Source organism: Bacillus sp. MN7755 (genome assembly GCF_054771475.1).
In genome coordinates this window covers 114903-172573 of sequence record NZ_BTRL01000007.1, presented here as the reverse complement: position 1 = coordinate 172573, position 57671 = coordinate 114903, and the positions used below count along the sequence as shown (strand labels likewise).

Genomic DNA, 57671 nt, shown 5'->3' with positions numbered 1-57671 from the left:
TGGTGGTTCACTCGGATTCACTTGAAAACTTGCTGTTACATTTGCTTGATTTAAAATATCTTCATTTTCTGGATCCTGTACAATTATTACGTCAAATGTGACTACAACGGTTTGAGCCGCAGGAATATTCGGAAGAGAAAATCCTGTATTCGGATTCAATCCACTTTGCGGTACTCCATTAATTGTTACAGAATTTGCAACGAAAGAAACAGCTGAAGAAATAGCATCTTGGAAAAACACATTTGTTAACGGAACATTCCCTGTATTTTGAACGGCAATTGTGTATGTTAAAGTGTCCCCTACTGCCGCTTGTGTTGTATTCACTTCTTTTATTACATTTAAACCGCCTGTATTAACTTGTGTCACAACTGTATTCGTTTGTCTATTAATCGTTATCGGTGGCTGATTCGGAATAACGACGAAATTAGCAGTTACATTTCCGCGATTCGCAATCGTACCTCCCGATGGCGTCGATGTCACTCGGACTTGAAAAGTAACCCTCCTACTTCCGCCAGGAGATATATTAGCTACCGTAAACCCAGTCGCTGGATTGGCCCCAGGTTGCGAAACTCCATCAACAGTTACACTATTTGGGATGAAAGTCGTTCCAATTGGGATTGGATCTTGAAAAATAACGTTCGTTGCAAGTACATTTCCTGTATTTTCAATTGTAACAGTGTACGTGAGAACGTCATTCACTGTCGCAAAAGCTCTATCCACTGTTTTTCTCGTTCTTATATCAGCTATATTAATTGTCGTAACTACAGTATTACTTGTCGCTTGCCCTGAAACTGGTTGTTGGCCAGGCACTGGGGTAAAGGTAAATGTTGCACTTGCACGATTCGGAATTGGATTGACAAGAGGGTTCGATGTTACTCGAACTTGAAAGCGCACTACGGTCGTTTGCGAAGCATTAATACTTCCTAGATTAATACTACTTGCTGGATTTGCTCCTGGACGTGCTACTCCATTTACCGTAACGCTGTTTGCGACAAATGTTGTTCCTGCAGGAATACTATCAACAAAAATAACATTTTTTGCAGTAACGTTTCCATTATTCGTCACATTAACCGTGTACGTTAATACATCATTAAGCGTTGCCGTCTGTAAATCTACAGATTTTTGCATACTTATAGTTGCTTGGTTCACTGTCGTTTGTACTGTATTTGAAGTAGACATACTAGTAATAAGTGGACTACCGATGAAAGGACGGAATTGATATGACACCATTGCACGATTTGAAATAGGATTTGGATTCGGGAATGATGTTATTCGAACTTGAAATGTAACAACTCTTTGCGTGTTATTTGGGATTGTACCTAAATTAATTCCATTAGCAGGGTTTGCATTCGGCTGCGTTACTCCCCCTACCGTTACACTACCTGTAACAAACGTCGTTCCGCTCGGAATACTATCACGTAATACAACGTTTTCTGCGCTTCCTGTTCCTGTATTTGGAATCGTAATCGTATAGGTAAGAGTATCCCCTACCCCTGCGACTGTTCTATTAACCGATTTAACTGGATTAATAATTGGACCTGTCGCATCAATTTGAACACCAAAACCAGCTGCAGCGTATCCATCTCCATTTGTAACGAAGCGAACAGTTGCTGACGTTTGATTGTTTACTAAAGATGAGGAGGCATCTACATTCGTAATATCCCACCCTTGTCTTCGGACGGCCAAAGCTACCCCTAACGGCTGATTTAAATCTCCAAATGTACCGCTCGTATCTAAATTTCCACTGTCATTACAAATTTGTGACTGAAAGAAATTATTCGCGGGATTTCTCGGTCCGAATAACGCAACTGTAGTATTCGCATTCGGCCCAAAGCGAAGTTGATCTCCAGAAATGTTAGAATCACCTTCTTGGGCAGTTACAAGTACCCTTCCTGTTACAGCTCCTGTTGCCGGAGTAGCAAATCCAGAAATAGTAGCATCAACTGGTGGTGATGAAGCATCGATAATTTCTTGACCTGCATATACTGACAAATTTCGAAGTGGTAAACTTGCATTTTGATACACAACCTCAAGCGTCCAGCCAGCTGAACGACTAATTGTTGGATCAGCTGAAGTTCTTGTAGCTGGTACGGCCCCTGTCGTATAAGTTCCTGCCCCACCTACACTAACAAGATTCGTTACATTAGCAGAGCGAGCATAATAAAACTGGTTTCCTACTGAACCTTGCTGCGCGGTAGCAGGGTCTGGCGTAACAGAAAACGTTCCTGCTGGTGTTGTAAATGTAATATTATCATTTAAAAATGGTAATACATCTTCTGTATCAGTCCGGAAAGTTCCTGCCCAAACTAACTCTGCATACAAAATACTACTCCCTGCAGGAAGATTTAAAATTGCACTTGAAGAATTCAATCGCCAGTCATCCGTTGTACCTGCTGGGAACCCTGGTACTTGCAGCGCTGTATTTACCGTTGTAAAAACAGCAAGTGTACCAAAAATATTACCTGGTGCAGGCGATGTGGGACTAAGTCCTAACGTGTTCCCAGTGAACGTGACGGCACCAGTTACTGTTGTCGTAAAGCGATTCAAAAAAGGCACGTAATCATCTCATTTCATTTATAGTAAAAAGTGCTCTATACTATAAAATGTAGACAAACTATGCAATGTACTTTGTCCAACAAAATTCCGCACATACGAAAGGAGCTTACTACACTATGCGCTATGTTATCGTAACAGGAACTTCACAAGGTTTAGGTGAGGCAATCGCCGCGCAATTGTTAGAAGAAAACACGAGTATCATCTCTATTTCTAGAAGAGAAAATAAAGAACTTACGAAACTCGCAGAACAATATAATAGCAATTGTTTCTTCCACTCCTTAGATCTTCAAGATGTACATAATTTAGAAACGAACTTTAACAAAATCATTTCATCTATTCAAGAAGACACTGTATCCTCTATTCATTTAATTAATAATGCGGGTACAGTTGCTCCTATGAAGCCAATTGAAAAAGCAGAAAGTGAACAATTCATTACGAACGTCCACATTAATTTACTTGCACCTATGATTCTTACATCTACTTTCATGAAACATACGAAAAAATGGAAAGTAGATAAACGCGTTATTAACATTTCATCTGGTGCAGGAAAAAATCCTTATTTCGGATGGGGTGCTTATTGCACAACGAAAGCAGGTGTAAATATGTTTACACAGTGCGTAGCAACTGAAGAAGTGGAAAAAGAATATCCAGTAAAAATCGTCGCTTTTGCACCTGGTGTTGTTGATACAAATATGCAAGCGCAAATTCGTGAAACAAATAAAGAAGACTTCATAAATTTAGACCGCTTCATCACACTAAAAGAAGAAGGAAAACTACTGTCACCTGAATACGTTGCGAAAGCAATTCGTAACTTACTAGAAACTGAGAATTTCCCGCAGGGTGAAGTAATTCGAATTGATGAATAACAAAAAGGCACGCTATAATAGCGTGCCTTATCATTCTATTTCTCTAAAAATATAAGTACAGACTCTATCATCTTCTCATAACCAATCTCTTGATAAATTTTATTCGATGTTGGATTTGCTAGGTCCGTATATAATGTCGTTGTTTTGTAACCTTCGTCTAACATACACTGACTAAGTGCCGCTACACAATTAGATGCGTATCCCTTTTTCCTTGCTTCTTTCGGTGTATATACGAAATTAACTGTTATATTGTTTGTAGTTGGTCTCGTTTTTGCAGCTACAGAAACAAGCTTCCCGTCTACTTCTAAACCAAATAGACGACGGTTAGTAATTAATGTATGAGCGGTTTGTTTCGCTTCTTCTTTCGTAGTAGGAAGCTTCACATCTTCGCAAAATTGGTATATCCACTGTTCTATTAATGTTAGCTCATCACTACTTACTTCTCGAAAGACTCCATCTCCGTCCCACTTTTTCTTCACTTGTTTTAATTCATATATACCTTGCTCCATCACAACCGTAGTTTTCTTATTTTCTAACACTGCAATCTCTTCCGCTAATCTCTGTACAATTTTCTTATTACCGATTAATCCAGGAACATTTGGATATACTTCCGCTAATTTTTTTGCAAGTTCCACGATGTCCTCTCCCATCATTTCAGACGTAGCAACAATAATTTGTTTCTTTTCTTCTGTTTGAAGAAATACAATTACAATTTCTTCCTCTTGTTTTGCTACCCCCATAAATATCGGTTGTTGGACCATTCGTAATACACCTAATATGAGATTGTTTTCCTGTTCATTCTTTTCTAAAAATGGTGTAACCTCTTCTTTAAAATTAAGAATCTCTTCATATACATGTAATTGAATCATCGACAATCTCTTCTCTCTATTTATAGTTTCATTAAGTATTGGCGATTAATTCATTAAATCCTTCTTTTACGATTCGATAATATTCAAAGCTAACATATTCAAATCATTTTCCGCTTGTAAAATTCTCTGTTTTTCCTTTTCAAATACCTCTTCTTCTTTTCGAAATGACTCTTTTCGATTTTTAATCATGCGCTCCATTTCTTTTTTACTCGGTCCACCGTATACCTTTCTTTTTTGAATAAATGCTTCTGGCGATATAATTTCTTCCCACTCTTTTTCTAATAAATGTATTTTAAAGTTTTCTTGTAAGTAAATATTTACATCTTTGAAATGTAATTCATGAAGCTCCTTTTGTTGCTCCAATGACATATTTGCAATAACACTTGCTGCATGATGAGCATGCCGAAATGGAATATCATAGTTTTTTGTTAAAACATCTGCGAAATCAGTTATCGTAATTGCATGTTTATAGGAACGATCTTTCAACGTTTCTTCTTCTACTTTCATCGTTCGAATGACTGCATTCATAATACAAAAAACACGAATAGTCTTTTCAATTCCTTTATATAAATACGGCTGCAAGTCATCTTCTGTATCGACAATATCACCAAATGGTGTATTATGAACCATTTGAAATACTGTAAATGCTTCCCCTAAAGCACTACTCGTAATTGCACGGGCGTGTTCAATTGAAACTGGATTTCGCTTTTGCGGCATAATACTACTAATTTGTACATATGGCCTTGCAACAGTAATACCATCATATTCTTTCGTCGCTAATAGTAAGAAGTCATGAATCCATCTACTCGTATTCGTCATCATTACCATAAGTAACGAGCTAACCTCTAATAAATAATCCGCTCCAGCGACAGCATCATATGAGTTCTCAATTACATTTGTGAATCCAAGTAAATCGGCAACTCGCTCTCGTTTAATTGGGAAACTTGTTGTAGAAAGAGCAGCGGCTCCCATTGGCGATTGATTTAAAAGTTTGTACGTTCGTTTCATTCTTTCTAAGTCTCTCTGCATCGTATCATAAATCGCTAACGTATAATGACCAAATGTTGTTGGCTGCGCTGGTTGTGTATGTGTATAAGCTGGCATAATCGTTTCCTTATGATCATCGGCAAGTTGCAGCATACTTTCTTGCAATAACAAATGATGTTCCATTAATCGTAGCACATATCGCCTTAAACTCATGCGATACATCGTTACACCCATATCATTTCTACTTCTACCAATATGCATATTACTTACAAAATCGCTTTTCGCTTCTTGAGAAATTAAATGTTCCACTAAAAAAAAGAGATCTTCATGCTGCTCTGTATATAGCAATTGATCTTTTTGTATTTCCTCTACTTTTTTAAGTGCGTTTAATATAACTTTAGCTTCTTCTATTTTCATTACACTTTCTTCCGTCAGCATCATAATATGTGCTTTATGCACTTGAAACATATCTTTCAGTAAATAATTACGCTGAAAGTCAAATACATGTTGTAATACACAATCTACATATGTTTTCCCAGGGAAATCAGCGCCTTCACTCTTTATAAACTCTTCTTTCCTTTGTTTCATCACCTTTTCCCCTCTCACCTAAGTATTACTACCCATCATACCCAGTGATGGCAAAAAAGTGCTTGTACATAAAAATAAACTCGGCGCTTTAAGCACCGAGTTTATTTAATAAAAGTCGCATCATACTTATCACTTTGCAACACTTGGAAATGTAAGTTTGCTAAATGTTTCCGTATTTCTGCACTGTCGTCTTCATTTAAATTATTTGCTAAGAACACTATTTCTGTACAGTTCCCGCGTTTATCCATCGCATAAACTGCTTTTGTAACTGTCCATGGCGTATAGCCATTTTTTTGCCCTGCATGTCTAAATGTTTTACGGTATTTCTTAGCGCTCATATCTGTTTCAACGATATTTGCCCATACTTTTTCTTCTGCTTCTGTCAGGCCACCTTTATGATTTGCCTTTTGAAGCAGTACCATATAATCATTTGCAGAAGCCGCTGGTAATCGATCTGACCAAATTTTATCGTAACGTTCCTCTAAATACAGAGGAATTTCCTTCTGTAATAATGGTCCTTTCTTTTTTAAGCGTTCATGAATAATCATCGCATATTCACGATATTGCTCTTGAGACATTTCTTTTAACTTTTTCTCTATTTTATATTTCGGAACATGTAGTTCTTTATGCAAATATCCAGGGATATATAAAGATGAAACAATCGGAAATAGTGGCTGATGTGCTGGAAGTGATAAACTTTGTAAATTTCGATTAATATTATCTAATCCTAACACTTCCATTAAATATTCAGCATTAGCATTTGAACTAAACTTAACCATTCCTTTTGCCACTTCTTCTAAAGAAACCGCTCCTTCAGTTATCTTACCTGTTCTCTCCAAATACCTTTGCCATCTATCTTGCGCACCACCATCTGTATTCGGCACATAATACCGATTCACATCATTAATGGAAACGAAACGAGACGAATCAATTTTCCCTTCTGTAACTTGTTTTGTATACTCAAGCGCCACAATTAATTTCATCGTACTAGCAACTGGCAATACAACATTGGGATTTACAGAATAAACAATTTTATCATTTCTCTTTACTAAAAGCGCACTGTTTTTTTCATCTTTATGTTCCTCAATAAAGGATGCGATATACTGCGCATCATCATTATTCGAACTCCATACTTTTTTCACTAAAAAGTTACCCGATATTAGCAAAACGAAAATACCCACAATCACTGCGCATACTATAGTTTTTTTCAAGTAAAATTCCTCTCCTATTGTGTAACTCTTCTCTATCTATCTCTTACAAACAAAATAATGGAGATGATTATTTTAGTAATCATCTCCATTATTTTAACTTGTATTCTCCCATTATGTCTACGTCATAATTTTTACGAAGTCTTCGAGAAATTTTTTATAATGTAATGACCAACCAATTCGCACCCAATTTTTTAAGGATTTTGCATCCGGTTGAGGACGGAAATCTGCAATACTTTCTCCTTTTGCAATCCCCACTGTATCTACATCTACACGACGATACACATAATCCAATATTGACGGATTCGCCGCAACCATCATTGTAACGACGTCATGTACTGGACTTCCTGTTATTTTCGGATTTAACTTTCTATAGGCTTTATAATAATACGTAAAAATCGGTTCAATTAATTTATTAAAACTCGTTTTAGAATGTTTCGTAATATACTTTACCATCTCTGGCGTAATAATAGCTTCAGATGTAACATTAAGCGGCACCAATGTCACATTCTTGGCATTTTGCATCACTAATTGTGACGCAATGGGATCACCATGAAAATTCGCTTCTGCGACTGGTGTAACATTTCCAGGCATTAAAAAAGCACCGCCCATTATATAATACTCCTTCACATACTTCATCAATGGTTTTTCTAAAATAAATGCTGTCGCAAGTGTCGTTGACCTACCAGCATCAACGATAATTAATTCTCCTTTATATTTTTCAAGAATGTCGAAAAACTCACAAAAAGGCTTTATATTTGGAGAAAAACTTTTCGGAGGTCGAATTGGCCCTAAACCTTCCGCCCCGTGAATTTCTGGATAGTACGTTGTAATATCTCCAGATAAAGGGATTTTCGCACCATTAATAACTGGTATATCTTCTCTGCCTGCTAACTGCAATAAATATGCCGCATTACTTGTTGCCTTTTCTTGTGTTACATTTCCATATCCCGTTACAACACCAACAATATCAATACCAGGATGCAACAACCCATACATTATGGCTAGCGAGTCATCAATTCCCGGGTCTCCTAAAAATAATACTTTTTTCATCGCCCTCAACTCCATCCCCTCAATTGTTATTAATTTATGAATAGTCATACATATACAGAATAAAAAAGAACAAATTTATACGAAAAAACGCAGTCCTATACGGACTGCGTTTTTCATCTAACCTATACTGTTTTTCTTCACAGCAATCATACTTCCAATTATATAAGCAATAAACGCAAAACAAATCGGGAATACAACTGTATGTATACCGAATGGATTTGGATAGAGAAGATGAATGCACATATATGAGCTTACTCCAACTAAAATGGAGGCAAGCGCTCCTGTTGCATTTCCTTTCCTCCAATATAACCCTAATACGATCGGCCAAATGAATGCTGCTTCTAATCCACCGAAAGAAAATAAATTTAACCATATTAAAAAATCTGGTGGTTTAATTGCTGCCGCATAAACGAACAGTCCTACGATAGCAGTAATCCATAAACTTCCTTTTCTAATCGTACTGTCTGCCGCATCTTTATTTATGTAATTTACGTATATATCTTTAATGATTGATGAACTTACAAGTAACAATAGCGAGTTTACTGTAGACATAATCGCCGCCATCGGTGCAGCTAAGAAAACTCCAGCTAACCAAGGAGGTAACACTTCCATCGCGAGTAGCGGCATAACTTTATCTGGTACCGTTATACCTGGAAGTACAACTCGTGCAAACACACCCGTTAAATGCATACCGATCATAATTGTACCTACAACAATCGTTCCAATTATAAGCGCTTGATGCATCGCTTTTGAATTTTTATAAGACATGGCACGCACGCTAATTTGTGGTAAACCGACAACGCCAATTCCAATCAAAACCCAAAACGATGTCACATATGATTTCGTTAAACTACCATCTGCTCCGAATGGTGTAATTAAATTCGGATTGATTTGAACAAGTTCCTGCATAATCTTTTCAATTCCACCACCGGCAATGACAGTAGCAATTAAAATGATTGTCGTTCCAACCAACATGATAATACCTAGTAGTGTATCTGATAGCGCAACTGCACGAAATCCACCAATTAATACGTACACAAGTACAGAGAAAGTAAATAAAAATAGTGCTGTTGTATAAGATAAACCCGTTAGCGACTCAATTAATCGTCCACCGCCGACCCACTGGGCTACTGTTGCTGAAAATAAAAAGATTATAATACATAACGCAGAAAGGATCACGACTGCTTTATTATTATATCTTCCCTTTAAATAATCGATAAGAGTAATGGCTTCCATTTTCCTAGCGATAATTGCAAACTTTTTACCGATAACCGTTAAAACGATATACCCTGTTACAACTTGAATCGCAGATAGTAGTACCCAGCCCAGCCCCATATTGTAAGCAATACCAGGACCACCAATAAAGCTACTAGCACTACCGTATGTAGCAATCATTGTCATCGCTAATAATAAACCGCCAAGCTCACGCCCACCAAGAAAATATTCTTGCAAAAATTTATTATGAGCAGTTGCTTGCACACGTCTTGAAGCATATACACCAATTAAAAATACAACGATAAACGAAATTATCATTGGAATGATTACATACCAATTCATCTATTATTCCTCACTTTTTTCTTCCTCATCGAGTGAAATATCTTGAAATACAAAACGAACAACTAAACTAAGTAAAATAACCATAACGATAAATCCAACGATACAGCTATAAAAAAACCATGCTGGAAAACCGAATACATATGTATATTCACTTGGATTTTTACTACCAAGCCCGTAAGCAAATCCATACCATATTATAAAATTGATAATAGCAAGTCCAAGACCAATTAACGCTTCTCTATGGGCGATTCGAAAGCGTGGATCATCATGATAATTCTTCATTTTCTCCCTCCTCTCACGATGTATTATTGTACCATTGTTCTTCTAGTTTTTCCTACTAGAAAGCAAAAACAAGCAGGATTTTTTATAATCATGTAGAAGATTCTCTTACATTACATATTTTTTACAATTGTAACACAAATGAAATTTGAATTTTCAGTAAATGTTAATTATGATTTTAATTAGAGGCTTTCCATCTAGTTCCTACATCCTTGATTTCGGAATAAACGCCGTCTCGTACTGCGTTTACATTATATTTTCAAGGGGGTTATACAATGAGTCAACTAGCTGTAAATCTTCATGAAAAGGTAGAAAAGTTTCTTCAAGGAACGAAAAAGTTATATGTGAATGGATCTTTCGTTGAAAGCGCTTCCGGTAAAACATTTAAAACACCTAACCCAGCAACTGGCGAAACGCTTGCTGTCGTTTCTGAAGCTGGTCGCGAAGATATTCATAAAGCTGTAGTCGCAGCTCGCATGGCTTTTGACGAAGGTCCTTGGTCTCGCATGAGCACCGCTGAGCGAAGCCGTCTTATGTACAAGTTAGCTGATTTAATGGAAGAACATAAAGAAGAGCTTGCACAGCTCGAGACGTTAGATAACGGAAAGCCCATCCGTGAAACAATGGCAGCAGACATACCACTTGCAATTGAGCATATGCGCTATTATGCTGGCTGGGCGACGAAAATCGTTGGTCAAACAATTCCTGTTTCCGGTGACTACTTTAACTATACACGCCATGAAGCTGTTGGTGTTGTTGGTCAAATTATCCCTTGGAACTTCCCTCTTCTTATGGCAATGTGGAAAATGGGAGCGGCGCTTGCTACAGGATGTACAATCGTTTTAAAACCTGCAGAACAAACTCCACTATCCGCTCTATACTTAGCTGAATTAATTGAAGAAGCTGGATTCCCGAAAGGTGTTATTAATATCGTTCCTGGATTCGGTGAATCAGCTGGACAAGCTCTCGTTAATCATCCACTCGTTGATAAAATTGCATTTACTGGTTCTACTCCAGTTGGCAAACAAATTATGAGACAAGCATCCGAATCATTAAAACGCGTTACACTTGAGTTAGGCGGTAAATCACCAAATATCATCTTGCCAGATGCTGATTTATCTCGCGCGATTCCTGGTGCACTTTCTGGTGTTATGTTTAACCAAGGACAAGTATGCTCTGCTGGATCACGCTTATTTATTCCGAAGAAAATGTATGATAATGTCATGGCTGATCTCGTCCTCTATTCTAAAAAACTAAATCAAGGTGTTGGCCTTAACCCTGAAACAACAATCGGTCCTCTCGTTTCCGAAGAACAACAAAAACGTGTAATGGGCTACATTGAAAAAGGGATTGAAGAAGGCGCTGAAGTACTTTGCGGAGGAAGTAATCCATTCGATCAAGGCTACTTCGTTTCTCCTACAGTATTCGCTGACGTAAATGATGAAATGACGATCGCAAAAGAAGAAATTTTCGGTCCAGTTATCTCTGCAATACCGTTTAACGATATTGATGAAGTAATTGAACGTGCAAATAAATCACAATTCGGCTTGGCAGCTGGTGTATGGACAGAAAATGTTAAGACAGCACACTATGTTGCAAGTAAAGTACGTGCAGGTACAGTATGGGTAAACTGTTACAACGTCTTTGATGCAGCATCTCCATTTGGTGGATTTAAACAATCCGGTCTTGGTCGTGAAATGGGATCTTACGCATTAAATAACTATACAGAAGTAAAGAGCGTTTGGCTCAACTTAAACTAACGAAAAAGAACCTGGCCTATCCAGCCAGGTTCTTTTCATTATGTATTCATTTAAACTTGCAGTCCCCCGCTCACATTTAACACTTCTCCTGTAATATAGGACGCGTATTCTGATGCTAAAAAGGCCGCTGCGTTCGCAATATCTTCTGGCGTTCCAATTCTACCGACTGGAATCGCGCCAACCATCTTTTCTTTCACTTTATCTGGTATCGTTTTTGTCATATCTGTATCCATAAACCCTGGACAAATCGCATTACAAGTAATACCGAAACTTCCAACTTCTTTCGCTGCTGTTTTCATTAAACCTACAACTCCTGCCTTTGTGGCCGCATAATTTGCTTGACCTATGTTTCCTTCTCTACTAATTGAAGATATATTAATAATGCGTCCATACCCTTGTTGTCTCATGTAAAGAAGCGCTGGTTGCATACAATAAAAAACACCAGTTAAGTTCACTTGTAATACTTGTTCCCAAGCAGACTTCTCCATTTTATGTAGCATTGCATCTTTTGTAATCCCAGCGTTATTCACCAATATATGTAATGTACCAAATTTTTGAACCGCATATTCAATTAACGACTTCGCTTCATTTTGATTACTCACATCACATCGATATAAGCTCACTTCATATCCTTCATCCGATAACTCTCGTGTCGTTTTTTGTAGCTTTTCTTCATTTACATCGCTAATTAATACTTTAGCCCCTAGTTTTGCATAAACTCTTGCAATCTCTTTTCCAATTCCCTGTGCAGCTCCTGTTACAACAGCTGTTTTCCCATTTAAAAACTTCATCCCTATCCCCCATTTCTATTACTTATACTGTATATTTCGGCTTTTTCCTTTCCAATTCCTCTTTGTATAAAAAAGTCTATTTGTGTCAAACTAACTTTGCAACGTCGCATAAAGTGCAAGGAGATTGTGTCGAATGAACAAAAAAAATTTCAAACAAAACAAAGCTACTGATGGCATTGATGTTGAGTTCTCTCGTGAACTCGCTGACCACAATGACTTAGAAGCAAACGCACGTGCAAATGCCGCTGATGCACGTCAAAAACACCAGCCAACAGAAAAATAAGGAAAGCATAACCTTATTCTTTTCAACAGGGACCTACTACCCAACAAAATAAACCGAGAGATATCTCTCGGTTTATTTTCTATATTTTTTTATATAATGTGCCAAAGTAAGTAGCGGATATATATGAGCGTAGCTATGGTAATGAATATAAAACCCACCTGGTAAAGCCGTTCCAGTGGGATATTTTTCATTATCATTAGAGGTCGCAAGCAAATATGAAATACCTTTTCGAATAGCTGGCGTTTCTTTATTATAGTAAGAAATGAGAGCATCTAACGCCCATGCTGTTTGGGATGGTGTACTAAATGGTAAAGTAACGAACCTTTTCTCTACACTACTGTGGCAAGATTCTCCCCACCCACCATCTTCATGCTGTATATGTTCAAGCCATAAAGCTGCTCGTTTCAATGAAGGATTGCTAGATGGAATTCCGAGTGACCGTAAACCAGTCATAACAGCCCACGTACCATATATATAGCAAATCCCCCATTTCCCAAACCACGATCCATTTTCCTCTTGTACATTCATTAACCAATTTACCGCACTTTGTTTTTGTTTTTCAGACAATTCATTTTGCGCATATGTCCCGAAAAACTCTAACACTCTCCCTGTAATATCTGGTGTAGAAGGATCCGTTATCATATCGCTTGCGTTCTCGATTGGTAAATTTGCTAATATATTGCTCGTCACACCTTTTTCAAACGCTCCCCAGCCACCATCATTATTTTGTAATCCTTTAATCCAATTGACTCCTTTCTGCCAAGCGTTATCTACATTTTCGTTTCCTCCACTTCTTGCCAATGCCCTTAGCACAGCTGTTGTATCATCAATATCTGGAATAGTCGTATTCACATCCGAAAAACCCCAACCGCCTGGATTAAGCGCCGGAGCATGTACGCTCCAATCAGCTTTTTTTGTATGCTGTTTTTTTAATAAATACGCTGATGCATGTTGAATCATCTTATTATCTTTCGGAACGTGGGCCTCTTGTAACGCATAGCTGAGTAAAGCCGTATCCCATACAGTTGAAGGAGAGTTTTGCAAATGATTTCCTCTTTCCATCTTCCATATATAAGACGTTATCCCAGTTATCGCTTTTTGAATCATTGATGATTGAAGAGAATGTCCTAACGCGAGTAAAGCATAAATCATATAAAACGAGGCAGTTGCGTAACTATATAACGTTCCATTTTCATCAATACGCTTTTTCATAAACCGTTCGACTTCCTCATATCCTTTATGATGTAACGAAAGTGGATACGATATAATTTGTTTTACATCACTTAATAACGTTTGAAATAACGGAGACCGATCCTCCCGAAACCATTCTCCGCCTCCGCCCGCAATGTGATTTAAATTTGGCAATAACTTTTTCCCTACTCGAAATCTTTTATTTAAACACAGCATCATCGGAATTAAATGGATACGTGCTGAGCTACTCAATTCAAATATACTGAAGGGGGAATCATCCTGTAGAAACATGATTGGTGTTGGTAAATGAAAGAACGAAGGATATTCATACTCTCCGTGAATTGCTAATAAAAACTTCGTCATAAAATGAGCACGCGCTACCCCGCCACGCTCATTTATAAACATTTCCGCTCGCTTCATATTCGTATCATCTGTTGTATATTTTTCCGAAGCAAGCAAGGCAGCATAAGATTGAATTGTAGCAGATAAATTACCACCCACTTCATCTTCATACAATTTCCATGTTCCTTCATTTGTTTGGAGTGATGCTAATCTTTTTACAAACGGTTCTATCTCTTTATCTCTACCTAATAATTTTAATAAAAAAATCATATGGCAATCTGTTAATGGAGCTCCTTCAAAACAAAACCGCCACGTACCATCTTGCCGTTGCATCGTTTGAAGTGCAGTTGTTCTTCTTACTATTTCTTCATGCACTTTTTCATATAATAGCAAGTTACTCACCCACCCTTTCGAAATCCGTATAACGATATTCAAAAAAGTCGCTGAATATGTATGAAAACAAAGAAAAGCAGAACATATAAAATGTTCTGCTCATAAACAATATCCTACCCCGACAATAATCCCTAATAAGGCACCGACTACTACTTCATACGGTGTATGCCCGACAAGTTCATTTAACTTCTTATATTCTGTTTGTCTACCGTGAAAAAACTCATTCAATATTTTCGCCTGTTTACTTACTGCAAGCCTTACTCCTGAAGCATCATACATAACAATGATTGCAAAAATAGCAGCAACAGCAAATATGGTACTTTCCACACCTTCCACAACGCCAACACCTGTCGCGAGCGCTGTCACAGTTGAAGCATGAGAACTTGGCATCCCACCTGAAGCGAAAAACTTTGCAAAATCAAATTCGCCCGTTTTGACTAATTTAAAAATGACTTTCGTAAACTGTGCTAAAAACCACGAAATTACAGCGGCCATAAGCGGATCATTATGTAAAATTGTTTCCACGTTCTCAGCTCCTCACTGACTATAATGGAAATTCTATATAATATAAGTATAAAGAAAAATGCGTAGAAAATACTACGCATTATGATACTTTTGCTGATTTATTTTTTATAAATTTCGGTTGTTTCTGTACTAAGAACTTTGTTTTCGCTACCGAAAATACAAATAACGCAACCCATATACAGAAAAATGCCATCATATGAGTAGATGTGAAATGTTCACCGAATACGAATACACCTAAAATTAAACTAATCGTTGGTGCAATATATTGTAAAAATCCTACCATATAAAGCGGAATAAGTTGTGCTCCTTTTGCAAAATAAAAAAGTGGTAATGCTGTAACGATACCTGCTCCTATTAAAAGTAACGTCGATAACATGGAAATAGATCCAAATGAACCGAAGCCATGTACTCCTGTCATAATGAGATAAATAACCGCAAACGGCGTTACTAACATCGTTTCCATCGTAAGTCCAATTGTGGCATCATAGTTTAACAATTTTTTCGTTAATCCATATAACCCAAATGAAAAGGCAAGTGATAGAGAAACCCACGGAATAGCCCCGAAACGTACTGTTAAAATGATAACCCCTAATCCAGCTAAACCAACTGCAACATATTGCCAAAAGTTTAACTTTTCCTTTAAAACGACTGTACCAAGTAAAATACTAATAAGCGGATTAATATAATATCCAAGACTTGCTTCAATGACATGATTATGATTAACGGCCCATATGTAGACAAACCAGTTTCCGCTAATCAAGACTGAAGCTATTGTTAATGACATTAATAATTTAGGTCGTTTAAAAAGATTCACGAACTCCCCAATAAACTGGCGAAATCTCTTCGTAACACCTAATACAAGTAACATAAAAACGAACGCCCAAACGATGCGATGTGCTAATATTTCATCTGCCGGAACTTCCTCAACCCATTTCCAATAGATTGGTAGGATTCCCCACATCGTATAAGCACCAGCCGCATATATTATCCCTTTTTGTTGCTGTGCTGATTGACTCCCCATCTTCCTTTTCTCCTCTTCTCGTTTTTCTCCATTATACGGTCCCACGTGCTCACTTTACCAATAATCACTCTGCAATTCTTTCGACATTTCTCATACAGCAAAAAGTAAACATACTGTGATAACGACAAGTAACGGTATACCGAAAACAAATTTCTTTTTATGAGTTTTATGGTGAAACATATACATACCGATCCAAGCACCAACTGCGCCACCAGCTGCTGCTGATAAAAACAACGTACTTTCTGGCGTTCTCCACTGTTTCTTCTTCGCTTTTCGTTTATCAAGCCCCATAAGGCTAAAAGCTATAACGTTAATAATAATAAAATAAATCCATTTCATCGCTTTCTCTCCCTATGAAAAATTCGCTTAATGGTAACATGAAAAAACGATGGAAACAACTGAAGAACAGTTTTTATCAAACTATTTTAATTCGTTACCTTCATATTTATACAACCAATTAAAATCGCAGTTATAGCAATTAAATAGAAAGATGTTATGAGCAGAATCTTATATTTCATTTACTTCCCCCACTACCATAGCATCGAAAAAACTTCTCTCAATCTCTTTTTCATCAAAATGAAGAACTACAATTAGCCCTACATATAAAGAAACAAAATTTAAAAAACCATTCCCCATTATCGTCTTTCTTAGCTAAGCATTTAAATATCTCTTGAAATTGCATACGCTCATCTGTAGCAACAACCGGTCGCATACCAAAATATTTCAATACGAAATGTAAATCCAGCTGCACGGATAATGATAAAATATATTTTAATAGCTCCGTATAATGAGCAACATTTTTTTGACTATATAACTTCACGAGCTTTTGATGTAAATGAGCAATCGATAATTCTTCTTCAGTCATTTTTGTTGCTTCTATCGTTTCAATCATCTTCTTCATATTCATTACATTTACCCCTCCTGTTACAAAACAAAAGCCAAAGCGTATTTATTTTATAATCAGCAATAATTGAGTATTTCTCGTCTCTCTTTCTTCTTCACTAACTAAGTCATACTTTTTTAGAAGATGAAAGACATCATTTAATATTTCCTGTGAATGATTACCTTGCAAAAATCCCTTTACCTCTTTAAAAATCACTTCCGGTAAAAAACTCTTTTGACTTTCAAGCTTATTCATCACATCTTCAATAGAATGATCAATGTTACACCCCATAAAAAATTCCTCCTTTATCCTTTATAAATAATATCTTCCGCTAACGTTGTAAACACTTCTCCAACAAGAGAATCTTCATCATATACAGATGAACCGTTATTTTCTTCCCGTTTTGCAAAAGGTACTTGTGCGATTACTTCCGTTTGCAATTGTTCTGCTAACATTTCACCACCGCCTTTTCCAAAAAGGTAATTTTTCGATCCATCTTGTTCTTCAAAATAAGCCATATTTTCCACAATACCTAAAATCTCATGTTTCGTATGTTTTGCCATTACCCCCACCCTAGATGCTACGAATGAAGCTACATTGTGTGGTGTTGTAACGATAATTTCTTTCGCCTGCGGAATCATAGATGCAACATCAATGGCAACATCTCCTGTACCTGGTGGTAAATCAAGCAGTAAATAATCTAATTCTCCCCAGTGCGTATTCGCAAGGAAATTTTGAATCCATTTATTTAACATCGGTCCGCGCCACATAACCGGGTTATTTCCTTCTGTAAAAAATCCCATCGACATGAGTTTAACACCGTGACTAATGACTGGAATTGCTGTTTGATCAATCATCGTTGGTTTTTGATTCGTTTCCATCATAGCTGGAATACTAAAACCATATATATCTGCATCTAATATCCCCACTTTTTTTCCCATACGAGCTAAAGCCGTTGCAAGATTAATTGTCACCGTTGATTTGCCAACTCCACCTTTTCCGCTCGTTACAGTAATAAATCGTACCCCTGAATCAGGGCGAAGCATGCTCGGCATACCAGTTTCTGTTCTACTATTTTTCTTTAACTTCTCTGTTAGCGCAGCTCGTTCTTCTTGTGTCATAGAACCAAATGTTAAATCCACTTTAGAGGCGCCAATTGCATGAAGTGATTCTTCAATATCTTGTTGAATTTTTGCTTTTAACGGACAACCTTGAATCGTTAGCGCTACTTCAAGTTTAACCTCTGTTCCATTCATTTGTATATTTCTAACCATATTTAATTCTACAATACTTTTGTGTAACTCTGGATCCTCCACATGTTTTAACGCGTTCATTATTTGTTCTTGAGTAATCATAGAACTCATCCCTTCTCATAATTCTAATTTATATACAACATCTTACAAATCCTTATTACCCTCCACTAACGGGCGGGATTAATGCGACTATATCTCCAGCTTTTATCATCTCTTCATTCGTTACAAACCCTTCATTAACAGCCACCATCACTCTATCAAGCGATTGTAAACAATAGTTTGCTTTGAGCCACCCTTTTAATTGCTGCACAGTCATTTCTTGTTTCTCGGAAATTACTAATTGATCTAATCCGACTTCTTCACGCAAATTTGCGAACAGTAAAATTGTAATCATCTTCTCATTCTTCTTTCTTCGGTTTTCCTTCTGAATAAGGTGTATTTTCAAGTTGATCTCCAATCCACATCGTTCCATCTTCCCAAAATTCTTTTTTCCATATTGGGACGATTCGTTTTATACGTTCAATCGCGTATTCATTCGCTTCATAAGCTACTTTACGATGCGGTGATGAAACTGCAATGACTACCGCAATATCCATTATTTCTAGCCGTCCTACTCGGTGCGTAATTGCTACTTTTGTTTCCAGCCACTTTTCATTCATTTCTTCCCCAATTCTCGTAAGTTGTTTTACTGCCATCGGTTTATATGCTTCATACTCTAAATGTAGCGTTCGTTTTCCTTTTGTTAATTCTCTCACTGTACCAATAAAAGTTGTAATCGCACCTGCTTCTCTTCTTGCGACTTTATTCGTTACTTCTTCAACTACAATCGGTATATCTACAATCTCAAATAGCGCTTGTCCCATTGGAACCACCTCTCACTTTACAAAATGTCCAAGACCATTCACTACCTTCGTTATCTTCCAATAAAAGAACATCCACAAACATATCTTTTTTATATCCTCTTGTCCCGCCTGGCAATACGATAAAAGCATTCGATTCTGCTAATGAAGAAACCGAGCTAGATTTATCAAACCCTGACGGATAAGCGATTAACTGGCCTTCGTTATATGTCAGTTTTGCTCGTACAAATCTTGTAAATGGATTTGGCTTTAGAAAGTCTTCTCCTAATAACGCTTTTTCTCTTTTTAAATGTGCTTTTTCACTAAACATATAGGTCCGAATACAAGGTCTTACAAATAATTCAAACCCTACGTAACAAGCAGATGGATTTCCTGATAAACCAAATAATAACTTGCCATTTAATTGTGCTACAGTCGTAACACTTCCTGGCCGCATTGCAACTTTATTAAAAAGAACAGAGGCACCTAACTTTTCATATATAGCTGGTAAATAATCGTAGTCCCCTACTGATACACCGCCTGTTGTAATAAGCATATCTATTTGGCTTAATGCTTCTTTTACAGCTGTGAAACATGTATGAAAATCATCACTAAACTGCCCCAAATATTTTACTCTTCCGCCCGCTCTTCGAATTTGAGACAATATCATATACGTATTACTATTTCGGATTTTCCCTGGCTGTAATGAATCGTTTACATCCAGTAATTCACTGCCAGTCGCTAATAGTCCAATTACAGGCTTTCTCGCCACCGGTACCTCGCTATACCCGAACGTAGCAAGAAGAGCTAAAATACCTGGATTAATGTATGATCCTTTCTTTACAAGAACAGTTCCTTTACGAGCATCTTCACCTTGAAAAGAAATATTGTCGCCTGTTTTGAATGATCGCTTCACTTCCATGTATTTATTGCCATCCTCCTCATATTGATGAGTCAGCTCTAACATAACAACCGCATCACAACCACTCGGAATTTGTGCCCCTGTCATAATTCGAACTGCTTGAAAAGGAGCTACTTTCTCACAGAATAGCGATCCTGCACCAATTTCACCCACTACTTTAAATACAATTGGTGTTTCATAACTTGCTAAATTCGTATCTTCTGCTCTAATAGCAAACCCGTCATACGGTGAACGATTGAATGAAGGTACATCATGGTCAGCTACTAAATCCTCCGCTAATATACGTCCATAAGCTAATTCAATAGGTAGTAGCTCCTTTAATCCATCATTAGTAAATCCCATTACTTTACGAACAGCTTCTTCCACCGTAATTGGCACTCTTCTTTCCATTATTGACAACCCTTTCTATTAACCGAATACGCGATAATATAGTTGCTTCGCTTTCGAAATATCATTTGTACCATGAATGAAAACACGACCATCTCGAAAAATAACGACGCGGTAATCATCTAATTGGCAAGATAGTAAATACGGATTCCGATCTACCTTCCCCAGTTTTTTTAATACTTTTTCTACATCGTCAAAGCCATACTTCCTATTTTCTACCGATCTAATTTGAACTGTATTTCTTCCGCATAAAGCAGCTACCTTCGTTTGGTTTTCGTATGATAAATAAGGATAAATGCGATTCAAACCGCACGAAGGACAATCGTCTGTCTTGATTTTTTCTAGTTTTATAAAATGGTTTTGATTACTCCATATATCAAACATGAAAAATGTTTTTCTAATTGCTGAAAAATCTTCTACTAAAATTTTGAGTGCTTCCGCCGCTTGATATGCTGCGACGATTTGAACAGTCGGGCTAATGATTCCAGCTGTATCACACGTCACACCTGTAACTGGAACTTTCTTCAGCACACAATGTAAACACGGTGTCTTTTGCGGAATAATCGTGTAACTCATACCATATGATCCAACGCAAGAACCATATATCCATGGAATATTATGTTTTTGTGATAAATCATTTATTATAAATCGGATATCAAAATTATCTGTTGCATCAATTATTACATCTACATTTTTTAATAGGTTTTCCATATTTTCTGCAACTGCATCCATTACGAAAGCATGTATTTGTACTTCCGAATTCATTTGTTCTAGTCGATTTTTAGCAGCGATTGCTTTTGGCATTTTCTCTCTCGCATCTTGTTCAGAGTACAATTGTTGCCTTTGTAAATTACTCCATTCAACGTAATCACGATCAATAATCGTCAACTTGCCAATACCTGCACGTACGAAACTTTCGGCACTTGTACTTCCTAATGCGCCTGCTCCTACTATTAACACATGTTTATTTCGAATTTTTTCTTGCCCTCTATTCCCAATTGGTTTGAACAACTGTTGTCGTGAATACCGATCAGCCATTACATACCCTTCCTCTCACGAACTCTATTTCATATTAGAATGTTGTTTTTGATAACAAGCAAAGTACGCAAATCCAACAAAGCCAGCTCCTCCAATTACATTTCCGATAAAGACAGGAACAAAATTTTTAGCAAGATCCATCCACGTCAGATGACCTGCAAAAATAACTGCCGAGATGACAAACATATTTGCTACCACTTGCTGAAATCCAATCACTACAAATGCCATAATTGGAATCCAAATTCCGATTATTTTTCCGACAAAATCACTCGTCCCATAAGCGAGCCAAAGCGCCAGACAAACGAGCCAATTACAACCAATTGCTAAGATTAAAGTTCTCCCAAATGATTCATGTAACTTCCCTTCCGCTATCGCTACCGTCTTATTTAAATAATCTCCCTCTGTTAATCCGCCAAGATGGCCGAAACAATACGCTACGAAAATAGCTCCTACAAAATTCATGAAAGTAATCCAAATCCAGTTATTCAGCACACTGACCAATGTAATTTTCTTTGCATAAAGCGCCATAGACATTGACATCATATTTCCGGTAATTAATTCTCCTCCTGCTAATACGACCAGCATGAGTCCAACAGGAAAAACCGCTCCTCCTAAAACATTTACTAGACTCCCCCAGCGCTCAGGTAAATTACCTAAAACGCGAATGTTAAGTAAAAAACCGAGCGAAATAAATGCTCCTCCTAAAAAACCGAGAATAAGCATTGCTGGCAAGGTCTGACTTACTTTTTGAACACCGGCCTCAATGACAAGCTCAGCAATTTGTTCCGGTTTATGAAATGCCATTACTAATTCCTCCATTTTCTCCAAATAAAAAAGCAGCTTCAAAAAACCTCTTCAAAATAAAGGTTTTTGAATGCTGCTTAATTTCTCTGCACATCTTTTACAGAGAGATCAATCATCACTTTTACTATAAAATAGAAAATCTACAATTCTTGTACACCTTCCATTTTTCACTTTTATGTCAACTTTATATTAACCACCTATATGTGACATTTCAATTTTAGGCATAGCTTTTTTATTACTATTACTTAAGCGTTCATCTGAATAACGATCTTCTCGGTTGCTCCATATATCGCGTACGATATCTGTTATTTCCTTGTCAGTGTATCCAGATCGAAGCAGTTCTCTCAAGTCATTTCCTTTAGAAGCGAACAAACACGTATATAATTTTCCTTCTGCAGAAATACGGGCTCTCGTACATGAGGAACAGAAGGAATCTGTTACTGATGAAATAATACCTATTTCTTCATCACTTCCAATATAACGATAGCGAGTCGCAACCTCACCTGCATAATTCGCTTCTATCCGTTCTAATGGCATAACTGGATGAATCGCATCTACTATTTCTTGTTTAGAGACAACCTCTTTTAACTCCCAACCGTTATAATTTCCAACGTCCATATACTCAATAAAACGAAGAATATGCTTATTTTCCTTAAAGTATTGCGCCATCTGCAAGATGTCCTGTTCGTTTTTCCCCTTTTGAACGACCATGTTTATTTTAATTTTCATACCAACTTCAGCTGCAGCTTGTATTCCTTCCAGAACCCTTTGTACTTTGGTTCTATTACCATTTAAATAGAAAAAACGCTCTTCTTCTAAGGAATCTAAACTAACTGTCACACGTGATAAACCCGCCTTATATAAATCAGGAGCAAACTTTTTCAGTAGTGATCCATTGGTTGTTAAGCCGATATCCTCCACACCATCTATTTTATTAAGGCGCTCGATAAGCTTTGGAAGCCCTCTTCGAAGTAACGGTTCTCCACCTGTAATTCGTAGCTTTCGTACACCTAAAGAAACGAAAATACGTGTTATCCTTTCAATTTCATCAAAAGATAAAATTTTATCATTAGACAAAAACGAATAATCAGGACCAAATATTTCTTCTGGCATACAATAACGACAGCGAAAATTACAGCGATCAGTAACAGAAATACGTAAATCCTTTAAAGGACGTTGTAGTTTGTCTAATGTGAAAGATTTCATATTTATTGCCTCGCTTTTACTTATTTTATATTTAAAACACGCTCTGGATGCGTATATACATTTAAGGATTGATTCCGAATAAATCCTATCGTAGTAATACTTAATTCTTCTGCTAGCTGCAAAGCTAACTCAGTTGGAGCTGATTTTGACAATATAATTTCACAACCAATTTTTGCAACTTTTAATAATATTTCCGAAGAAATACGACCACTAAAAACAATGATTTTATCTCTTATAGAAATATTATTTTTTAAGCAATAACCGTAAATTTTATCTAACGCATTATGCCTTCCGATATCCATTCGACTTAAAATAATACCATTCACATCGCACAAAGACGCATTATGAACGCCCCCTGTATGACGAAATGTCTCAGCAGATTGCTGCATTTCTTTCATTAATCGAAAACAGTCTTCTGCAGTAACTTGTACATGCAGGCCATTCATTTTCTTTGCGCTTAATGCATCATTTGCAAAGACAAATCCTTGTCTACTCATACCACAGCATGAAGTAATATAACGTTTATTTTGCATTTGTTCGTAATACGGATTTACTTTTGCCGTCGTGACATGTACAAATCCTTCTTTCTCTTGTACCCATATGTCATCAATATCTTCATACTTCCGAATGATTCCTTCAGATGCTAAGAATCCTATTACCATGTCTTCTATATATTCTGGAGTACTAACCATTGTAACAAACTCCTGTCCGTTCATTTTAATCGTGACTGGAAACTCTGTTACAATGCTGTCCTCTATATGTTTAAACGCCCCTTGTTCATAACGAAAGATTTCTCTTTCTACCTGTATCGGTTTCACGATCAGTATCCTTCTCTCACGTTATATTTTTATCAAAAACAAATACCGAAACTGCAATATCTTCTTCTACTTTCATATCTGAAAATAGGTTCACTAATTTCGCTCCAACAAGTTCCTCCAAATGTTCACGGGAATTCGCAGCATATACTTCTTGAATCATTTTCGTTCTAGCCATATGGACCATTTCCGCACCGTCCATCGTACTTGAAATGAATTTTTCAGTAGGTGTTAAGTTTCCATAAAGAGTCGCGATCGCCATGTTTTCTGCAAAAACAGTATGAATTCGTTCTGGCCCTTTTCCGAAAAGTTCCTTTCGAAGTTTTCGTATCATATCATTAAATTCATGTACTTTTTTTGACATACAATTATACCTCCCAAAAGCCTCATTTTACTTTATTATATATTTTACCAAAATGAGCCTTCCGCCCAAACTATTTCGTACAAACATTTGGGCGAAAAGGTTCACTTCATGAAGTTTATTCTTCTTTTAATCCTTTTCCCATACCTTTTAAGAAATGAAGCCCAAACCCGATAGCACGGTTAATATCTGGGTCTTTCAATACTTTCATAAGATCGAATACCCCTACTTTTTTATTACTCTCTAGATGTTCATTACCTTTTTCTAGCCCTACTAATAAGCTACCTATAAGCTTTTTCGTAAGATCCGGATCAAGTTCTGTTAAAGCACCCGCAGCCCCCATCATATTATTAATTAAATTTGTAACAGGCTCACGAGTGACTTGGCCAAGAACAATCTTTGCGATTGGTTCTTTCGCCTTTAGCATAGAATTTACCGCTTCTAGCATGCCAATATCATTCAATTCCCCTACTATATTAAACATTTGATTTAGAGCGTCTTCATTATTAGCTAGAAGCTCTTTTAAATCATCTAATTTTTGCTGTTTTATTTCTTCCTCAGTTAATTCTTGTTTTTGAATCATTTTTATAGGTGCAGCCATATTTTTCTCCTCCTACTTATCCGTTAAATGCACATACCCTTGACGCGCCCACTTACGATGTACCTCAATACCGGCTTGAGGGTGACGTTTTTTATTACGTGGGTTCGCTTTTGGCATCGGATTTTCGCCATCAACTTCTAACACTTCCATACGTACTTTCGTCTGTTTATAAGCAGGTGTATTCGTACGTGTGTCAACTGCAGGACCTGTTAAGAAATTAATTGCCGTTTCATTGTCAGTAGAGTTCATCGGTAAATATAACTCATTCGCTTTTACACGATCTGTTACAAGTGCACGTAATTTTAACGCTCCAAAAGGAGAAATGAGACGAACTAATGAACCTGTTTTCACTCCGCGTTCTTTTGCAAGTGCTGGAGAAACTTCAACGAAAACGCCAGGTACTTTCGTTTGAATACCTGTTGATTTATTTGTCATATTCCCTTCATGGAAATGCTCAAGCATACGCCCGTTATTAATGTGAAGATCGAACTCCGCTGGGAATTCAGCTGGACGTACCCAGTCAGCAATCGCAAAACGAGCTTTTTTATCCGGGAAGTTAAATCCTTCTTGGAAAAGTAGTGGTGTATTCGATCCATCAAAACTTCCCCAATGGAAACTATTCCATCCTTCAAGTACTTCATAGTTTGCTTGTGAGAATAGTGGTGATAAACTTGCCATTTCAGCAAAAATTTCACTTGGATGACTATAATTCCAGTTTGCACCTAATTTATTCGCAACTTCCTGCACAATCCACCAGTCTGGCTTCGCATCTCCAAGCGTAGGAAGAACTTGATAGAGTCTTTGTACACGTCTTTCTGTATTTGTAAAAGTACCTTCTTTTTCAAGAGACGGTGCTGCCGGTAATACAACATCTGCATATTGAGCAGTTTTAGATAAGAAAACATCTTGCACAACGAAGAAATCAAGGCTTGATAGCACTTCATGTACATGGTTCGCATTAGAGTCTACAAGAGCCATGTCCTCTCCGACAAGATACATAGCTTTCATTTTCCCCTCGTCAATTGCATGCAACATCTCAATATTATTAAGACCTGGTTCACTATTAATTTTCACTCCGTAAGCCATTTCAAATTTCGCACGTTCCATATCGTTCGTAACGTGCTGATATCCAGGGAGCCATCCTGGTAAAGTACCCATATCACAAGCACCTTGCACGTTATTATGACCTCGAAGCGGATATGCACCAGCACCTGGACGACGATAATTACCTGTTGCAAGAAGTAAGTTTGAAATCGCAGCGGAAGTATCAGATCCACCTGTATTTTGCGTTACTCCCATACCCCAAAGGATACATGTACCATCTGCATCACGAATCATTTCAGCCATTTGAATAAGTGTTTCTTTTGAAATACCAGTCATTTCTTCTGCGTATTCAAGTGTATATTCTGTAAGACTCTCTTTGAAATCTTCAAAGAAGTTTACGTTCTCATCAATAAATTGTTGATCGTGCCAACCTTGATTAATCATATATTTCGTAACAGCCATTAGCCATACTTGATCTGTTCCTTGTTTTGGACTAATAAAGATGTCTGAACGCTCTGCCATTTCTGTTTTACGAAGATCAGCCACAATTAATTTTTGTCCGTGTAATTTATGCGCACGTTTAATACGTGTAGCTAAAACAGGATGACCTTCTGTCGGGTTACAACCTACAATAATAACAAGACCGGATTGTGCGATATCTTTAATCGTTCCAGCGTCTCCGCCCATACCAATTGTACGGAATAATCCGTCTGTCGCTGGTGATTGACAATAACGTGAGCAGTTATCAATATTATTCGTTTCAAATACTTGTCGAGCTAATTTTTGGATCACATAATTATCTTCATTCGTAATTTTAGATGAAGAAATAAAACCGATAGCGTCTTTACCGTACTCTTCTTTAATAGACCCTAGTTTACTTGCAACTACATTCAACGCTTCTTCCCATGTAGATTCAACAAACGTTCCATTTTTACGAATTAAAGGCTTCGTAATTCGTTCTTTAGAATTTACGAAATCCCAGCCAAATTTTCCTTTTACACAAGTAGAAATTGCGTTAACTGGTGCATCAGAAGAAGGCTGTACTTTAAGGATTTTACGCCCTTTCGTCCACACTTCGAATGAACAACCTACACCACAAAATGTACATACTGTTTTCGTTTTCTTCGTACGAATATCACGCATAGCCGCTTCCACTTCTGATACCGCAAAAATACCGCTATATCCAGGCTCAACTTCTTTAATTAAATCTACCATCGGTTCAAGAATATCTGGTTTTAATCCCGTCATAAATCCAGCTTCACCGAGCATCGTTTTCTCCATTAAAGCGTTACAAGGGCAAATCGTTACACATTGACCACAACTAACACATGAAGAATCATTAATATTTACTCCTTCATCCCAAATAACTCGTGGGCGTTCCGCTTCCCAGTCTATCGATAACGTTTCATTTACTTGTAAGTTTTGACACACCTCAACACATTGACCGCATGCAATACATTGATTAGGGTCATAGCGATAAAATGGATGCGTCATATCAACTTCACTTACATCTACTTTCGGTTCATAAGGATATTTTTGATGTTCAATTTCCATTAATTCTGCTGTATTATGCAGCTTACAGTTCCCATTGTTGTTGTCACATACTGTACAGTATAATAAATGATTTTCTAGTAACCGATCCATCGCCTCTGTTTGTGCTTCTTTCGCTCGACCAGAAGCTAGTTCAATATTCATACCTTCCGTCGCCACTGTCGAACAAGAGCGCATTAACTTTCCGTTAACTTCTACAATACAAGTGTCACATGTTTGAATAGGATCTACTTCTGGCACGTAACAAATTTGCGGATGTTCAATCCCGTTCTCATTAATAACACCCAATATCGTTGAACCGGGCTCCGCTGTATACTTTTTTCCGTCAATTGTAATATGAACCATGTTGTCATTCATGGTCTTTCCCCCTTTTTGAGAATAAAAAAACTCCACCACGAAAATATACGCACCACATTTCGGCACGTTATTATCATGGTGGAGTAGTTTATTAGCACATCTTGCTAAAATACCAATCCATTTATTCATAAATAAAACGATAGATTCATAACAGGTCATATCACGATTCCATCTTTAACACTATAATTATAGCGTTAAATTTTAAAATATACAATATAAAATTTAAACTACGCATATGTCCGTATGGAACTATCCATAATAACCCATATAAAACATAACAAGGAGTAAGCAAACAAATGGGGTCTTTTAATAAATGGATACGTGGTGAAAAATCTTTTTCTGCACAAGAGCATGCTGATCACATATTAAATAAAGCTATCTCTGCTTCTCTTTCGATTAATCTAAGGCACTTGTCTAAACTGTTTAGCGGTATTCCAGAATTAATTACACGAACTTTTCCGTTAAAAAACGGAAAAGAAGCCGCTCTTATATATATAGAAGGACTTGTAGATAAAACTGTTATTAACATTGATATTCTTCGCCCCCTCTTATTTAAAGAATGGAACGAGGACGACTTTTGGGAATCTTCCGTTTCTATCGGAAATATTAAAAAGGTTGAGAAGTGGACAGACATTGAACAGTCCCTTTTACATGGTAAAAGTATTTTATTTATAAACGGGCAACTATCCGCTTTAGAGCTAGATACACAAGCGGCGCCAAAAAGAAGTATTGAAGAACCTACAACAGAAACTTCCATAAAAAGCTCACACGAAGGATTTAATGAGGTAGCGAGCGACAGCCTTGCACTTATTCGTCGATATATTCCAAATCGTGAATTGAAAGTAAAGGAATTCACTGTTGGTGAACGAGCTACTTCAAAGGTTTTTTTACTGTACCTAGCAGATATTGCAAACGAAGATGTCGTACAAGAAATGGCATGTCGTATCGAATCAATCAAAGTGGATGCCATTATTACTACTGGAGAATTAGAAGGGTTTGTTGAAGATAATTCCTATACTCTCTTTCCCCAATTATCTATCACCGAACGCCCTGACACAACAGCCCATCACATTCTGGATGGACGAATTGCCGTTGTTGTAGATCGCTCACCAGGCGTATTAATTGGACCTATGACCTTTTCAGCTTTTTTTCAGACGATAGATGATTACAGCTTCAGGCCAATGATTCCATCTTTTATACGATTACTTCGTTTCACTGGATTATTTATTGCAATTTTTGCTCCTGCTCTTTATATCGCTATGATTTCCTTCCATTATGAAGTGATTCCACTTAAATTATTGTTAACGATTGGAGAATCTCGAGCTAAAATTCCTTTTCCTCCTATACTAGAAGCTCTATTAATGGAATTAGTACTTGAAATGCTCCGAGAAGCGGCAGTTCGGCTTCCTGGTCCCGTTGGACAAACGATTGGCGTCGTAGGAGGAATTGTCATTGGACAAGCTGCAGTTCAAGCAGGAATAGTAAGTAATGTTATGGTTATCGTCGTATCTATTACTGCCGTCGCTTCTTTCATCATCCCTAACATGGAAATGTCTGCAGGAATTCGACTTCTTCGATTCCCAATGATGATAATCGCTTCTTTATTTGGTGTCATTGGCATTATGGTTGGGATGGCAATCATTATTATTCATATACTTTCTATGGAATCTCTCGGTGTTCCTTATGGTAGTCCTTTTTCTCCGTTATTTGCTTCGGATTTAAAAGATATTCTTGTACGTTTGCCATGGAAAATTATGAAGAAACGCCCACTATCCCTTAACTTAAAACAAGAGAATCGACAAAGCGATATAGAAGAAACGGAGGAAGATAAGTGACAAAGCGTGCAAAGAGGGAGATTAGTTTATTTCAATACATTTTAACGATTAGTGGTGTTCAAGTAGGATTCGGTGTACTTACACTACCACGTGAAGTTGCACAAGGGGCGAATACAGATGGCTGGATGTCTATTATTATAGGATGCGCTATCACTACTTTAGTCAGCCTATGTATTGTGAAAATTATGGAAAAGCATCCTGGATATACTTTACTTGATGTGCTGACTCGTTATCTTGGGAAGTGGCTAGGAAGAGTAGTAATGATTTTTTGGATTTTATATGCTGTACTTGCAGCAGTTTCCTTAGTTTTTTCCCTCTTGTATGTTATTCACATTTGGATTTTACCTAGATCTCCTATGTTTTTAATTATGATTTTGCTTTCTATTCCAATGCTTATGCTTGCATGTAAAGGTGTACTTATTATTAGTCGCTTTGCCGTTTTCACTGTGATCTTTACCCTTTGGATGCCATTACTATTGTTTATCCCTCTTAAAGATGGTCATTGGATATATCTTCTTCCCTTTCTAAAGGAAGGATGGCTACCAGTTGTAACCACAGTGAAATCAACTATCATTGCGTTTCTCGGATTCGAGTTTGCATTTGTCCTTTATCCCTATCTAACTAACAAATCAGCTGCAAAAAAAGGAATCGTTATTGCAAATATGATTACGTTATTCGTTTACCTACAAGTTACGTTCGTTTCTTTCGTTTATTTTAGCCCGGATGGTATAACTAAGTTTTTATGGCCGACTCTTTCTCTTGTTACACCATTTCACTTTTCATTTTTGGAACGATTTGAAATTATCTTTTTATCATTTTATCTCTTCATTATTTTCGATTCCTGTATTCCTTATATTTTCACTGCTTCAGATGGAATCAATCAATTGTTTAACAAGAAGAGCAGTACATTACCTATTTGGTTTTTTTTATTCGGTTGTATTTTCACCTTATTCTTCTATATCCCTTCCTCTTACCAAATAAGTGCGTTGCGGGAATTTTGGGGAACTGCAAGTTATTTTATCGTTTTTCTATTCCCAGTCGTATTTCTCTTATACATGACACTTTATCAACATTGGAAAAGGAGAAAAATTTAAATGAGGCGCTTTATTCATTTCACTATACTTTGCTTTCTCATAACCTTTTTAACAGGCTGTGGAGATCGACTCGACCTAGAAAAACAATCGATTTCATTAATTTACGGTTTTGACGCAAAAGCAAAAGGAAAATTAATTGTGTACCACGTAAATCCTATTTTTAATGAAGACGTAGAAAAAAAATACGAAACACATGAAGCAAAAGTACGTACACCTCGAGAAGCAAAAGCAACGTTTAATAGTTCAAGTGGCGGTTTAGTATCTACAGAAAAGTTACAGCTCATTTTATTTAGCACAAATTTTTTAAAACAAGAAGGGGCTATGCCTTACCTTGATGTTTGGTATCGTGACCCTAAAAATACTGGAAACATGCGCATGGTTGCAGTAGACGGTCCAATTTCTTCAGTTATATATAATAACTTTAAAGATAAGCCTGCCCTTCCCGAGTATTTAACAGATTTAATTAATACGAACAAACTGTACAATCGGACCGTTTTTACGACATTCCATGAATTTCACAGGCAAACGTTTAATAAAGGTATAACACCTGCTATTTCAGAAATAAAAAAAGGTATAAAAGATGTTATCGTTACCGGTTCCGCGCTATTAACTTCTCGAGGAATCTACAAAATGTCATTAAATCGTTATGAAAGCGCCCTTCTTCTTTTGTTACAAAAGAAAGCTAATACACCAGTTTCGCTTACATTGAAAATCCCTTCTACTTCAGTTGAAAGTAATAGTGATTTAAAAGATACCGATGGCGGCGATTTCGTAACAATAAATGTTCTTAGCATGAATCGTGATATCCGTACAGACTATAGCGATAACCACTTCAAATTTAATGTTAAAATGAACTTAAAAATTGCTGTATCTGAACTGACATTCGACATGGATATAGATAAAGATAGAAAGAAATTAACTTCACTTATTACAAAACAACTAAACAAAGATTTAAACGACGTAATCCACAAAATTCAAAAACAGCAACTCGATCCATTCGGATTTGGTGATTATGCGAGAGCATTTCAATATAAAGAATGGACAAAGGTTGAAGATGATTGGCCTAGTGCTTTTTCAAAAGCTAATGTAAAAGTAACACCTACTATTAAAATTTTAGAAAACGGAATTATTAAATAACAAAAACACGCTACTTGTTCTTATACGAATAAGTAGCGTGTTATCATTTCCATTACAAATATTATTTCAACAGACTATACTCTATTTCCATTTCTAACATTACTATGTTTTTTAGCATATACAAAATATATGAAAACACCTATTATAATCCATGCCACAAAACTAATTAAAGTAAGCTTAGAAAGGTTCAAAGCTAAATATATACAACTTACTATTGAAACGATAGGTAAAGAAGGTACTAGGGGCGCACGGAATGGCCTCTTCATATTAGGGTGTGTCTTTCTTAATACAATGACAGCTATAGATACAAACACAAATGCTGTTATCGTTCCCATATTCACTAAATTAGCTAGTAAATTCAAATCCACTAATCCCGCTAATAAAGCTGCTAATATACCTGTAACCCACGTATTAAAAAATGGAGTTTGTAAACGTTTATGCACACTTGAAAGTCTTTTTGGTAACAATCCATCTCGACTCATCGAGTAAGATACACGAACAAACGCAAACATAGCTACTAACAGAACTGTTGTTAGTCCTGCTATTGCTCCCACCGATAACAATCCAGCAATTCTATCTTCTCCTACAGTGCGCAACGCATATGCAACCGGATCAGCAACATTTAATTCCGTAAACGGAACCATTCCAGTTAACACAAATGAAACACCTACATATAGAACGGTACAAATGAATAAGGAAACAAGTAACCCAATTGGCACGTTACGCTGTGGACGCTTCACTTCCTCTGCGGCTGTTGCAACTGCATCAAATCCTAAAAAAGCAAAAAATACAGTAGCAGCGCCTCCTACCACACCGTGAAAACCAAACGGTAGAAATGGTTGCCAATTCTCTGGCTTTACATATTGTGTTCCTACAGCAATAAATCCTACAATAACAGCCAACTTAATAATAACCATTATATTATTTATTCGTGCACTTTCTTTTGCACCACGACTTAATAAAAATGTAACAACTAAAATAATGAGAACTGCTGGTAAATCAATAATTCCACCCTTCCCCATACCAGGTGCCGAAGCAAAAATTGTAGGAATGTGAATATTAAATCCTAGTAGTAATGACTGAAAATACGCTGACCATCCTGCTGCTACCGCAGAAGTCGCTAGTAAGTACTCCAACATAACGCACCAACCGACTATAAATGCAAAAATCTCACCTAGTGTCATATATGTATATGAATATACACTTCCCGAAACTGGAACTGTAGATGCAAATTCAGCATAACAGAAAGCTACGCACGCACATACAATCGACGCTAATATAAACGATAATACAATCGCTGGGCCAGCATGTTTCGCCGATACAATACCTGTTAATACGAAAATTCCTGTACCAATAATTGCTCCAATCCCTAAAAGAGTTAGGTCAATGGCACCTAAAGTTTGATTCAATACTTTTTTCTTTTCTTCATCCATTGTTTTCTTTATTAAAAGACTCATTCATTAAAACCTCTTTTTCAAGTTTATCTCTTACTTATTACAATCTTTATTACTGTTCTGTTTAGAAAATAAAAATATACATGATCCACTCCCCATGAACTAAATAGTTTAATAAAAGACAGAAAAATCAATCTCTTTTAACTGTAGTGAATTTTAAAACAATTAATTCAGCAACACACCACTTAGAACGCTGAATGAATTTATCATATAATTAATTATATTGTCAACAATAAAATTAATTATATAGGAACGGTTAATTATGTATCAAATGTTATTTTTAAACATAATTATTTTCTTGAAAACATTGTTATTTCCCATCTTTATATTTATATTCATTTTTTTATATTGATTTTTATACATTTTTCATTAGATAGCATTTAAGCAACGGCATCATACCCTTAACTAAATTATTATCTTTAAATAACAATTCGATTAAGGGTATGCAATTATTTTAAAGCTACTAAAAAAGCGCAGATTTTCATCTGCACTTTTTTTATTCTTCCACTTCAGCTTCTGCACTACTATTTTTAAGTTGTTCCTTCTGAGCCTCTTCTTGTAGCTCAGCTGAAATCATCCCATAATAAATTTCTGGATACAATCCAAATATTTGATATACACTTCCTAAAAACGGCATCGGAATCCCTCTTTTCTAAAGTTGTATTGCCACTTTTAAGGATTCCCTTTTCATTCATTATACATTCGTTTTTGGCGTTTCTTCTTCATCATGAACGCTTAATAAATTTTGCCACTTTTTATAAGGAGCACTATTTGGATCTACGTAACCTTTCGCGTACGAACGATCCCACAATTGTTTAATAAACATTTCTTTCTCTTTCTTTGCGACCATATCGGCACCTGTACCGTAATAGTTTTGGAAATATAACTCAATTTCATCAAGGAATAACCTTAATAATTCATCAGAAGTTTCTTCTAACGTTGGGTCATATTTTGCTTCACGGTCATACATTAAAATCATATCTAAAATATTATGGACATGCTCTTTACGAAGCCATCTAATATCTTGAGCACCTAATACAAATGGATGTGTATATAAATGCCCACCTTGTATCATCGCCTTTTCTTGTTCTTCTTCAAATCTGGACAAGATGTTTTCATAAATAAATGGGTTATGGAGCAACGCTCTGTGTAATTTGTAACTTTCGCTTGAAATATTTTTTCCCATCGACTGAATTAAGAAGCTACGCCCAACACCGTTATATTGATACACGAACTGGCCATCAACAGCAACTAAACTAATCCAGCGATACATATACGCGTATAGAAGAGCTCGATTACATTTATCATAATCTAACTTCGTTTGCGTTGCATTTAAATCTGGCATGAAGGCTGGCAAGTGCCAATACTTATCTAAATGCGGTGTTAAACTAGATTTTTTACTATTTAATTTATTCACACGGCGATAATAAGATTGAAAATAATCACCTTTATCATTCATAAATCCATTTGCAATATGTCCAGATGAAAGCTTAGGAAAGTCTTGCAAAGATAAACCGTAATGCGCACGATAACAAATGACTTCAAACGGTGAAAAAGCTTCGTGTACTGTATCTTTTTCTTTAAACATTTCTTGAATTAATTCCTCTTGCAGTTCTTTCTTTAAAGATGGGTGTATCCCCCAATATTGTAATTCCCTATGATGGGAAACTTTTGGCACGAATGGGCTAGCTAAATGGAACAAGTCTTCAATTTTTTCACGAACGTATTCATCACGATCACGCTTCTTATAATCCGCTTCTTTGCGTAACGCCTCAACGATATTTAGCTCTAATTTATCACGATAGCGTATTTGTAATTCATCGTAGCAATAACTTAATATGTGCTCACGATAAAAGTCTTCTACCTTTTTCGATTGAATCTCTTCTGTTTTCGCATCTCGGCAATATTCCCCGTACAAACTCATATAAATTTCCGCAGATATATCTTTCGGTAATACACCTAAATTTAAATGTTGCTGCATATCTTGCCAAATCTTTTCTTGCAACTTCTCTTCAGCTAATACGTATACATTCGTTGGGTTTGTTTTCCCTTCAAATTCCTTGCTTCGTTTTTGAATTTCAAACAATAAATTTTCACGTGTTTCATGTAAATTATCAAAAAACCTTTCCCAATATTGAATCATTTTGTTAACTGCTTGATATAGTGATTGATACACGAGTTCTAATAGCATTTCTTTACGATACTCGTTTAATTTGTGTACGTACTGCGTTACAATATCTTCAAATTCTTTTTTAAACAAACGTTGCTGATTATTAATCATTTTTCCAAACCAGCCTTGTTGCTGCGCAATTTCTACTCGGCGCACAGCTGTTACCGTTCCATCAATATTACTCACATTAAATTTCTTATCGTAGTTTTGAATTAAATTACGCTTTTGTTCATTATTTTCATGTAGTCGATTCATTTTTTCTACTAACTGTTTTCGAATTTCATACAACATAAAACGAGCTGATACTGGATGAACAGGATCTGTTTTCTTTAAAAACCATGTATTTAGTTGATATGACTGTCCCTCAGAACCACTTGGTGAAAAACGGTCTGATTCAATCATGTCATACAATAGTGTCGTTACATGTTCATGTACACGGCTTGGAATCGCATACGCATATAAACGAACCGCATGATCCACCCTTGCTACTTCACCTTTCATTTGCTCCATCATTTTCAGCTTCGCAGCCGAAATTTTACACTCATGCTGCAGACGATTTAATTCCTCGTCTTTTTGCACCGTACGCTGTACATAACTTTCTACAGCTTCTAAAAACAGTTTAGATTTTGCAACACCGACCTTACCGCCTTCTGCTCCTTCACGTGTTTCATTGTACATTTGTCTATAGAAAATATGAGCCTGTTCAGGACGAGTAGCAAGATGTTCTAAGTCTTCTAAATAACTTTTCCCGCGCTCTGGCTTTTCACGCTGCATACCACGTTTTACATCTTGGTCATATCTTTGCTTCTTCTCTTGAAACAACTGATCTAAATGAAGCCAAGATTCATCTAAACCTTGCACGGCCCATTTTAAAGCACAATATTTTAACACGTGCTCATATGGATAAATAATCTTTGCCGTTCCTGCCCCGCAATATCGTCCTTTCCCGCTTGATTCTGCTAATTGCTGAATTTGATTATCTTCCTGTGCAAAATGATTTGCAGACATCGGACTAAATAACTGTAAATAAATCGTATTTGCCATTTGCTCCATATAATCTGATAAATTATGCAGATGGTGTCCATGCAGATTTTCGTAATCGTATAAGAAACAATAATTGTACGGTAAATGATGTTGTTTAATTGTATGATTCGTTCTGCCGTCTTCATCTACTTGGTCAGGTCGATATTCTAATTCAATTGTAACGCCACCGCGTTTTGATAATTCTCCGGTAGAACCGAGTGTAATGGCATGTAATTCTTTTAACGATGCATAGCCGTTTGCTTGCACCGTTTCAAATTCTTTCGCACTAACCGTTCTCGTCTTCACTAACACATCAGGCATTAGAAACGCACCACGTATTAAAATGTTGTGGTGTTGCAATTTCTTCCGAAGCATTTCACGTAAATATAATGCAATTTGTAGAAACATCCCTGAACCTGTTCCACCCGCTAGTGATGTTACTATAATGACACGCACACCATATTCCGTTTGATCACTTGTAACCGGGAAAATTTTCTCGATTTCTTGCCAAAAGGAGGTGAGTTTATCTTCTTTCATTGCAGCACGTAACGCTAGACGTGAAATAACGCGCAACTGTCCTGCTCCTTCTGTCAGTGGTTTATCAAGTATAGTCGGGTCCATTGGAAACCACTCTGGAATCGTTGGATCTCCCGCAATATACTCCCTAGGCGTTTTACTAGAACTCGTTTGCGTCTTAAACTTTCGAATATGATCAAATTTACTCAATGTATTCACATCAGTATCAAATACGTGCATTGCTACCTTTTTTCGGCGCTCCTCAGGTAGCCTTTCATATATTTGATGTGTCACAGTACTACCGATTCCACCTAAACCAATTAATATTGTTGGAACTTGTAACGTCATGTGAACCACCTTCCTATTCTTGCTTGTTTAAAAAGAGGGGGGAAGATAGTACTCTACTCTTTTCCCCATCTATTATTCACACTCGTATTTATAAATCTCCTTACCATATCCTCTATCAATTACTAAAAGTTCATTTGGATATAATGTCTTATGTTCCATTCTAACCTCATCCTCTGTTATAAACATCCCATCAATAATCATTCCTACTACTTGTGACTCTTTCGCTACAAATATTGATTTCGATCCTTTCTTTGCTATAAACGTAACGGATTGCACAGTCTTTCTTTCTGCTCTATACGGAATACCAAAATAATGTTTCCACCATTTATTTTTAAGTAACTCTGGCTCAGATTGATATAACCAATCTTTCGCTACCTCTTGATCCCATTCGTAATACAATAGTGCTTTACGGTGAAATCTTGGACGGACAATCCATCCTAAAACGATTATTCCTACTATTAACAGTAATAAAGTGATAGGAATAACAAACTTAAAAATAAGCGCATACTTTTCATAAAACGGTGCATTTTGAATATGAAGTGATATTTTTTTCTTTACTTCTTGTAATTTTGAATCCTGCACTACGATGGTAGCTTCTACGGTGCCGGTATCTGTAAAATTGAATGTGTCGGAGTAATGAGGTCGAGGATAAATATAAATTTGATTACCATGTTGTTTTATTTCATAGTTGATTGATTGTTTAGATGTGACACCAGTAGATTTTAATAGTTTCTTTACAGCCTCTTCTGTCATCGGCTTACCATCTAACTGTGGTTGTATAATAAACGGTTTACTATTCTCTAAATTTGATACTTTTTCTTCATAATCTTTCGTGACAGTTTGAAGTGATAATTCAGGCTTTTTAGTTGTTTCAATTTTAAATTCTTTCGTCTGTCTGTAGAATCCTTTTATGTTCATATGAACTTTCCCACGTACTAATCCTTTAGTAAGCTTAGTTTCGTAATAAAACACATGTCTTTTATCGTCCCACTTCATTGCATATTGCTTTCCGTCTATTTCTACTTCTGCCTGGAAGTAAGAAGACTGAACTGGCAACTCAGTAGGCTTTGCTTCAATAACAGCTGTCACATCTTCATACATTTCCTCAATTTTTTTTCTATCCTTATCTTCTTTGTCATAAGTAGAAACCGTATAATTAAGCGCCGGTTCAACAAGTACTTGTAACCCTTCTTTCTCAATATCCTGGTCCACTTCTATCGTATAAGTTCCTGGTTTAATAACTTCCTCATTTTCCGTACTTATATGAACTATATTTCCGAATAATTTCGCTTCTCCTGGTGCATGTATGGAAAAAGAAGATTGTAATTGTAATGGTTTAGAAATTTGTGTGACCTGATAATTAGACAAAGAAGGTGATTGTCGTACAAGTGTCATACGCTTTAAAGGAAATGGTGTTGTAATCTCTACTTTTTTTCCTACTACTTTCGTTTTTACAATCGATTCAACAGAGGAGAATGGATCACGATTTGCTACTAATGCTGCCACTTGATTGACACTTTTTACGATCCCATCCTCTCCACTAGATGGCATCGTAACTCCATTTATCTCTTTCTTCCATATTTCTTTAAACGTATTTAGTTGTGCCTTTTCCTGCTGTCCTAAATCCTCTTCCATCGTAATTAAAATTGGATGTAACGATATCTTTTTTACATCCATTTCTTTCTTAAACTGTGCTAACTTCTGTGTAATTTGTTCTTTTCCGCCAACCTTATCTTTCTCTAAATCATTAAATGCCCCGTCAGTTAATACAATAAGCCAAAATTCACGTTTCCCATCTATATCTGCTTCCTTTTTTATAGATTGCATCGCGGTTTCTACTGCGCTAAACGGAGTATTTAAATACGTTTTCCATGCTCCAATTCCCTCAATTTCCGTTTGTCTCTTATCCTTCGTTAACGAAATGTTTAATGGATCATTCGGCTTGCTCATTGGAACGTAGGAAAATTTATCTTTTTCATCTAATAGCGCAACTAAACTTTGCAAAGCGTAATTGGCATATTTCCAGCGATCGTTATTTCTCATGCTGCCCGAATCATCATATACAAGTGAAACGACCCTTTCCTTTGCCTCCTCTCCTTTTGCAAAAGTCCAAAAAGGATGTAACCATATAAATAGAAACAACATGAATGTGGCACAAATTCGAATTTTCATGATGAGGCTTCGCCACCTTTGTAGACAAATTCCTATGTTTAAATTTATGAGAGGATACAAGATATATGACTTGTATTTTAGGACAACGAACACACCATAAAATTATTATGTAAATAGTTATATTAACTTGGTAATATTTCCTCTCGCACTCTCTACCCCATTATATAAGTAAAAAAAGCCTGTTTAAGCTCTACACTTAAAACAGACTTTTCCTACTTTTTATATTCAAAACACTTAGCAAAAAGTTTGATTTATTGCTTCACATATACCTCAACAACTGGATTATCTTTATTATCCGCATGCAAGCGTATATTCTCTTCACTTGTACTATAAATACTAGCTAATAACATAATCGTTAACACATTAGGAGTTTTTGCATCGCTCCCGTATTTTCTTTCCAGCGCTTCCTTATATTCAAAATCCAAATCCCCCTGCACATATGTATACACTTCAAAGCCATCTTCTAAATTGCAAACTACTGTATCAATAATGTCTGCCCCTACTTGCTTCTTCATTTCCTCTCGCAATGCTTCAATAAACTCTTCCCACGGTACTTCGTATGTCTGAAACTGATCTGTAGATTTCATGACTTTTCCTCCTTATATATCCTCTTCCTATATTTCCCCTTTCCTATAACAATTATGATAGTTAGGACATTCGTACAAGCCGCACTTGTCCCCTTTACATATCGTATTACTGTAATGCGGAAGGAGGAAAGAACATGCATAGACAAAAATGTTATGATACGTGCCGACGTTATTTCGGTAAAGTCGTTCGCATTGAAGATCGTGATGGTCGCATTCATTTAGGGAAAATAATTGATGTGACAAATAGCTCTGTATGGATTGAACCAGTGCAACAGCACTCATCTTTTGATTCAGGATTCGGATACTACGACGCATATGCAAACGGTGGTTGTGATCTTTGCGGCGGCCTTAACAGATGTGATAGTTGTGGATTTGGTTGTGGTGGTGGTGGATTCAGCGGCTGTGGATGTGGCGGTCGTGGTTGTGGTAGTTGCGGCGGCTGGGGAGGCGGCGGTTGTGGCTGGGGTGTTGAACTCGGATTTGGTTTCATCTTCGGAATTACATTGGCTGCATTATTTTTCATTTAACATAAGTAAAGAGTTGACTACCTTTAGCCAACTCTTTTTCTTTATTTTTCACATATAAAAATACGATGGCCTAAAATATGTTGGTACATAAGTCGTACATTTTCATGCTGTACCCATGCCTCATATAACTCATTCGGAATAAATTGTGATACATTCCATTCTGGCTCTTCTATATAGCTAGAGATTGTTTCTGCAATTGTGCCACCGCCAGCAATTGTAACCCGCCTAAAGTTTGCTTTCTGAAATAATTGAATCCACTCACTCTCAGTTAATAGTTCGTTCATGCCATATAATTGGGCGATTTTCTCTTCCTCTTCCCTCCCAATGTGGGCATTAATAATCATTTCAATTACAACTAACTTTCCGTCCTTCTGTAATACACGATAGCACTCCGAGATAACCCTTTCTTTCTCTGTAAAAGCAAGTATCGATTCTCCGAGTACCAATTCAAATGAGTCATGCAAACAAGGTAATTGCTCTGCCTTTCCTTCAATTAATTGAATGTCTATTCCTTCAAACGACCATCTATCTTTCGCCTTCTGAATCATAATCTCATTCTGTTCAACCGCCGTTACTTTATAACCACATTCTTTTGTCATATACGCTGCTGTTTTCCCCGTACCACAGCCTATCTCAAGGACGTTAGCTCCATATCTAAAAGGCAGTTGTGCTAACAATTGTTTTGTTAACGTAAAACCGCCAGGATGAGCACTCCCTATTCCGTAATACGCTAAGAAATCGATGTATGTGTTTCGTTTCATAGAATTCTCCTTTAAATTTTCTATAATACATATATTCACCCATCAATAAATCGTGCACATAAAAAAAGCATTTCCAAGTGCTATACCGCAACTTGAAAATGCTCTTCTCTTTTTTATTTCTCTTCTACATACGCCCATTTAAAGCTATATTCCGGACTAATATTATGTTTCACAATCCCCTTTACATTTGGTTTCATAACATATGATCTACCACTTTGATATAAAGGTACAAGCGCTACATCATCTTCAAGTAACAATTTTTCTGCTTTCCCTAACTCTGTCCAACGTTTTTTCGCATCAGCCATCCATTCCGTCTTACTTTTAGTAATAATGTCATCATATTTTGAATTTGAATAGCTCATCTGATTCTGCGAATTTTTTGTTTCAAACATATCAAGGTATGTCATTGGATCCGCATAATCTGGATTCCAGCCGCCATATGAGAAATCATAATCTTGGTCTGATTCTAATTTTAGTTTTTGCTTAAATGGCTGCAGTTTAATATTTACTGTTACACCTTTTAAATTCTTTTCAACTTGGTCTTTTACATACTCCCCAACTTTTTTCGCATTACCAGTATCATAATTTAACAGTTCAATTGTTACTTGATCTTTTCCAAGTTCTTTTTTCGCTTCTTCCCAGGCTGCCGCTGCCTTTTTGGAGTCTTGTTTTAAACCATTCTTGAACGTTTCTGCGAAATCTTTACCGTCTGGTCCACTCGCTAAACCTTTTGGTACTAAGTAATCCACTGGTTTTGAACCATCATTTAAAATAACATTCGTTAAAGCTTTCTTATCAATTGATAATGCAATTGCTTCACGTAGTTTTTTGCTCTTTAACGGTGTATCTTGCCAACCACGTTTTTGGTTTAGACGTAAGTAAAACGTACTTGTTTCCGAATATGCGCCGAACTCTTCTTTATTATTTCTATACTTATCAACAAATTCACCTGATAAAAGTGTGAAATCAATCGCACCTGTGTCATATAAATTTACTCTAGTAGCTGGTTCTTTTACTACACTATAATTGATTTCTTCTAGTTTTACAGTCTTTTTGTCCCAATACTGCTCATTTTTCTTTAATTTCCAACCTTGCTCATGCTTCCAATCAGTAAGCACAAATGGACCATTATAAAGTGTTGTATCAGACTCTAAACCGAATTTATTCCCTTTTTCTTTCACGAACTTTTCATTTAATGGATAGTAAGACGCAAATGCCATTAAGTTCAAGAAATATGGTACTGGTCTTTCTAGTTCCACTTCAAGCGTATAATCATCTACCGCTTTTACACCTAATGTAGAAACTTCTCCTTTTCCTTGATTAATTGTTTCCGCATTTTTAATATAGTAAGCGATAAATGCATACTCAGCAGCTGTTTTTGGATCTACTAGACGTTGCCATGCAAATACGAAATCTTTCGCTGTTACTGGATCACCGTTTGACCATTTTGCATCTTTACGTAGTTTAAATGTATATTTTTTACCATCCTCGCTTTTTGTGCTAGATTCTGCTACAGCTGGGATTGGCTTATTGTCTTTATCAAGGCGATATAAACCTTCCATCGTATTCCCTAAAATTTGTGAGCCAAGTGTATCTGTATTTTTGGAAGTATCCATCGTCGGAATTTCATTCGTTTCTGTACGATTTAACACTTGCTTTGCCGCATATTTAATATCAGACTTCTTCTCTTCCCCACCATTATTAGACGTTGTAGTCGATTTCTTCTCCCCACCAGAAGATCCAGAACATGCTGTTAAAGCCATACTCATTGCCAAAACTGGTGCTACAACTGCCGTGAATTTTTTCATCTTTTTCTTCATTCTTGTACCCTCCCCAATTATATGTACGAAACTAACTTTGAGAGATTTTCTATGAACATAATTATTAATACCTTTTCACCAATTAACACGCTATTAATTACCCTCATTTTTGAAGTTTTAATAATTTTATTTTTATAGTAACTATGTATTTTACTATTATTGCTATACGAATTCTCCCCCATCTACTATATGTCAGTACCACATTTCTTATTCTTCTCTATTTAATTGAATATAAAAAGAGCGTGTTAAAAATAACTTATCTACTTTTAAACACGCTCTTTTTTATTATTTACCTTCCGTTACATAAGCCCACTTAAAGCTATATTCTGGACTAATGTTGTGTTTCGCAATTCCTTTTACATTCGGTTTCATTACATACGCTCTTCCTGTTTGATATAAAGGAACTAATCCTGCATCTTCTTCAAGGAATAATTTCTCTGCTTTTCCTAACGTTTCCCAACGCTTCTTCGGATCAGACAGTAATTCATTACCTGCTTTCGCTACCATTTCATCATATTTTGGATTCGAATAACTCATTTGGTTATATGGGCTCTTCGATTCAAACATATCAATAAATGTCATTGGATCCGAATAATCTGGGCTCCAACCTGCAAACGAAACTTCATAATCTTGTGCTGACTCTAATTTTAGTTTTTGTTTGAACGGTTGAATTTTCGTGTTAACCGTTACACCTTTTAAGTTTTTCTCAATTTGATCTTTAAAATAGTCAGCAATTTTTTTCGCAGTTCCATCATCATAGCTTAGTAATTCAATTGTCACTTGATCTTTACCAAGTTCTTTTTTCGCTGCTTCCCAAGCTGCTGCACCTTTTTTCGGATCATATTTTAAACCATTTTTAAATGTATCTTGGTAGTCTTTACCGTCTGGTCCTGTCGCAAGCCCTTTTGGCACTAATTGATCTGTTGCTTTTGAACCGTTATTTAAAATAACGTTTGCTAAACCTTTTTTATCAATTGATAATGCGATTGCTTCACGTAGTTTTTTGCTCTTTAACGGTGTATCTTGTCCGTTACGCTTTTGATTTAAACGTAAGAAGAATGTACTTGCTTCTGAATACTCACCGTACTCTTCTTTGTTCGATTTATATTTATCAACGAATTCTCCTGATAATAGTGTGAAATCAATTGATCCTGTATCATATAAGTTTACTTTCGTCGCAACTTCTTTTACTACACTATAGTTAATCTCTTCTAATTTTACAGTCTTATTATCCCAGTACTTATCATTTTTCTTTAGCTGCCATCCTTGTTCATGTTTCCATGAAGCCATAACGAACGGTCCGTTATACAACGTTGTATCTGCTTCTAAACCGAATTTATCTCCTTTTTCTTTTACGAACTTTTCATTTAAAGGATAGTAAGATGGGAATGCCATTAAATTCAAGAAATATGGTACTGGTTTTTCTAATTCTACTTCTAGCGTATAATCATCTACCGCTTTTGCTCCTAAATCTGTTAGAGGCTTTTCACCTTTATTAATTGCTTCTGCATTTTTAATATAGAAGGCAATAAACGCATATTCTGCAGCTGTATTTTTATCAAGTAAGCGCTGCCATGCGTATACGAAATCTTTCGCTGTTACTGGATCACCGTTTGACCATTTTGCATCTTTACGTAATTTAAATGTATATTTTTTGCCATCCTCGCTTTTCGTACTAGATTCTGCTGCAGCTGGGATCGGCTTATTATCTTTATCTAATCGATATAAACCTTCCATTGTGTTCCCTAAAATTTGAGAACCTAATGTATCAGTAGATTTTGAAACATCCATCGTCGGAATCTCTTGATTCTCTGTACGATTTAACACTTGTTTTGCCGCGTATTTAATTTCAGATTTTTTCTCTTCCCCACCACCACTAGACGTCGTAGTTGATTTCTTCTCCCCACCAGATCCAGAACACGCTGTCAACGCCATACTCATCGCTAAAACTGGCGCTACAACCGCCGTGAACTTTTTCATCTTTTTCTTCATTTTTGTACCCTCCCCAATTATATGTACGAAACTAATTTTTAGAGATTTTCTAATAACTAGTTATCAGAAAATTCTTATTAATTAATATTCTACTAATTTTTCCGGTTTTGTAAAGTTATTTTTGAAATATTTAAAAAATTTATTCCGATTAGTAGTATAGTCTATTTTTTATGAACATGCTACAGGTATCCCTCCATCTACTACATTTCGTTCTTTCTCTACTCTTTCATTTTCGTGTCATTGTACAATAAAAAAAGTACTTCAAAGCAGATAGACTGCTTTGAAGTACTTTCACAACTTTTATTATTTTTCAGTAACATATGCCCACTTATAGCTGTATTCTGGGCTAATATTATGCTTAACAACACCTTTTACATGCGGTTTCATAACATAAGATCTAGCACTTTGATATAAAGGTACAAGGGCTACATCTTCTTCAAGAAGTAATTTCTCTGCTTTTCCTAGTTCCTCCCAGCGCTTCTTCGCATCACTCATTAATTCCCCACCAGCTTTTTTAATTATTTCATCATATTTCTGATCAGAGAAACTCATTTGGTTATGAGAGTGCTTACTTTCAAACATATCTAAATATGTCATTGGATCCGCATAATCTGGGCTCCATCCACCATATGAAATATCATAATCTTGATCTGATTCTAATTTAAGTTTTTGTTTAAACGGCTGCAGTTTAATATTTACTGTTACACCTTTTAAGTTTTTCTCAATTTGATCTTTTACATATTCCCCAACTTTTTTCGCATTACCAGTATCATAGTTTAAAAACTCAATTGTAACTTGATCTTTTCCAAGTTCTTTTTTCGCTTCTTCCCATGCAGCAGCTGCTTTTTTCGCATCTGGTTTAATACCGTTTTTAAACGTTTCTTGGAAGTCTTTCCCATCAGCTCCAGCTGCTAAGCCTTTCGGCACTAAATAATCTGCAGGTTTTGACCCATCATTTAAAATAACATTTGTTAAATTCTTTTTATCAATTGATAGCGCAATTGCTTCACGTAATTTTTTACTCTTTAATGGTGTATCTTGTCCACCACGTTTTTGGTTTAAACGTATAAAGAACGTACTTGGTTCGTTATACACCCCATATTCCTCTTTATTATTTCTATATTTGTCAACAAATTCACCTGTTAATAAGGAGAAATCAATTTGACCACTATCATATAAATTCACATTAGTTGCTGGCTCTTTTACAACACTATAGTTAATTTCATCTAATTTTACAGTCTTTTTATCCCAATATTGATCATTCTTCTTCAGTTTCCAGCCTTGCTCATGCTTCCAATCAGTAAGAACGAACGGTCCGTTATATACAGTTGTATCAGATTCTAAACCGTATTTATCCCCTTTTTCTTTTACGAATTTCTCATTTAATGGATAGTACGATGGGAATGCTACTAAGTTTAAGAAGTATGGTACTGCTTGTTCTAATTCAACTTCTAAAGTAAGGTCATCTACTGCTTTAACTCCTAGTTCTGTTACAGGTTTTTCACCTTTATTAACCGCTTCTGCATTTTTAATTGGGAATGCGATGAATGCATACTCAGCAGCTGTTTTTGGATCTAATAAACGTTGCCATGCAAACACGAAATCTTTCGCTGTTACAGGATCACCATTTGACCATTTTGCATCTTTACGTAATTTAAATGTATATTTTTTACCATCCTCACTCTTCGTACTTGATTCTGCCGCAGCTGGGATTGGTTTATTCTCTTTATCTAAACGGTATAATCCTTCCATTGTGTTCCCTAAAATTTGAGAACCCAAAGTATCTGTACTCTTTGAAGTATCCATTGTTGGGATTTCCTGATTTTCTGTTTTATTGAACACTTGTTTCGCTGCTAATTTTTCTTCTGATTTGCTATCTCCGCCAGAGCTAGAATTTGTGCTTGTCTTCTTATCTCCACCTGATGTAGAACATGCTGTTAATGCCATACTCATTGCTAAAACTGGTGCTACAACTGCTGTTAGTTTTTTCATTTTTTTCTTTTTCACTTTCTGTACCCTCCCTAATTCTTAACGCTCTCATTTAAGAATTTTCTGATAATTCTGTTTTTCTTTATATATTTATCAGAAGATTCTTATTAACTATTATTCTACTAATTTTTTGAGTTTTGTAAAGTGTTATTATTGAAAATTTTTAAAAAATTATTTTTTTACAGTAATATTCATAAAAATTCCATAATCTTTTAAAACACTATACCTCATTGAATTATATGTACTGATTTAATAGTCTTTATATCCCTTAGCTATAAAACACTTGTAAATTATTGTTAATAAATAATGTATATTATAACAAACCCCTTTTCTACAAAAATAAAAAAGTCAGCAAAGCTGACTTTTTATCCGACCATTTTCTCTCTTTTCATTTCCTCTACTATTTTCATATACTTCTCATTATCAAATTCATTTTCACTTTTTGCAACAACTACAGTCGCAATACCATTACCAATTAAATTAACGATAGCACGTGCTTCTGACATGAAACGATCTACCCCAAGTAATAGTGCTAACCCTTCTAATGGAATAACATTCATTGCAGATAAGGTAGATGCTAGTACAATAAATCCTCCGCCTGTTACTGCCGCTGCTCCTTTAGATGTAACTAACAAAATAGCTATTATAGTTAATTGTTGACCTAGTGAAAGATCGACGTGAAAGACTTGCGCTAAAAATATAGTAGCCATTGATAAATAAATCGTTGTTCCATCTAAATTAAAAGAGTATCCCGTCGGAATGACTAAACCTACTACCGGCTTCGAACATCCGAAGTCTTCCATCTTTGTCATCATTCGCGGTAGTACTGATTCTGATGATGATGTCCCAAGAACAATGAGTAATTCTTCTTTAATGTGAGATAAATATTTCCACAAACTAAATTTATACAGTTTACAAATAAAATTTAATACAATAAAAACAAATAATGCCATTGTCGCATATACACAAATCATTAGTTTACCAAGTGGTATGAGCGTGCTTAAACCGTATTTTCCAATTGTAAATGCCATTCCACCGAATGCTCCAACCGGTGCTAATTTCATTACAATGGATAAAATGTTAAAAAATACTTTCGATAATCTTTCAAAAAAGTCGATAACTGGTTGTCCATTTTTCCCTAGCATCGTTAACCCTGCACCGAATAAAATTGAGAAGAATAACACTTGTAAAATATCACCTTTTGCAAATGCTTCAAACATGTTAGACGGCACAATATGCAAAAAGAAATCCATCCATTTCATTTCTTGCCCACTTTGTACATATTGTGAAACATCTCCGCCCTTTAGTTTTGAAGGATCTAATCCATCTCCTGGACGAACAACATTTGCTACGATGATACCAATAATTAAAGCCGCTGTTGTAACAATTTCAAAATATAATAGTGCCTTTCCGCCAACACGACCTACCTTTTTCATACTTCCCATACTTGCAATACCAAGCACAATTGTTAAAAAGATAATCGGTGCAATAACCATTTTGATCATATTGATGAACGTTTCACCAATTGGCTTCATCTCTTGTCCAACACTCGGCCAAATTGCTCCTACTGCAATACCACAAATAATGGCCACAATAACTTGAAATGTTAAATTCTTTACGATTCTCATTTTTGATACTCCCCTGTTCCTTTCATTTCTCCCATATTATTCCAATAATTGCTAATGATGTATTTTATGTAATATCCCCCCTGTTATTTAACTTAAACCACATCTTTATGTTACACTATTATCCATAATTTAAAAATAGTGTATAACATTTAATTTTAAATGTCATACTATTAAACATAATAAAAAAGCAGACATTATGCCTGCTTTAATTCTCCTCAATCTGCTTTTCACTTAATCCTAGATGTGTTCTAAGTGTATTACTCAAACTCTGTAGATCTTTTTTATTAGGATTATAATAATATACACGTTGGCCGTTTGGGCCATTAGGTAAGTATAAATCATCACCTGCTAATTGAATTTTTTCAACCGAACAATTTAAACCATATTTATAAAAAGATAAAATATCATCCATTGTTAAATTTGTTTTAAAATCACCGTCAACCGCCTCAACTATTTTTTCAAGCTTCGTAATCGAGCCTACACTTTTTAATTTACTTAAAATCGCTTCCATAACAAGTTGTTGGCGCTGCCCTCTCATTGCATCACTATCAATATGACGCGTTCTTGCTAGGGCAAGTGCTTCTTCTCCTGTTAATTTTTGTAGTCCTTTTTTCAAATGGATCGCGTCAGCTTCATCTTTACTATTTTGCTCCGTAAATTCAACTGGGACATCTACTTCAATCCCATCTAATCCATCAACAATTTTAGTAAATGAATTAAAATTAAACTTCACAAAATAATCAACAGGCACTTGTAATAATTTTTCTACCGTTTCAACTGAAGCTTGCGGCCCTCCATCTTTACCATTTTTAACGAAACCTCTTCCATATGCATGCGTTATTTTATCTTTTTTCTTTTCAACTGGAACATATGTGTATGTATCACGTGGTATGCTCGTTAATTTCACTGTTTTATCGTCTTTATTAAAAGTAGCTAGCAGTAGTGCATCTGTATGAAATGCCCCATTATATTCCTTTTGTCGTTCCTGATTTTCATCAATTCCCATAATTAAAAGTGAAACATTATTTGCAATTGGTTTTACGGCGTTCTCACGTAAATTTGATTTTTCACCACGTGCTAAATTAACATTTGATTTTTGTACGAGATTAGAAGTTTTCATATATACGTAAGTACCATATCCAACTCCACCAAATAGTAATACTACTAACAATACACTTATTATCGTTGTCTTTTTATATTTTCGTTTATTTTTCTTTTCTCTTGAAGAAGAGGTATTCTCCATATCGTTCCCTCCGTTTTCTATTCATCTAATATATTTTTCAATTTCTCATAATTAACGCTATCCTTTTGAAAGGCATTCTCTTTCAATCCTTTGTTTATTTGTATCCATTCAGTCGTGATCGAATATTGAATCATACCTTCGTGGAAACTAAGAAACTTCAACATAATCCCTGTATTTTTCTCTACAACCATTTCAAATTTCCCTCTTAAATCTTCAGATGTACTTACAGGCATTTCTATATTTATTGTCCCTTCTATTTTGTAGCAATCAAGTCCAAGATACTTCGTTTCTTTATAATTCCAATCTTTATATCGAATTAATAGATCAGCAAATTCTGATTGAATACTATACTTCGCTAATCCAACATATTCATCATCATATCTTTTTTTCTCACCTGATTTTCTCAATAACCTTTCCGTAGGATTTAATTTTAATAATTCATTGTTTTTTTCTTTCGGACTCCATTTCATCTCTTTATATGTATACTTCTCATCATCAAATTCTTTTTTCTTCCCCTCGTTATATATAATAGTCCGTTTTTTCACTAATTTATCTTCTTTCGAAGAGATACCTCTTTGTTGCTCCGTATCAATTGTATATTTGTATGTTGTAGCAATTCTTGACGAACTAGAATATTCCTCAAATTGTCCTGAAATATTTTTAAAATGATCAATGGAATCTAGCATCTTTTCATGAATCTTTTCTTTATCTGGATAATTTGCATTCGATTTTACTTCCTCTTCATTTTCGTAATCAGAAAATGCCTTTTTCTTTACATATTCAAATACTCCGCCGTTTTGAGCAAAAATTTGATCAGAAAACTCCGACATAGACACAATTGAAAGTGCTAGAACAGCAGCACTTATAACCATCATATAAACTCTGTAACCTTTCTTTTTTACCGGAAGATTATGTAGTGTACCATTAATCTTTTCATTTAACTCTGGCGGCACTATAACATTCTCTTCTTTTATTCTCTTTTTTAATTTCTCATCAAATAATTTTTCATCATCCATCCTTTGCACCTCCTATTCCATCTTTAATCGTTTCTGTAGTTGTTCCCTCGCACGTGACAATCTCGATTTCACTGTTCCTTTTGGTACTTCTAAAAGCTTCGCTATACTCTCTTGATTCATATCTTCATAATAATAAAGCACCGTAACAGCCCTTAACTCTTCATGTAACGATTGAATCGCATTACACAAATCTATATCTTCATACTGATCGCACGCGCTCATATTGTAATCATTCTCTTCTGTCACAATTACCTTTTTATACGCTCTAATAATATTGTTACATTCATTCATTAAAATTCGAATTAACCAAGTTTGAAAAAACTCTTCTTTCTTTAATTTTTTTAAATTTTCATAGGCTTTTAAAATTGTTGTTTGTATCGCATCCTCTATATTTGTCTCATCACGTAACATAGCCTTTGCAATACGATACATCTTCACTTTTTCTGTATGTATAAGCGTCATAAATGCTTCATGGTCACCTTTTTTCGCTAAGGAAACATCTGTTTCTTCTTTTACAAACATTTTATATAAAGGGATTACTTTCACAATTGCTCCTCCTGTTTCATCCTCACTTCAAATTTAACTTTACATGTATTAGACGGATGAGCCTAGAAAAAGGTTCATTTTTTTGAATATTTTCATAAAAAAAGGTAAACATTCTTCATGTTTACCTTTACTTAGACGTGATCCTAAGGAAATATCCGTCTGGATCCACAACTTTAAATCCTCTCATCTCCCACGGATAAGTTTGAATTTCTTCTTGTATCTTGCATCGCTTCTCTTTACAACGTTCATATACTTCTTCAATTCGGTCGACAACAATAATTAGTTCAAAGCCATGCCCTTTCATTTCTTTTTGATTGTAAAAATAGTGATTTTCATTCAATGTTGAATCGCTAGCTAGTAATAAAGAAAAGCAATCATGATTAAAACGTCCTGTATGCTCACTTCTTTTATACAATTTTAATCCAATAATTGTTTCATAAAACAATACTGACTTTTCAATATCATGTACATATAGCTTAACACGGAATAAATGATCCACTAGTTTCCTCCTCATCAAAAAAGTCCACTCATATAGTGGACTTTCTACTCTATAACGGTAAATCCCTCTCCCTAAATACAACAATTGCTATTATAAATATACAAAGCGCTCCAGCAGTTAAACCTATACTTACCGGCCATATATTATACGTTCCTTCAGCAATTTCTTTTGGACGAAACAGTGTAAATAACGATAGACTTTTCATCCACTCTAACTTATCACTTAATTTGCCTACCATATTTAGTACGAAAAATAAAATAGTTAAACTCGCTGAGTAGCTCAGTGCCTTTCTTTCATCATTACATATACAAGAAAAGAAAAATGAATAAGCGCTAACTACTAAAAATATGAGCCCTCCGACTACGTTTATCTTGAGGAATAATTCTTTATTTAAGTTATTATCTTTTAAAAACCATTCTGCACCTACTATCCCCGCTACATATGTGACAATTACAATGATTAGTAGTCCTAATATGAGAACAACAGCTTGCGTGATTGCAACTTTCACTCTGGATACAGGTGTCGCTAATAAATATGCCATCGCTCCTTTATCTACATGACGTGCCATTAAATGTGTCGCAACTGTAACGCAAAAAATTGTTAATATGATAATAAACAATAGACTATAGTACTCACCAGCTAAAAAATCCATCACATTTTGAATCGGACTTTCCATACCAACAATTTTTTTCACACTATCAGGCATAGCACTTATTAATTCATTTAACCCTTTCGCTGATACCATTGAGGGGAATATCCAAATTAATAACCATAAATAAAGAGCTGCACCAGTTGCATAACTTAAAATACTTTTTTGTGTTTCTTTCAAACTAGCTAAAAATAATTGCTTATTCATGCTTTACCCCTTCTTTCTTATCGTAATAATGCATAAATAAATGTTCTAAATCCATTGCTCTCGTTTGAAGTGCTGTTACATTATAGTCTGAAAGTGTTTGTAAAACAGTTTGATAGTTTCCTTGCACAATAATCGATGCCTCTCTACCTTTCACCGTTTCAAATTGCAAATTACATTGTGTAAGAGATTCAATCTCTTCTTGCGATGATACGGTTACATCTATTATCTGTCGTCTCATACTTTGTAAATCGTGAATATTTTCAACCGTTACAAGGCGCCCATCTTTAATAATCGCTACTCGGTCACATGTACGCTCAATCTCAGTGAAAATATGCGACGACATAAGAATTGTTTTTCCTCTTTGCTTTTCCTCTAATATTAAATCTATAAACACTTGCTGCATAAGTGGATCGAGTCCAGATGTTGGTTCATCTAAGATTAGCACTTCTGGATCATGCATAAAAGCAGCAACAATCCCTACTTTTTGCTTCATTCCTTTAGACATTTTACGAATTGGTGTTTTCACATCAAATTGTAGACGTTCTATTAGTTCATCTCGTCTTTTCGTATCCTGTAATCCGCGCATTCCTTGCATTAACTTTAGAAAGTCTAATCCATTCATTCCTTCAATAAAAGAAATTTCTCCTGGTAAATATCCGACTTCTCTTTGAATTTTCGCGGCTTCATTCCAGCAATCTAATCCAAAAATCGTTGCTTTACCAGATGTCGGTTTTATAAATCCCATTAAATTACGAATCGTTGTTGATTTCCCGGCACCATTTGGTCCTAAGTAACCGAATACTTCTCCTACTTTTACATCAAATGTAATATGAAACAGACCTTTTCCATTCGAAAACTGTTTTGTAACATCTTGAACTGAAATCATAATTCCACCTCATTTTTTGAAATATTTAATTTATGATATTTCAAAATTATTGTACTCCTCATCTTTCATATTCGCAACAACTTTTTGAAATATTTATATGTCCATATTTCAAAAATATTGTTTTCCATTATTTTTTCTTGTATATTTTAATTGAGGTGATTGCATTGAACGGCTTTGAAAAAGTAAAAGAAAAGAAAAAACGCGCTATTAAAAAGGCAGCTTTCTTATTATTTTCAGAACGTGGATTTAATGAAGTGAAAATAGAACATATCGCAAAAGAAGCAAACGTTTCTCAAGTTACAATTTATAATCATTTTGGAAGTAAAGATGCGTTATTTAGAGAACTTATACAAGAATTTATTATATCTGAATTTCAATATTATAAAGAGCTTGCTGAAGAAAAATTACCTTTCCATGATATGATGCAAAAAATGATTGTAAGAAAAATGAATACTGGCGGATTATTTCAGCCTGATATGTTACTACAAATGATGCAAAGGGACGAAATTCTCCGAGAGTTTATTTATAGTTATCAAAATGAAAAAATACTGCCATGGTATTTAGAAATATTAGAACAAGCGCAGCAAAAAAATGAAATTAACCCCCACCTTACTAAAGAAATGATGTTACTTTACATTCAAATGTTCACTAAATTAGGTGATGATTTTGGAGCACAACTTTTGGAAGGAGATCGTGAAAAACATATACAAGATATCGTTACGATGTTCTTTTATGGACTGTCCGTCCCAGAAAAATAAAAAAGACACGAAATTCGTGTCTTTTTTATTTTACCGAAATGACTCTACCCGTTTCACTACTTTCAACCGCTAATTGAATCAGCTTAATAACTTCTAAACCTTCTTGTGCTGTTACAGGTAGTTTCTCACCATTTAATATATTATCTCTTATACCTTTATAATACATGTCATAACAGCCGACTTCTGTTGGAATACGGTCTAAACGTTCTTCTGTTTCTAAAGTAGCAAAATTCGCTTCAGCGTCTACTCCGTAACCGTTATCGCCTGGCTTCATTCCATTTTTTAATTGTTCCTCTTGTGAATCCATACCATACTTCACGATAGAACCTTTTTCTCCATGCAGTGTAAAGTGTGGACCTGCTTGTTTTACATAACTGCTACTATGTAAAATGATACGCTTTACTCCGTAGTGAAGTACAACATGGAAGTAATCATCAATTTGTGCACCTGGTCGTTGTTTAATTACATCTGCACTTATCGCATCTGGTTTCCCAAATAATGATAATGCTTGGTCAATTAAATGTGACCCTAAATCATATAATATACCTGACCCCGGTAAGTTCTTTTCTCTCCAGCGATCACGGACATGTGGACGGAAACGATCAAAATTCGCTTCATATGCGTATACATTCCCTATTCTATTTTCTTCTAATAATTTCTTTATCGTTAAAAAGTCATTATCAAAACGACGATTATGATATACACTCAATACCACATTATGTTGCTCTGCTAATGAAATAAGCTCTTCTCCTTCTTCAATTGAAACAACAAATGGCTTTTCCACAACAACATGCTTACCGTTTAATATTGCTTCTTTTACATATGGAAAATGAGTTGTATTCGGTGAAGTAATGACCACTAAGTCAATATCAGCTCGCTTCACCAATTCATCAATTGTACTAACGACGTTAGCATTCGGTAATGTTTCTTTTACTACCTCTTCTTTTGAAGATAATACCGCACGAATATCGTATTCTTCTATCGTTTGTAATAATGGGATGTGAAATGTTGTACTAGAAAATCCAAACCCTACAATCCCTACACCTATTTTTTTCATGTTGTCCCTCCATTTATCCTGCTATTTGTGGCGAGTAAGATCCCCACTGATTAAAGTTTCACTTTATGAGAACGATTTCATTCAGTTATTATAACAAGATTCATACTAATTTGCCTAGAAAAAAGCATCTTGCCATTATCCATAGCAAGATGCTCCCTTTATTCCGGTCTTTTTTTCGTCCACGTTTCAATAACTTCACCAGTATCATTAACATCTAGCACTAAACTACCGTTACTATACCGGTCTTTATTTCGATACGCTTTCGGATCAATTTCTTCTACAATGTGTTTCTCTGTCTTCATGTAAACTAGTTCATCGTCTCGAACAATTTCAATACCGACAATGCGGTATGGATTACGTTTTAACTCTTTGAAAATAACAAGCCCTCGCTTCGCCCTCGTTGATTTCTCAATTTCTGTTGCTTTTAGACGTTTTACAGCACCGCGCTGCGTTACGAGAATAAGTTGATCTTTGTCACCATTTAATGGTTTACCAGAAGCAACATAGTCATCTTCTTTTAAATTAATTGCTTTCACACCAGCGGCCCTTACGCCTACTGGACTTACTTCATCTTCATGGAAAATAAGTGCATATGCACCGTGTGTAGCAAGAACAATATCACTCGTTCCATCTGTCGCAAATATATCGACAACCACATCATCTTTTTTCAAGTTTACAGCGACGAACGCCCTTGAATAACGCTGTACTTTATATTGGTTTAATTCTGTTTTCTTAATCATACCATTCCGCGTTACAAATACGATAAATCGTTTTTCTTCCTCAAAGTTCGGTACGACAGTTGCCCAAATAATGGTTTCATCCCGGTCGAGTGAAACGATATTAGCAACGTGCTGACCTAAATCTTTCCAACGAATATCTGGCATTTCGTATACTGGCAGATATATATAGTTTCCTTTATTCGTAAATAAGAGGACTGTCTCTGTCGTATTCGTATCGAATCGTTCAAGTAAGATGTCACCCTCTTTCATACCGAAGTCTTTGCCATTTGAGGCATTATGCGAGCGCCATCCAGTACGTTTCACATACCCTTCTTTCGTTACAGTAACGATGACATCTTCTTGTGGGATCATTACTTCTACATCTATTTTAATTTCCTCAATTTGTTCTTCAATAATAGCACGACGATCATCACTATATGTTTTCTTCACTCTCTTTAAATCTGTTTTAATAACTTGAAGCAATCTTTTTTCACTTTGTAAAATCGCCTGTAACTCTATAATTTTCTTATTCAGCTCATCGGCTTCTTGTTGTAGTGCTGTAATATCTGTATTCGTTAAACGATATAATTGCAAGGATACAATCGCTTCCGCTTGCGCTTCTGTAAAACCAAATTTCGCACTTAAATTATCTTTTGCATTACGCTTATCTTTTGAAGCTCGAATCGTTTCGATTACTTGATCTAAAAT

Annotated in this window: 50 protein-coding genes and 1 pseudogene (2 of these 51 cut by a window edge); 8 read left to right on the top strand and 43 right to left on the bottom strand. The window is 35.9% G+C overall.

What is annotated here, in order from left to right:
* Positions 1–2556, bottom strand: the start of a protein-coding gene (locus ACYVEC_RS06070; protein WP_460505910.1) for a DUF7507 domain-containing protein. It extends 4929 nt beyond the left edge of the window; only the first 2556 of its 7485 coding nucleotides appear in the window; its start codon is at positions 2554–2556; its stop codon lies off the left edge, out of view.
* 116 nt (positions 2557–2672) lie between these two features.
* Between ACYVEC_RS06070 and ACYVEC_RS06065 the strand changes: the two genes are divergently transcribed.
* Positions 2673–3422, top strand: coding sequence for a (S)-benzoin forming benzil reductase (locus ACYVEC_RS06065; protein WP_063221229.1), 750 nt, complete (start codon positions 2673–2675; stop codon positions 3420–3422).
* Positions 3423–3457: 35 nt separating this feature from the next.
* Here the strand turns inward: ACYVEC_RS06065 and ACYVEC_RS06060 are convergent, their stop codons facing one another.
* The 6 genes from ACYVEC_RS06060 to ACYVEC_RS06035 form a co-directional block, all read right to left on the bottom strand.
* Positions 3458–4291 (bottom strand): GNAT family N-acetyltransferase, encoded by an 834-nt coding sequence (locus tag ACYVEC_RS06060; protein WP_063221230.1) that lies wholly within the window; start codon positions 4289–4291, stop codon positions 3458–3460.
* A 66-nt stretch (positions 4292–4357) separates the two neighbouring features.
* Positions 4358–5866 (bottom strand): argininosuccinate lyase, encoded by a 1509-nt coding sequence (argH, locus tag ACYVEC_RS06055; protein ID WP_336448214.1) that lies wholly within the window; start codon positions 5864–5866, stop codon positions 4358–4360.
* Positions 5867–5967: 101 nt separating this feature from the next.
* A complete protein-coding gene (locus tag ACYVEC_RS06050; protein ID WP_063221232.1) occupies positions 5968–7077 on the bottom strand; it encodes a serine hydrolase in 1110 nt (369 codons plus the stop codon).
* 117 nt (positions 7078–7194) lie between these two features.
* The gene (locus ACYVEC_RS06045; RefSeq protein ID WP_142332729.1) at positions 7195–8175 is read right to left on the bottom strand and encodes a nucleoside hydrolase; all 981 of its coding nucleotides are present in this window, start codon (positions 8173–8175) and stop codon (positions 7195–7197) included.
* A 69-nt stretch (positions 8176–8244) separates the two neighbouring features.
* Entirely contained in the window at positions 8245–9684 is a 1440-nt protein-coding gene (panF, locus tag ACYVEC_RS06040; protein WP_063221234.1) for a sodium/pantothenate symporter, read from the bottom strand.
* 3 nt (positions 9685–9687) lie between these two features.
* Positions 9688–9966, bottom strand: coding sequence for a YhdT family protein (locus tag ACYVEC_RS06035; RefSeq protein ID WP_000800722.1), 279 nt, complete (start codon positions 9964–9966; stop codon positions 9688–9690).
* Between the two features lie 272 nt (positions 9967–10238).
* On the opposite strand from ACYVEC_RS06035, the gene dhaS reads away from it, so the two are divergent.
* A complete protein-coding gene (dhaS, locus tag ACYVEC_RS06030; RefSeq protein ID WP_063221235.1) occupies positions 10239–11723 on the top strand; it encodes an aldehyde dehydrogenase DhaS in 1485 nt (494 codons plus the stop codon).
* 50 nt (positions 11724–11773) lie between these two features.
* Here the strand turns inward: dhaS and fabG are convergent, their stop codons facing one another.
* Positions 11774–12514, bottom strand: coding sequence for a 3-oxoacyl-ACP reductase FabG (gene fabG, locus ACYVEC_RS06025; protein ID WP_063221236.1), 741 nt, complete (start codon positions 12512–12514; stop codon positions 11774–11776).
* Positions 12515–12647: 133 nt separating this feature from the next.
* Here fabG and ACYVEC_RS06020 point away from each other — a divergent pair, with 133 nt between their 5' ends.
* Entirely contained in the window at positions 12648–12797 is a 150-nt protein-coding gene (locus ACYVEC_RS06020) for a YfhD family protein (RefSeq protein WP_063221237.1), read from the top strand.
* Positions 12798–12869: 72 nt separating this feature from the next.
* On the opposite strand, the gene ACYVEC_RS06015 is transcribed toward ACYVEC_RS06020, so the two are convergent.
* From ACYVEC_RS06015 to fdhF, 17 genes and pseudogenes are all read right to left on the bottom strand, one after another.
* A complete protein-coding gene (locus ACYVEC_RS06015; RefSeq protein WP_063221238.1) occupies positions 12870–14723 on the bottom strand; it encodes a terpene cyclase/mutase family protein in 1854 nt (617 codons plus the stop codon).
* A 99-nt stretch (positions 14724–14822) separates the two neighbouring features.
* Positions 14823–15248 carry a divergent PAP2 family protein gene (locus ACYVEC_RS06010; protein ID WP_063221239.1) on the bottom strand — a complete coding sequence of 142 codons (426 nt, stop codon included), beginning with the start codon at positions 15246–15248 and terminating at the stop codon, positions 14823–14825.
* 79 nt (positions 15249–15327) lie between these two features.
* Positions 15328–16269 (bottom strand): EamA family transporter RarD, encoded by a 942-nt coding sequence (gene rarD / locus ACYVEC_RS06005; protein ID WP_063221240.1) that lies wholly within the window; start codon positions 16267–16269, stop codon positions 15328–15330.
* Between the two features lie 90 nt (positions 16270–16359).
* On the bottom strand, positions 16360–16608 hold the full coding sequence (locus tag ACYVEC_RS06000; RefSeq protein WP_016086864.1) for a DUF1294 domain-containing protein: 249 nt from the start codon (positions 16606–16608) through the stop codon (positions 16360–16362).
* A 168-nt stretch (positions 16609–16776) separates the two neighbouring features.
* Positions 16777–17176 (bottom strand): annotated as a pseudogene (locus tag ACYVEC_RS05995) (hypothetical protein).
* 42 nt (positions 17177–17218) lie between these two features.
* Positions 17219–17443 (bottom strand): hypothetical protein, encoded by a 225-nt coding sequence (locus ACYVEC_RS05990; protein WP_000501860.1) that lies wholly within the window; start codon positions 17441–17443, stop codon positions 17219–17221.
* A gap of 14 nt (positions 17444–17457) precedes the next feature.
* A complete protein-coding gene (locus ACYVEC_RS05985) occupies positions 17458–18507 on the bottom strand; it encodes a P-loop NTPase (protein WP_098555696.1) in 1050 nt (349 codons plus the stop codon).
* A gap of 55 nt (positions 18508–18562) precedes the next feature.
* Positions 18563–18799 (bottom strand): molybdopterin converting factor subunit 1, encoded by a 237-nt coding sequence (gene moaD / locus ACYVEC_RS05980; RefSeq protein WP_063221242.1) that lies wholly within the window; start codon positions 18797–18799, stop codon positions 18563–18565.
* Positions 18800–18803: 4 nt separating this feature from the next.
* Complete coding sequence (gene moaE / locus ACYVEC_RS05975; protein WP_063221243.1) at positions 18804–19268, bottom strand: molybdopterin synthase catalytic subunit MoaE; 465 nt, start codon at positions 19266–19268, stop codon at positions 18804–18806.
* Entirely contained in the window at positions 19249–20556 is a 1308-nt protein-coding gene (locus ACYVEC_RS05970) for a molybdopterin molybdotransferase MoeA (RefSeq protein ID WP_063221244.1), read from the bottom strand. The genes moaE and ACYVEC_RS05970 overlap by 20 nt, the downstream gene beginning before the upstream one ends.
* An 18-nt stretch (positions 20557–20574) precedes the next feature.
* Positions 20575–21591, bottom strand: a complete 1017-nt coding sequence (locus tag ACYVEC_RS05965) for a molybdopterin-synthase adenylyltransferase MoeB (RefSeq protein ID WP_063221245.1) — start codon at positions 21589–21591, stop codon at positions 20575–20577.
* 24 nt (positions 21592–21615) lie between these two features.
* Positions 21616–22395 carry a formate/nitrite transporter family protein gene (locus tag ACYVEC_RS05960; protein WP_063221246.1) on the bottom strand — a complete coding sequence of 260 codons (780 nt, stop codon included), beginning with the start codon at positions 22393–22395 and terminating at the stop codon, positions 21616–21618.
* 189 nt (positions 22396–22584) lie between these two features.
* Positions 22585–23601: a GTP 3',8-cyclase MoaA gene (gene moaA, locus ACYVEC_RS05955; protein ID WP_063221247.1), complete on the bottom strand. Its 1017-nt coding sequence runs from the start codon at positions 23599–23601 to the stop codon at positions 22585–22587.
* Between the two features lie 20 nt (positions 23602–23621).
* Positions 23622–24419, bottom strand: a complete 798-nt coding sequence (fdhD, locus tag ACYVEC_RS05950; protein ID WP_063221248.1) for a formate dehydrogenase accessory sulfurtransferase FdhD — start codon at positions 24417–24419, stop codon at positions 23622–23624.
* A gap of 16 nt (positions 24420–24435) precedes the next feature.
* Positions 24436–24780 carry a Na-translocating system protein MpsC family protein gene (locus tag ACYVEC_RS05945; RefSeq protein ID WP_000039582.1) on the bottom strand — a complete coding sequence of 115 codons (345 nt, stop codon included), beginning with the start codon at positions 24778–24780 and terminating at the stop codon, positions 24436–24438.
* Between the two features lie 115 nt (positions 24781–24895).
* Positions 24896–25378, bottom strand: a complete 483-nt coding sequence (locus ACYVEC_RS05940) for a helical membrane plugin domain-containing protein (protein WP_063221249.1) — start codon at positions 25376–25378, stop codon at positions 24896–24898.
* 12 nt (positions 25379–25390) lie between these two features.
* On the bottom strand, positions 25391–28330 hold the full coding sequence (fdhF, locus tag ACYVEC_RS05935; protein WP_063221250.1) for a formate dehydrogenase subunit alpha: 2940 nt from the start codon (positions 28328–28330) through the stop codon (positions 25391–25393).
* 296 nt (positions 28331–28626) lie between these two features.
* Here fdhF and gerSA point away from each other — a divergent pair, with 296 nt between their 5' ends.
* The 3 genes from gerSA to gerSC are packed head-to-tail and all read left to right on the top strand — an operon-like array spanning position 28627 to position 32396.
* Entirely contained in the window at positions 28627–30165 is a 1539-nt protein-coding gene (gerSA, locus tag ACYVEC_RS05930) for a spore germination protein GerSA (protein WP_275719091.1), read from the top strand.
* A complete protein-coding gene (locus ACYVEC_RS05925) occupies positions 30162–31259 on the top strand; it encodes an endospore germination permease (protein ID WP_063221252.1) in 1098 nt (365 codons plus the stop codon). The genes gerSA and ACYVEC_RS05925 overlap by 4 nt, the downstream gene beginning before the upstream one ends.
* On the top strand, positions 31260–32396 hold the full coding sequence (gerSC, locus tag ACYVEC_RS05920; protein ID WP_063221253.1) for a spore germination protein GerSC: 1137 nt from the start codon (positions 31260–31262) through the stop codon (positions 32394–32396).
* A 74-nt stretch (positions 32397–32470) separates the two neighbouring features.
* On the opposite strand, the gene ACYVEC_RS05915 is transcribed toward gerSC, so the two are convergent.
* The 5 genes from ACYVEC_RS05915 to ACYVEC_RS05895 all read right to left on the bottom strand — a co-directional run bounded on the left by ACYVEC_RS05915 (position 32471) and on the right by ACYVEC_RS05895 (position 40666).
* Positions 32471–33853, bottom strand: coding sequence for an APC family permease (locus tag ACYVEC_RS05915; protein ID WP_460505897.1), 1383 nt, complete (start codon positions 33851–33853; stop codon positions 32471–32473).
* 493 nt (positions 33854–34346) lie between these two features.
* On the bottom strand, positions 34347–34487 hold the full coding sequence (locus ACYVEC_RS05910; RefSeq protein WP_016086848.1) for a hypothetical protein: 141 nt from the start codon (positions 34485–34487) through the stop codon (positions 34347–34349).
* A 57-nt stretch (positions 34488–34544) separates the two neighbouring features.
* Positions 34545–37907 (bottom strand): tubulin-like doman-containing protein, encoded by a 3363-nt coding sequence (locus tag ACYVEC_RS05905; RefSeq protein WP_275719092.1) that lies wholly within the window; start codon positions 37905–37907, stop codon positions 34545–34547.
* Positions 37908–37979: 72 nt separating this feature from the next.
* On the bottom strand, positions 37980–40079 hold the full coding sequence (locus ACYVEC_RS05900) for a vWA domain-containing protein (RefSeq protein WP_063221256.1): 2100 nt from the start codon (positions 40077–40079) through the stop codon (positions 37980–37982).
* 251 nt (positions 40080–40330) lie between these two features.
* Entirely contained in the window at positions 40331–40666 is a 336-nt protein-coding gene (locus tag ACYVEC_RS05895) for a hypothetical protein (protein WP_060631803.1), read from the bottom strand.
* 134 nt (positions 40667–40800) lie between these two features.
* Here ACYVEC_RS05895 and ACYVEC_RS05890 point away from each other — a divergent pair, with 134 nt between their 5' ends.
* Positions 40801–41193: a hypothetical protein gene (locus ACYVEC_RS05890; protein ID WP_063221257.1), complete on the top strand. Its 393-nt coding sequence runs from the start codon at positions 40801–40803 to the stop codon at positions 41191–41193.
* Positions 41194–41234: 41 nt separating this feature from the next.
* Here ACYVEC_RS05890 and ACYVEC_RS05885 read toward each other — a convergent pair whose 3' ends face one another.
* From ACYVEC_RS05885 to ACYVEC_RS05835, 11 genes are all read right to left on the bottom strand, one after another.
* A complete protein-coding gene (locus ACYVEC_RS05885) occupies positions 41235–41954 on the bottom strand; it encodes a class I SAM-dependent methyltransferase (protein ID WP_063221258.1) in 720 nt (239 codons plus the stop codon).
* Between the two features lie 113 nt (positions 41955–42067).
* Complete coding sequence (locus ACYVEC_RS05880; RefSeq protein WP_098556517.1) at positions 42068–43774, bottom strand: peptide ABC transporter substrate-binding protein; 1707 nt, start codon at positions 43772–43774, stop codon at positions 42068–42070.
* A 285-nt stretch (positions 43775–44059) separates the two neighbouring features.
* Positions 44060–45766, bottom strand: a complete 1707-nt coding sequence (locus ACYVEC_RS05875) for a peptide ABC transporter substrate-binding protein (RefSeq protein WP_098556519.1) — start codon at positions 45764–45766, stop codon at positions 44060–44062.
* Positions 45767–46069: 303 nt separating this feature from the next.
* A complete protein-coding gene (locus ACYVEC_RS05870; protein WP_199677877.1) occupies positions 46070–47773 on the bottom strand; it encodes a peptide ABC transporter substrate-binding protein in 1704 nt (567 codons plus the stop codon).
* A gap of 347 nt (positions 47774–48120) precedes the next feature.
* Positions 48121–49383 carry a dicarboxylate/amino acid:cation symporter gene (locus ACYVEC_RS05865; protein WP_098555229.1) on the bottom strand — a complete coding sequence of 421 codons (1263 nt, stop codon included), beginning with the start codon at positions 49381–49383 and terminating at the stop codon, positions 48121–48123.
* Between the two features lie 205 nt (positions 49384–49588).
* Positions 49589–50626 (bottom strand): LCP family protein, encoded by a 1038-nt coding sequence (locus ACYVEC_RS05860; protein WP_063221262.1) that lies wholly within the window; start codon positions 50624–50626, stop codon positions 49589–49591.
* A gap of 17 nt (positions 50627–50643) precedes the next feature.
* Positions 50644–51642, bottom strand: a complete 999-nt coding sequence (locus tag ACYVEC_RS05855; protein ID WP_098555228.1) for an anti-sigma factor — start codon at positions 51640–51642, stop codon at positions 50644–50646.
* 12 nt (positions 51643–51654) lie between these two features.
* Positions 51655–52188 (bottom strand): RNA polymerase sigma factor, encoded by a 534-nt coding sequence (locus ACYVEC_RS05850; RefSeq protein ID WP_098555226.1) that lies wholly within the window; start codon positions 52186–52188, stop codon positions 51655–51657.
* Positions 52189–52315: 127 nt separating this feature from the next.
* The gene (locus tag ACYVEC_RS05845; RefSeq protein WP_063221265.1) at positions 52316–52687 is read right to left on the bottom strand and encodes a VOC family protein; all 372 of its coding nucleotides are present in this window, start codon (positions 52685–52687) and stop codon (positions 52316–52318) included.
* 49 nt (positions 52688–52736) lie between these two features.
* Positions 52737–53543 (bottom strand): ABC transporter permease subunit, encoded by an 807-nt coding sequence (locus ACYVEC_RS05840; protein WP_063221266.1) that lies wholly within the window; start codon positions 53541–53543, stop codon positions 52737–52739.
* Entirely contained in the window at positions 53536–54429 is an 894-nt protein-coding gene (locus ACYVEC_RS05835) for an ABC transporter ATP-binding protein (RefSeq protein ID WP_063221267.1), read from the bottom strand. Before ACYVEC_RS05835 ends, ACYVEC_RS05840 begins: the two co-directional genes overlap by 8 nt.
* Positions 54430–54584: 155 nt before the next feature.
* Here ACYVEC_RS05835 and ACYVEC_RS05830 point away from each other — a divergent pair, with 155 nt between their 5' ends.
* Positions 54585–55187, top strand: coding sequence for a TetR/AcrR family transcriptional regulator (locus ACYVEC_RS05830; RefSeq protein ID WP_180230795.1), 603 nt, complete (start codon positions 54585–54587; stop codon positions 55185–55187).
* 25 nt (positions 55188–55212) lie between these two features.
* Here ACYVEC_RS05830 and ACYVEC_RS05825 read toward each other — a convergent pair whose 3' ends face one another.
* A complete protein-coding gene (locus ACYVEC_RS05825) occupies positions 55213–56244 on the bottom strand; it encodes an oxidoreductase (protein ID WP_063221269.1) in 1032 nt (343 codons plus the stop codon).
* Between the two features lie 158 nt (positions 56245–56402).
* Positions 56403–57671, bottom strand: the 3' portion of a protein-coding gene (gene parC / locus ACYVEC_RS05820; protein WP_063221270.1) for a DNA topoisomerase IV subunit A. The gene runs 1155 nt beyond the window's last position; 1269 of the gene's 2424 nt are visible here — the last part of the coding sequence; its start codon lies off the right edge, out of view; it ends in the stop codon at positions 56403–56405.

Bases quoted from the DNA above. Each gene is read 5' to 3' on its own strand.
- ACYVEC_RS05945 (WP_000039582.1), bottom strand. From the start codon at position 24,780: ATGTCAAAAAAAGTACATGAATTTAATGATATGATACGAAAACTTCGA.
- ACYVEC_RS06000 (WP_016086864.1), bottom strand. From the start codon at position 16,608: ATGAAATGGATTTATTTTATTATTATTAACGTTATAGCTTTTAGCCTT.
- ACYVEC_RS05835 (WP_063221267.1), bottom strand. From the start codon at position 54,429: ATGATTTCAGTTCAAGATGTTACAAAACAGTTTTCGAATGGAAAAGGT.
- ACYVEC_RS05960 (WP_063221246.1), bottom strand. From the start codon at position 22,395: ATGGCATTTCATAAACCGGAACAAATTGCTGAGCTTGTCATTGAGGCC.
- gerSC (WP_063221253.1), top strand. From the start codon at position 31,260: ATGAGGCGCTTTATTCATTTCACTATACTTTGCTTTCTCATAACCTTT.
- dhaS (WP_063221235.1), top strand. From the start codon at position 10,239: ATGAGTCAACTAGCTGTAAATCTTCATGAAAAGGTAGAAAAGTTTCTT.
- ACYVEC_RS05880 (WP_098556517.1), bottom strand. From the start codon at position 43,774: ATGAAGAAAAAGATGAAAAAATTCACGGCAGTTGTAGCACCAGTTTTG.
- moaD (WP_063221242.1), bottom strand. From the start codon at position 18,799: ATGATTACAATTTTACTGTTCGCAAATTTGCGTGAAGAAGTCGGATTA.
- ACYVEC_RS05860 (WP_063221262.1), bottom strand. From the start codon at position 50,626: ATGGAGAATACCTCTTCTTCAAGAGAAAAGAAAAATAAACGAAAATAT.
- ACYVEC_RS05895 (WP_060631803.1), bottom strand. From the start codon at position 40,666: ATGAAATCTACAGATCAGTTTCAGACATACGAAGTACCGTGGGAAGAG.
- ACYVEC_RS05990 (WP_000501860.1), bottom strand. From the start codon at position 17,443: ATGGGGTGTAACATTGATCATTCTATTGAAGATGTGATGAATAAGCTT.
- ACYVEC_RS05885 (WP_063221258.1), bottom strand. From the start codon at position 41,954: ATGAAACGAAACACATACATCGATTTCTTAGCGTATTACGGAATAGGG.
- ACYVEC_RS05915 (WP_460505897.1), bottom strand. From the start codon at position 33,853: ATGAGTCTTTTAATAAAGAAAACAATGGATGAAGAAAAGAAAAAAGTA.
- gerSA (WP_275719091.1), top strand. From the start codon at position 28,627: ATGGGGTCTTTTAATAAATGGATACGTGGTGAAAAATCTTTTTCTGCA.
- moaE (WP_063221243.1), bottom strand. From the start codon at position 19,268: ATGGGACAAGCGCTATTTGAGATTGTAGATATACCGATTGTAGTTGAA.
- rarD (WP_063221240.1), bottom strand. From the start codon at position 16,269: ATGGGGAGTCAATCAGCACAGCAACAAAAAGGGATAATATATGCGGCT.
- ACYVEC_RS05900 (WP_063221256.1), bottom strand. From the start codon at position 40,079: ATGAAAATTCGAATTTGTGCCACATTCATGTTGTTTCTATTTATATGG.
- ACYVEC_RS05875 (WP_098556519.1), bottom strand. From the start codon at position 45,766: ATGAAGAAAAAGATGAAAAAGTTCACGGCGGTTGTAGCGCCAGTTTTA.
- panF (WP_063221234.1), bottom strand. From the start codon at position 9,684: ATGAATTGGTATGTAATCATTCCAATGATAATTTCGTTTATCGTTGTA.
- ACYVEC_RS06060 (WP_063221230.1), bottom strand. From the start codon at position 4,291: ATGATTCAATTACATGTATATGAAGAGATTCTTAATTTTAAAGAAGAG.
- ACYVEC_RS05985 (WP_098555696.1), bottom strand. From the start codon at position 18,507: ATGATTACTCAAGAACAAATAATGAACGCGTTAAAACATGTGGAGGAT.
- ACYVEC_RS05825 (WP_063221269.1), bottom strand. From the start codon at position 56,244: ATGAAAAAAATAGGTGTAGGGATTGTAGGGTTTGGATTTTCTAGTACA.
- ACYVEC_RS05905 (WP_275719092.1), bottom strand. From the start codon at position 37,907: ATGACGTTACAAGTTCCAACAATATTAATTGGTTTAGGTGGAATCGGT.
- ACYVEC_RS06065 (WP_063221229.1), top strand. From the start codon at position 2,673: ATGCGCTATGTTATCGTAACAGGAACTTCACAAGGTTTAGGTGAGGCA.
- ACYVEC_RS06035 (WP_000800722.1), bottom strand. From the start codon at position 9,966: ATGAAGAATTATCATGATGATCCACGCTTTCGAATCGCCCATAGAGAA.
- ACYVEC_RS05865 (WP_098555229.1), bottom strand. From the start codon at position 49,383: ATGAGAATCGTAAAGAATTTAACATTTCAAGTTATTGTGGCCATTATT.
- ACYVEC_RS06020 (WP_063221237.1), top strand. From the start codon at position 12,648: ATGAACAAAAAAAATTTCAAACAAAACAAAGCTACTGATGGCATTGAT.
- ACYVEC_RS05855 (WP_098555228.1), bottom strand. From the start codon at position 51,642: ATGGATGATGAAAAATTATTTGATGAGAAATTAAAAAAGAGAATAAAA.
- moaA (WP_063221247.1), bottom strand. From the start codon at position 23,601: ATGAAATCTTTCACATTAGACAAACTACAACGTCCTTTAAAGGATTTA.
- ACYVEC_RS05840 (WP_063221266.1), bottom strand. From the start codon at position 53,543: ATGAATAAGCAATTATTTTTAGCTAGTTTGAAAGAAACACAAAAAAGT.
- ACYVEC_RS06045 (WP_142332729.1), bottom strand. From the start codon at position 8,175: ATGACTATTCATAAATTAATAACAATTGAGGGGATGGAGTTGAGGGCG.
- fdhF (WP_063221250.1), bottom strand. From the start codon at position 28,330: ATGAATGACAACATGGTTCATATTACAATTGACGGAAAAAAGTATACA.
- fabG (WP_063221236.1), bottom strand. From the start codon at position 12,514: ATGAAGTTTTTAAATGGGAAAACAGCTGTTGTAACAGGAGCTGCACAG.
- ACYVEC_RS05910 (WP_016086848.1), bottom strand. From the start codon at position 34,487: ATGCCGTTTTTAGGAAGTGTATATCAAATATTTGGATTGTATCCAGAA.
- ACYVEC_RS05940 (WP_063221249.1), bottom strand. From the start codon at position 25,378: ATGGCTGCACCTATAAAAATGATTCAAAAACAAGAATTAACTGAGGAA.
- argH (WP_336448214.1), bottom strand. From the start codon at position 5,866: ATGAAACAAAGGAAAGAAGAGTTTATAAAGAGTGAAGGCGCTGATTTC.
- ACYVEC_RS05970 (WP_063221244.1), bottom strand. From the start codon at position 20,556: ATGGAAAGAAGAGTGCCAATTACGGTGGAAGAAGCTGTTCGTAAAGTA.
- ACYVEC_RS05965 (WP_063221245.1), bottom strand. From the start codon at position 21,591: ATGGCTGATCGGTATTCACGACAACAGTTGTTCAAACCAATTGGGAAT.
- ACYVEC_RS05890 (WP_063221257.1), top strand. From the start codon at position 40,801: ATGCATAGACAAAAATGTTATGATACGTGCCGACGTTATTTCGGTAAA.